This window comes from Pseudoalteromonas sp. bablab_jr010, assembly GCF_016464105.1.
Lineage (GTDB): Bacteria > Pseudomonadota > Gammaproteobacteria > Enterobacterales > Alteromonadaceae > Pseudoalteromonas > Pseudoalteromonas simplex.
The window spans coordinates 1-57,671 of the sequence record NZ_JACDWV010000133.1; the positions used below are offsets into that span (position 1 = coordinate 1).

Annotated in this window: 62 protein-coding genes (1 of these 62 running past the window's edge); 45 read left to right on the forward strand and 17 right to left on the reverse strand. The window is 40.4% G+C overall.

Annotation, left to right across the window (positions count from 1 at the left end):
* Positions 1-204: 204 nt before the first annotated feature.
* Together yegS and asd are read left to right on the forward strand one after the other, a co-directional pair.
* Positions 205-1,101 carry a lipid kinase YegS gene (yegS, locus tag JIG37_RS11510; RefSeq protein ID WP_199529401.1) on the forward strand — a complete coding sequence of 299 codons (897 nt, stop codon included), beginning with the start codon at positions 205-207 and terminating at the stop codon, positions 1,099-1,101.
* A gap of 119 nt (positions 1,102-1,220) precedes the next feature.
* A complete protein-coding gene (gene asd, locus JIG37_RS11515) occupies positions 1,221-2,357 on the forward strand; it encodes an aspartate-semialdehyde dehydrogenase (RefSeq protein ID WP_199529402.1) in 1,137 nt (378 codons plus the stop codon).
* A gap of 133 nt (positions 2,358-2,490) precedes the next feature.
* Here asd and JIG37_RS11520 read toward each other — a convergent pair whose 3' ends face one another.
* Positions 2,491-4,539: a TonB-dependent siderophore receptor gene (locus tag JIG37_RS11520; protein ID WP_244664387.1), complete on the reverse strand. Its 2,049-nt coding sequence runs from the start codon at positions 4,537-4,539 to the stop codon at positions 2,491-2,493.
* Between the two features lie 608 nt (positions 4,540-5,147).
* Between JIG37_RS11520 and JIG37_RS11525 the strand changes: the two genes are divergently transcribed.
* From JIG37_RS11525 to JIG37_RS11545, 5 genes are all read left to right on the forward strand, one after another.
* Entirely contained in the window at positions 5,148-5,759 is a 612-nt protein-coding gene (locus JIG37_RS11525; protein WP_199529403.1) for an FMN-binding negative transcriptional regulator, read from the forward strand.
* 284 nt (positions 5,760-6,043) lie between these two features.
* Positions 6,044-8,002, forward strand: coding sequence for a methyl-accepting chemotaxis protein (locus JIG37_RS11530; RefSeq protein ID WP_199529404.1), 1,959 nt, complete (start codon positions 6,044-6,046; stop codon positions 8,000-8,002).
* Positions 8,003-8,124: 122 nt separating this feature from the next.
* On the forward strand, positions 8,125-8,559 hold the full coding sequence (locus tag JIG37_RS11535) for a GNAT family N-acetyltransferase (RefSeq protein ID WP_199529405.1): 435 nt from the start codon (positions 8,125-8,127) through the stop codon (positions 8,557-8,559).
* Positions 8,560-8,707: 148 nt separating this feature from the next.
* A complete protein-coding gene (locus tag JIG37_RS11540; RefSeq protein WP_199529406.1) occupies positions 8,708-9,088 on the forward strand; it encodes a VOC family protein in 381 nt (126 codons plus the stop codon).
* A 6-nt stretch (positions 9,089-9,094) separates the two neighbouring features.
* Entirely contained in the window at positions 9,095-9,382 is a 288-nt protein-coding gene (locus JIG37_RS11545; protein WP_199529407.1) for a hypothetical protein, read from the forward strand.
* A 275-nt stretch (positions 9,383-9,657) separates the two neighbouring features.
* Here the strand turns inward: JIG37_RS11545 and JIG37_RS11550 are convergent, their stop codons facing one another.
* A complete protein-coding gene (locus tag JIG37_RS11550; protein ID WP_171041553.1) occupies positions 9,658-10,464 on the reverse strand; it encodes an ion transporter in 807 nt (268 codons plus the stop codon).
* A gap of 88 nt (positions 10,465-10,552) precedes the next feature.
* Between JIG37_RS11550 and JIG37_RS11555 the strand changes: the two genes are divergently transcribed.
* The 7 genes from JIG37_RS11555 (at position 10,553) to JIG37_RS11585 (ending at position 13,311) form a co-directional block, all read left to right on the forward strand.
* Positions 10,553-10,759 (forward strand): hypothetical protein, encoded by a 207-nt coding sequence (locus tag JIG37_RS11555; RefSeq protein WP_194441059.1) that lies wholly within the window; start codon positions 10,553-10,555, stop codon positions 10,757-10,759.
* On the forward strand, positions 10,752-11,024 hold the full coding sequence (locus JIG37_RS11560) for a hypothetical protein (protein WP_199529408.1): 273 nt from the start codon (positions 10,752-10,754) through the stop codon (positions 11,022-11,024). The genes JIG37_RS11555 and JIG37_RS11560 overlap by 8 nt, the downstream gene beginning before the upstream one ends.
* Positions 11,025-11,026: 2 nt before the next feature.
* Positions 11,027-11,473, forward strand: coding sequence for a hypothetical protein (locus tag JIG37_RS11565; protein ID WP_194441061.1), 447 nt, complete (start codon positions 11,027-11,029; stop codon positions 11,471-11,473).
* Between the two features lie 59 nt (positions 11,474-11,532).
* Positions 11,533-11,727, forward strand: coding sequence for a YwbE family protein (locus JIG37_RS11570; RefSeq protein WP_036971837.1), 195 nt, complete (start codon positions 11,533-11,535; stop codon positions 11,725-11,727).
* Entirely contained in the window at positions 11,724-12,251 is a 528-nt protein-coding gene (locus JIG37_RS11575; RefSeq protein WP_199529409.1) for a DUF4240 domain-containing protein, read from the forward strand. Before JIG37_RS11570 ends, JIG37_RS11575 begins: the two co-directional genes overlap by 4 nt.
* Before the next feature lie 186 nt (positions 12,252-12,437).
* A complete protein-coding gene (locus JIG37_RS11580) occupies positions 12,438-12,854 on the forward strand; it encodes a DUF805 domain-containing protein (RefSeq protein ID WP_138599969.1) in 417 nt (138 codons plus the stop codon).
* A gap of 49 nt (positions 12,855-12,903) precedes the next feature.
* Positions 12,904-13,311, forward strand: coding sequence for a DoxX-like family protein (locus JIG37_RS11585; protein WP_054552088.1), 408 nt, complete (start codon positions 12,904-12,906; stop codon positions 13,309-13,311).
* On the opposite strand, the gene JIG37_RS11590 is transcribed toward JIG37_RS11585, so the two are convergent.
* Positions 13,289-14,185 (reverse strand): LysR family transcriptional regulator, encoded by an 897-nt coding sequence (locus tag JIG37_RS11590; RefSeq protein ID WP_054552089.1) that lies wholly within the window; start codon positions 14,183-14,185, stop codon positions 13,289-13,291. The genes JIG37_RS11585 and JIG37_RS11590 overlap by 23 nt on opposite strands.
* Positions 14,186-14,305: 120 nt before the next feature.
* On the opposite strand from JIG37_RS11590, the gene hutH reads away from it, so the two are divergent.
* Both hutH and JIG37_RS11600 read left to right on the forward strand, forming a co-directional pair.
* Positions 14,306-15,799: a histidine ammonia-lyase gene (gene hutH / locus JIG37_RS11595; RefSeq protein WP_054552090.1), complete on the forward strand. Its 1,494-nt coding sequence runs from the start codon at positions 14,306-14,308 to the stop codon at positions 15,797-15,799.
* Positions 15,800-15,810: 11 nt separating this feature from the next.
* Positions 15,811-17,811, forward strand: coding sequence for a urocanate hydratase (locus JIG37_RS11600; protein WP_199529410.1), 2,001 nt, complete (start codon positions 15,811-15,813; stop codon positions 17,809-17,811).
* Positions 17,812-18,102: 291 nt separating this feature from the next.
* Here JIG37_RS11600 and JIG37_RS11605 read toward each other — a convergent pair whose 3' ends face one another.
* Positions 18,103-18,534, reverse strand: coding sequence for a hypothetical protein (locus JIG37_RS11605; protein ID WP_138599963.1), 432 nt, complete (start codon positions 18,532-18,534; stop codon positions 18,103-18,105).
* Positions 18,535-18,715: 181 nt separating this feature from the next.
* Between JIG37_RS11605 and JIG37_RS11610 the strand changes: the two genes are divergently transcribed.
* Both JIG37_RS11610 and JIG37_RS11615 read left to right on the forward strand, forming a co-directional pair.
* The gene (locus JIG37_RS11610) at positions 18,716-19,171 is read left to right on the forward strand and encodes a hypothetical protein (protein WP_199529411.1); all 456 of its coding nucleotides are present in this window, start codon (positions 18,716-18,718) and stop codon (positions 19,169-19,171) included.
* Positions 19,172-19,229: 58 nt separating this feature from the next.
* Positions 19,230-19,703: a mechanosensitive ion channel domain-containing protein gene (locus tag JIG37_RS11615; protein WP_187491126.1), complete on the forward strand. Its 474-nt coding sequence runs from the start codon at positions 19,230-19,232 to the stop codon at positions 19,701-19,703.
* A 57-nt stretch (positions 19,704-19,760) separates the two neighbouring features.
* On the opposite strand, the gene bfr (JIG37_RS11620) is transcribed toward JIG37_RS11615, so the two are convergent.
* The 6 genes from bfr (JIG37_RS11620) to JIG37_RS11645 all read right to left on the reverse strand — a co-directional run bounded on the left by bfr (JIG37_RS11620) (position 19,761) and on the right by JIG37_RS11645 (position 25,771).
* Positions 19,761-20,225 (reverse strand): bacterioferritin, encoded by a 465-nt coding sequence (gene bfr / locus JIG37_RS11620; protein WP_054552095.1) that lies wholly within the window; start codon positions 20,223-20,225, stop codon positions 19,761-19,763.
* Positions 20,226-20,236: 11 nt separating this feature from the next.
* Positions 20,237-20,710, reverse strand: a complete 474-nt coding sequence (gene bfr, locus JIG37_RS11625; protein WP_054552096.1) for a bacterioferritin — start codon at positions 20,708-20,710, stop codon at positions 20,237-20,239.
* A 210-nt stretch (positions 20,711-20,920) separates the two neighbouring features.
* Positions 20,921-23,056, reverse strand: a complete 2,136-nt coding sequence (locus JIG37_RS11630; protein ID WP_138599962.1) for a TonB-dependent receptor — start codon at positions 23,054-23,056, stop codon at positions 20,921-20,923.
* 352 nt (positions 23,057-23,408) lie between these two features.
* The gene (locus JIG37_RS11635; protein WP_199529412.1) at positions 23,409-23,744 is read right to left on the reverse strand and encodes a DUF3703 domain-containing protein; all 336 of its coding nucleotides are present in this window, start codon (positions 23,742-23,744) and stop codon (positions 23,409-23,411) included.
* Positions 23,745-23,772: 28 nt separating this feature from the next.
* The gene (locus JIG37_RS11640; protein WP_199529443.1) at positions 23,773-24,843 is read right to left on the reverse strand and encodes a PepSY-associated TM helix domain-containing protein; all 1,071 of its coding nucleotides are present in this window, start codon (positions 24,841-24,843) and stop codon (positions 23,773-23,775) included.
* A 64-nt stretch (positions 24,844-24,907) separates the two neighbouring features.
* Positions 24,908-25,771, reverse strand: coding sequence for a cation diffusion facilitator family transporter (locus JIG37_RS11645; protein WP_199529413.1), 864 nt, complete (start codon positions 25,769-25,771; stop codon positions 24,908-24,910).
* Between the two features lie 369 nt (positions 25,772-26,140).
* Here JIG37_RS11645 and JIG37_RS11650 point away from each other — a divergent pair, with 369 nt between their 5' ends.
* The 10 genes from JIG37_RS11650 (at position 26,141) to JIG37_RS11695 (ending at position 35,947) form a co-directional block, all read left to right on the forward strand.
* Positions 26,141-26,320 (forward strand): hypothetical protein, encoded by a 180-nt coding sequence (locus tag JIG37_RS11650; RefSeq protein WP_199529414.1) that lies wholly within the window; start codon positions 26,141-26,143, stop codon positions 26,318-26,320.
* 58 nt (positions 26,321-26,378) lie between these two features.
* Positions 26,379-27,506, forward strand: a complete 1,128-nt coding sequence (locus tag JIG37_RS11655; protein WP_199529415.1) for an efflux RND transporter periplasmic adaptor subunit — start codon at positions 26,379-26,381, stop codon at positions 27,504-27,506.
* A 9-nt stretch (positions 27,507-27,515) separates the two neighbouring features.
* Positions 27,516-30,626 (forward strand): CusA/CzcA family heavy metal efflux RND transporter, encoded by a 3,111-nt coding sequence (locus tag JIG37_RS11660; RefSeq protein WP_199529416.1) that lies wholly within the window; start codon positions 27,516-27,518, stop codon positions 30,624-30,626.
* Positions 30,627-30,751: 125 nt separating this feature from the next.
* On the forward strand, positions 30,752-31,237 hold the full coding sequence (locus JIG37_RS11665) for a GNAT family N-acetyltransferase (protein ID WP_054552102.1): 486 nt from the start codon (positions 30,752-30,754) through the stop codon (positions 31,235-31,237).
* A gap of 122 nt (positions 31,238-31,359) precedes the next feature.
* Complete coding sequence (locus tag JIG37_RS11670; protein WP_138599957.1) at positions 31,360-31,866, forward strand: hypothetical protein; 507 nt, start codon at positions 31,360-31,362, stop codon at positions 31,864-31,866.
* 15 nt (positions 31,867-31,881) lie between these two features.
* Positions 31,882-32,493: a superoxide dismutase gene (locus JIG37_RS11675; RefSeq protein ID WP_138599956.1), complete on the forward strand. Its 612-nt coding sequence runs from the start codon at positions 31,882-31,884 to the stop codon at positions 32,491-32,493.
* A gap of 87 nt (positions 32,494-32,580) precedes the next feature.
* The gene (locus JIG37_RS11680) at positions 32,581-33,930 is read left to right on the forward strand and encodes an AlkA N-terminal domain-containing protein (protein WP_199529417.1); all 1,350 of its coding nucleotides are present in this window, start codon (positions 32,581-32,583) and stop codon (positions 33,928-33,930) included.
* Positions 33,931-33,932: 2 nt separating this feature from the next.
* Positions 33,933-34,400 carry a methylated-DNA--[protein]-cysteine S-methyltransferase gene (locus JIG37_RS11685; protein ID WP_199529444.1) on the forward strand — a complete coding sequence of 156 codons (468 nt, stop codon included), beginning with the start codon at positions 33,933-33,935 and terminating at the stop codon, positions 34,398-34,400.
* A gap of 159 nt (positions 34,401-34,559) precedes the next feature.
* On the forward strand, positions 34,560-35,297 hold the full coding sequence (locus JIG37_RS11690; protein ID WP_199529418.1) for a hypothetical protein: 738 nt from the start codon (positions 34,560-34,562) through the stop codon (positions 35,295-35,297).
* Between the two features lie 65 nt (positions 35,298-35,362).
* On the forward strand, positions 35,363-35,947 hold the full coding sequence (locus tag JIG37_RS11695; protein WP_054552107.1) for a thymidine kinase: 585 nt from the start codon (positions 35,363-35,365) through the stop codon (positions 35,945-35,947).
* On the opposite strand, the gene ltaE is transcribed toward JIG37_RS11695, so the two are convergent.
* Together ltaE and rlmF are read right to left on the reverse strand one after the other, a co-directional pair.
* A complete protein-coding gene (gene ltaE, locus JIG37_RS11700; protein ID WP_199529419.1) occupies positions 35,930-36,937 on the reverse strand; it encodes a low-specificity L-threonine aldolase in 1,008 nt (335 codons plus the stop codon). The genes JIG37_RS11695 and ltaE overlap by 18 nt on opposite strands.
* 10 nt (positions 36,938-36,947) lie before the next feature.
* On the reverse strand, positions 36,948-37,853 hold the full coding sequence (gene rlmF, locus JIG37_RS11705; protein ID WP_199529420.1) for a 23S rRNA (adenine(1618)-N(6))-methyltransferase RlmF: 906 nt from the start codon (positions 37,851-37,853) through the stop codon (positions 36,948-36,950).
* A 333-nt stretch (positions 37,854-38,186) separates the two neighbouring features.
* Between rlmF and JIG37_RS11710 the strand changes: the two genes are divergently transcribed.
* The 7 genes from JIG37_RS11710 (at position 38,187) to JIG37_RS11740 (ending at position 43,776) form a co-directional block, all read left to right on the forward strand.
* On the forward strand, positions 38,187-39,386 hold the full coding sequence (locus JIG37_RS11710) for a DUF642 domain-containing protein (RefSeq protein WP_054552110.1): 1,200 nt from the start codon (positions 38,187-38,189) through the stop codon (positions 39,384-39,386).
* Between the two features lie 276 nt (positions 39,387-39,662).
* A complete protein-coding gene (locus JIG37_RS11715; RefSeq protein WP_055021640.1) occupies positions 39,663-40,121 on the forward strand; it encodes a hypothetical protein in 459 nt (152 codons plus the stop codon).
* Positions 40,122-40,185: 64 nt separating this feature from the next.
* Positions 40,186-40,353 (forward strand): hypothetical protein, encoded by a 168-nt coding sequence (locus tag JIG37_RS11720; RefSeq protein ID WP_199529421.1) that lies wholly within the window; start codon positions 40,186-40,188, stop codon positions 40,351-40,353.
* A gap of 117 nt (positions 40,354-40,470) precedes the next feature.
* Positions 40,471-40,935: a hypothetical protein gene (locus tag JIG37_RS11725; protein ID WP_199529422.1), complete on the forward strand. Its 465-nt coding sequence runs from the start codon at positions 40,471-40,473 to the stop codon at positions 40,933-40,935.
* Between the two features lie 259 nt (positions 40,936-41,194).
* Positions 41,195-41,863 (forward strand): hypothetical protein, encoded by a 669-nt coding sequence (locus JIG37_RS11730; RefSeq protein WP_199529423.1) that lies wholly within the window; start codon positions 41,195-41,197, stop codon positions 41,861-41,863.
* Positions 41,864-41,978: 115 nt separating this feature from the next.
* The gene (locus JIG37_RS11735; RefSeq protein ID WP_199529424.1) at positions 41,979-42,455 is read left to right on the forward strand and encodes a hypothetical protein; all 477 of its coding nucleotides are present in this window, start codon (positions 41,979-41,981) and stop codon (positions 42,453-42,455) included.
* A 418-nt stretch (positions 42,456-42,873) separates the two neighbouring features.
* A complete protein-coding gene (locus tag JIG37_RS11740) occupies positions 42,874-43,776 on the forward strand; it encodes an alpha/beta fold hydrolase (protein ID WP_199529425.1) in 903 nt (300 codons plus the stop codon).
* Here the strand turns inward: JIG37_RS11740 and JIG37_RS11745 are convergent.
* From JIG37_RS11745 to JIG37_RS11755, 3 genes are all read right to left on the reverse strand, one after another.
* Positions 43,709-45,193 carry a sulfotransferase gene (locus JIG37_RS11745; RefSeq protein WP_199529426.1) on the reverse strand — a complete coding sequence of 495 codons (1,485 nt, stop codon included), beginning with the start codon at positions 45,191-45,193 and terminating at the stop codon, positions 43,709-43,711. The two genes, JIG37_RS11740 and JIG37_RS11745, sit on opposite strands and share 68 nt — an antisense overlap.
* Positions 45,194-45,338: 145 nt before the next feature.
* Entirely contained in the window at positions 45,339-47,924 is a 2,586-nt protein-coding gene (locus tag JIG37_RS11750; RefSeq protein ID WP_199529427.1) for a TonB-dependent receptor, read from the reverse strand.
* Between the two features lie 297 nt (positions 47,925-48,221).
* On the reverse strand, positions 48,222-48,374 hold the full coding sequence (locus JIG37_RS11755) for an oxidoreductase-like domain-containing protein (RefSeq protein WP_082389209.1): 153 nt from the start codon (positions 48,372-48,374) through the stop codon (positions 48,222-48,224).
* Between the two features lie 106 nt (positions 48,375-48,480).
* Between JIG37_RS11755 and JIG37_RS11760 the strand changes: the two genes are divergently transcribed.
* Together JIG37_RS11760 and JIG37_RS11765 are read left to right on the forward strand one after the other, a co-directional pair.
* Positions 48,481-48,891, forward strand: a complete 411-nt coding sequence (locus JIG37_RS11760; protein ID WP_054552118.1) for a hypothetical protein — start codon at positions 48,481-48,483, stop codon at positions 48,889-48,891.
* A gap of 86 nt (positions 48,892-48,977) precedes the next feature.
* The gene (locus JIG37_RS11765) at positions 48,978-50,339 is read left to right on the forward strand and encodes a leucyl aminopeptidase family protein (RefSeq protein WP_138617398.1); all 1,362 of its coding nucleotides are present in this window, start codon (positions 48,978-48,980) and stop codon (positions 50,337-50,339) included.
* Position 50,340: 1 nt separating this feature from the next.
* Here the strand turns inward: JIG37_RS11765 and JIG37_RS11770 are convergent, their stop codons facing one another.
* Positions 50,341-50,727 (reverse strand): VOC family protein, encoded by a 387-nt coding sequence (locus JIG37_RS11770; RefSeq protein ID WP_138617396.1) that lies wholly within the window; start codon positions 50,725-50,727, stop codon positions 50,341-50,343.
* A gap of 68 nt (positions 50,728-50,795) precedes the next feature.
* On the reverse strand, positions 50,796-51,869 hold the full coding sequence (locus JIG37_RS11775; RefSeq protein WP_166340915.1) for a ketoacyl-ACP synthase III: 1,074 nt from the start codon (positions 51,867-51,869) through the stop codon (positions 50,796-50,798).
* Between the two features lie 160 nt (positions 51,870-52,029).
* Between JIG37_RS11775 and JIG37_RS11780 the strand changes: the two genes are divergently transcribed.
* From JIG37_RS11780 to JIG37_RS11815, 8 genes are all read left to right on the forward strand, one after another.
* A complete protein-coding gene (locus JIG37_RS11780; protein WP_348535081.1) occupies positions 52,030-53,331 on the forward strand; it encodes an amidohydrolase family protein in 1,302 nt (433 codons plus the stop codon).
* An 8-nt stretch (positions 53,332-53,339) separates the two neighbouring features.
* The gene (locus JIG37_RS11785; RefSeq protein ID WP_054552122.1) at positions 53,340-53,744 is read left to right on the forward strand and encodes a DUF4440 domain-containing protein; all 405 of its coding nucleotides are present in this window, start codon (positions 53,340-53,342) and stop codon (positions 53,742-53,744) included.
* Positions 53,745-53,761: 17 nt separating this feature from the next.
* Positions 53,762-54,973, forward strand: coding sequence for an ATP-binding protein (locus tag JIG37_RS11790; protein WP_199529429.1), 1,212 nt, complete (start codon positions 53,762-53,764; stop codon positions 54,971-54,973).
* Positions 54,970-55,503 (forward strand): response regulator, encoded by a 534-nt coding sequence (locus tag JIG37_RS11795; RefSeq protein WP_199529430.1) that lies wholly within the window; start codon positions 54,970-54,972, stop codon positions 55,501-55,503. Before JIG37_RS11790 ends, JIG37_RS11795 begins: the two co-directional genes overlap by 4 nt.
* Positions 55,504-55,655: 152 nt before the next feature.
* Entirely contained in the window at positions 55,656-56,060 is a 405-nt protein-coding gene (locus JIG37_RS11800; RefSeq protein WP_054552125.1) for a DUF1761 domain-containing protein, read from the forward strand.
* Between the two features lie 38 nt (positions 56,061-56,098).
* The gene (locus JIG37_RS11805; RefSeq protein WP_054552126.1) at positions 56,099-56,350 is read left to right on the forward strand and encodes a hypothetical protein; all 252 of its coding nucleotides are present in this window, start codon (positions 56,099-56,101) and stop codon (positions 56,348-56,350) included.
* Positions 56,351-56,497: 147 nt separating this feature from the next.
* On the forward strand, positions 56,498-56,767 hold the full coding sequence (locus tag JIG37_RS11810; RefSeq protein WP_199529431.1) for a hypothetical protein: 270 nt from the start codon (positions 56,498-56,500) through the stop codon (positions 56,765-56,767).
* A 194-nt stretch (positions 56,768-56,961) separates the two neighbouring features.
* Positions 56,962-57,671 carry the 5' portion of a TonB-dependent receptor gene (locus JIG37_RS11815; RefSeq protein ID WP_348535080.1) on the forward strand. The gene runs 1,273 nt beyond the window's last position, so only the first 710 of its 1,983 coding nucleotides appear in the window; its start codon is at positions 56,962-56,964; its stop codon lies off the right edge, out of view.

The following is a 57,671-nucleotide window of genomic DNA, read 5'->3' on the forward strand; positions in this document are numbered from 1 at the left end:
AGTGCCTGTGAAGCGCCCAAAGGGTTGGTTTAAAAGCGATTTATACTGCGTTATTGATTTTAACAATAGAACCACTATTACTTGCAATCAATGCCTTGCCTAAATCGCTTTTAATTCCAACTGAAACTCGCATCTTGAGGTAGTTTGGGTATATTAAACCATTGCGTGTTATGGTAGTTCTAAGTGTTAAAACAGGGATTAAAAATGGACTTACGGTTAATTATAAATGGCAAAAAAGCGGCTGATGAGCAGCTTCGTGACGCCATAGGTCAATTTCGAACTCGTCAGCCACTTGCAGTGCGTGTTACTTATGAAGGCGGTGACATTGAGCGCTTTATTAATGAAGCCGTCGCAGAAGGTGTAAAACGTATTATCGTAGCTGGTGGTGATGGCACCGTTAATGAAGCCGTTAATGTATTAATGAAACTGGAAAAGTCACAACGTTTAGAGCTTGCAATTTTACCTATGGGCACAGCAAATGATTTTGCTACAGCCGCTAATATTCCTCACGGGTACTTGCCAGCACTGAAACTTGCCGCACAGGGTCAGCCGCATGCAATTGATACGGTAGAGGTTGATAAGCGTTATTTTGTGAACGTAGCCAGTGCAGGCTTTGGGGCAAAAATTACCGCAACCACACCGCCAGCACTGAAAAACTTACTCGGTGGTGGGGCGTATACCTTGGCTGGTCTTGTACAAGCGCTGAGTTTTGTACCTTACAGTGGCGAGTTAACGCTGCCTGATGGTGAACGTACTTCGGGCGATATTATTGCCGCTGCCGTATGTAATGGCCGCCAAGCGGGCGGTGGCCAGCCACTTGCGCCACATGCGTACATAAATGATGGCTTGGTTGATTTAGTGGCGTTTACATCATTTGCAATCTCAGATGTACCAGCGGTTATTGAAGAGCTCAGTAATTACCCTAACTCTTCACAACAGTGGGTAAAACGCTTTCAAGTGCCTTGGCTTGAATGGCAAACACAAACAGAAATGCCAATAAACTTAGATGGCGAGCCAATCAGCTCAAAGCAACAGCATTTTAAAGTGCATGCTGGCGCGCTAAACATGGTACTACCAGACGCTTGTCCGATGCTAAGATGAAAAATTTTGATGTTACTCGGTTTACGCTGGTTTTGCTAAGACCGCAATGCTAGATTACTTCTGTAAAAATTAAATTCTCACGCAATGGACTTTAATTTTTAACAGTTTAGGTAATTTGAATGAATCAAACAGTGGAACAAACAATGAAAAAAGTAGGATTAGTCGGTTGGCGGGGCATGGTTGGCTCTGTGTTATTAGAACGTATGCAGCAAGAAAATGATTTTTCTAATATCGACACGACTTTTTTCACCACCTCACAAACCGGTCAATTAGGCCCTGATCTTTCTGGCCCAGCTAAACCGCTTTTAGATGCTAATGATATCGCTGAGCTTGCGAAGATGGACATTATTGTCACTTGCCAAGGCGGTGACTATACCAAAGCCGTTTACCCGCAATTACGTGAATCAGGTTGGCAAGGTTATTGGATTGATGCGGCATCGGCACTGCGTATGAGTGACGACAGTATTATTGTGCTAGACCCAGTAAACAAAGACGTTATCAGTGCAGGCTTAGAGCAAGGTGTTAAAACCTATGTGGGCGGTAACTGTACCGTATCACTTATGCTATTAGCCCTAGGCGGTTTATTTGAACAAGACTTGATTGAATGGGTAAGCCCAATGACATATCAAGCGGCTTCTGGTGCAGGCGCACGCAACATGAAAGAGTTAATTGCGCAAATGGGTGCAATTCACGAAACAGTGGCAGACAAGCTTGCAGATCCAAATGCTGCGATTCTTGAGATTGATAAGTTAGTCACCGAAAAAATTGCCTCAAGCGATTTACCACAAGACCAGTTTGGTGTTCCTCTAGCTGGTAGCCTTATCCCTTGGATTGATGTACCAATGCCAAGCGGTCAAAGTAAAGAAGAGTGGAAAGCGCAAGTTGAAGCGAACAAGATTTTAGGCAGCAGTGAACAACCTATCCCTGTTGATGGCTTATGTGTTCGCATTGGTGCAATGCGTTGTCACTCACAAGCAATGACAATTAAGCTGCGCAAAGACATTAGCGTTGAGCAAATTGAAGAAATTCTTGCTTCTCACAATGAGTGGGTCAAAGTGATCCCGAATGATCGTGACATTACCGCTACAGACTTAACGCCTGTAAAAGTAACTGGCACGCTGTCTATTCCGGTAGGTCGTATTCGTAAATTAGCGATGGGCCCAGAGTATATCAGTGCGTTTACGGTTGGTGACCAACTGTTATGGGGTGCTGCTGAGCCACTGCGTCGCATGTTACGTATTATTGTCGATGGCTAGAACTGGTTTTACTTGGGTATAAAACCTTATTCAACTAACTCAGAGCTTCTGTTGAAAACTCAGCTGATTTTTACTCTGTTTCTAAATTCGCCTCGTATATAGAGGCGAATTTAGTTATTACTCGTGTATGTTATTAAAAACGATATTGAGCAGTGATACTAAAGTTTCTCGGTGCGCCATATTGAAACTGGTTATAAAACCCAATTTGGCTGTAATAACGTTTATCAAATGCGTTCTCTAAATTAGCGCGCAATGTAAGTTGTTCGTTTACGTTGTATCTTGCCATTAGTCGAAAAAGCGCATAACTTTGTTGACTAACCTCAACTGAACTTCTATCAGGCTTAGTGACATTTCTATTGATTTCACTTTGCCAATTAAAACCAGCTCCCAGTTGTAGACCACTTAGTATATTATTTAATTCATAAGTACTGAAAAGCTTTACTTGGTGTTTTGGGCTAGTGGTCGTTATCTTTTCTCCATCAGGGTCTTTTGTTTCAAATTGGCTATATCCAAAATAAACATTCCAATGCTCATTAATTGAACCATTTGCTTCAAATTCGAATCCTTGCGTTTTGGTGCCATCAATACCACGGTAAATAGGCACAGTAGTACCAGGTAATGTTTCTCCTGTTGCTTCGCCAACATTATCTTGACGGATCTCAAACACTGAAAATGAGGTGTCTAGCGCTTCTTCAAATAGGCTTGCTTTAACACCTGCTTCGTAGTTTTTTCCCTTAACAGGATCTAGGTAGCTGCCATCGGATTGAACTCTACTTTGTGGTGTGAAAATATCGGTGTAGTTAGCATACAAAGATACATTTTGCCCAACAGTATAGGTAGCGCCAATGTAACTGGTAAATTCATTATCAACTTCGTAATTATGAATGGTTCCGAAATTGTCTTGCTCAGTTTCCCAATTATCAATCCGTCCGCCTATAACCATTGAAAGCGCGTCAGTTACTTCAATATCAGAAGCAAGATATATTGCTTGTTGCTTTGTTTCTCCCCATGAGCCATACAAGATTTCATCACTCCATTGAGGGGTGGGATAAGTAAAGTTTTTATCTCTAAAATCACCCAAAGGCGGTGCTTCATTTAAAGAGCCATAATATGGGTTGGCAAACTCTTGTTTCTGCTGATTTACACCAATTAGAACTTGTTGAGAACGATCGAGTAACATAAAACGGCCCGATAATTTTAAGTCGTATGTATGTTGAGTGCGATTGCCATCAATAAATGCCAGTGAGCCAGGTATCATTCCTTCATTGGTTATTGGGTCTGGGTTACCTGTTGGCCATAACACATCATATTCTAAATCGTTATCGCCATAGATGTAGCTTGCTTTAACTTGCCAGTCATCACTAAAGTTATGTTCAATCGTGGCAAAGCTGTTCAACGCTTTGGTTTTAGATGATGCCCAGCGAGGAGCAGTTGATGTGTGGTGACTGTAATTAGTTCTATTACCTTGGTTGTCAAATAGCGGTAATCCACCAGACATTGAGCCTTCAGGCTTGGTATCTTGATAATCAGTTCCTAAGGTTAGTAATGTGTCACGACCTAAATCTGCTTCAATAATACCGTAAAGGGTTTGTCTTTGTTGCTCGTAACGATGCTGATAACTTTCGCGATCTTGATATGCTATGACCACTCGACCTCGAACGCTTGCGTCTTGATTAAAACCTCCCGATAAGTCAACAATACCGCGTAACTGTTGCCATGAACCAATACTTAGGCTTACGTTTGCTTGAAATTGTTCTGTCGGACGCTTACGCACTAAATTGATAGCTGCCGATGGACTGCCCGCACCTAACATCAAACCAGTTGCTCCGCGAACAACTTCTATGCGCTGATAAATTGCGCTATCCATTAAGTTGTCACCATAGTTAAAGCGTGTATCGTAGGTTGTCGCCACACCGTCATACAAAATACTACTTACGCCAATACCGCGGGCACTGATTGAGTATCGGTCGTTGTCAGAAGGGCGGGTATTAATCCCCGCTACGCTGTTCATCACTTCAATAACAGAGTTTAGTTGTTGATCTTTTATCGCTTGCTCAGTCACGACTGTGGTTGATTGTGGTGTTTCAAGAAATGATAACTCTAAACCCGTTGCGGTACTCATTTGCTCAACTTTATAGCTTTGAGCATTGTTTTGTTCACCCACGACTGTGAGTACTTCCATATCGTGATGCTTTTTTTGCTCAGCCTGTAAAGATTGACTAAATATCGCTAAACAAGAAAGTGCGACAGGCGTGAGTTTAAAGTAGTTAGTCTTTGTCATTTTTTATCCGTAGTCCTATTACGTCTTTAAATAGTGAGGCCTATGCTTAGGCTATTGTTGTGTCATGTTGAAAGTCATGACGAGTGGAAAATCATGGAGTGGGCTTATGATATCCCCAGCAAAACGGAGGTTTTTCTTTTTAGATAGTTGGAATCATTAATCCATAGATATTGCGGCAGTTTAAAAATTTCCATTGTGTATATCCTTTAACATTGATTTAGTAACCAAGAGATAAGAAGAGTTTTTCTTCAGTCTCCAATTAATTAAAATCCGCAACACCCTGTACCGATTAATGGGAATATACCACTCAATGAACAGTAATGTAAATCATTATCATTTATTGGGTGTGTAGTTAAAAGGCCTTTTGATTTGTTAGTTTTTTCGAATTGGTTAAAGGACATAACATTATTTGTGATTTAAATCGTGGCTAAAGGCTAGTAGAAAACTCTTGATCAATTACAATGTTAGATTCAAGCAATCGGAGCAATTTTTAATAAATTGAGAAAAGCATGCACACACCCAACAAGTGGAAAATGACACCAGAGCGAGTATCGCAGTTTATCAAAACCTACAGCTTTGCATTAATGGTTGATAGTGAGTTTGAGGCAACCCATCTACCATTAGTGTATAAACCCGATGAGGGCGAGTTTGGTACCTTATATGGTCATGTGTCACGGGCTAATCGTCATGGCAAAAGCTTGCAAGATACCCGTGTATTAGTGGTTTTTAATGGCCCACATAGTTATATTTCACCCACTTGGTATAGTGAGAAGCCAGCTGTATCGACCTGGAACTACGCTGCGGTGCATGCCCAAGGCATAGTAGAATACCTTGATGATGACAACACCTTAGCCTGCCTAAATGAGTTAATTAGCCAATACGAGCCAAGTATTTTAAACGACACCAGTTTGTTACCAGCTGATTATCAAGCCAAATTACTGCGTGGCATAGTGGGTATTAAAATCGAACTTGACTCAATTCAGGCAAAAGAGAAGTTAGGCCAGCATAAGTCGGCGGCGGATCAACAAGGTGTTTTAACAGGGTTAAAAGCAGATAAACACCCTGATGCCCAAGCTTTACTTTGCTATATGCTTAAACATGAAGTAGGAATAGGCAGCTAATTTGCATCCAGCAAATGCTGCCAATTGGTTGGAAAGTATCTAGCAATACTTTGTTAAAAGCATGTTAATTACTAAAACTAAAGTTAGTACATTCCACGTGTATGTCAACTAAATGTCATATTTTTAACAGGTAAGTTTTGAGTAAAAGTAAGCATAGGGGTATAAATTTCACGTTAACTTTATGTGGTCAAGCTTGCTTTGCCCCATAAAAATAAACACTTAATTATTTGCTGAACTTCCAAGGCCTCACTATATTTTCTTAAGTGCTTAGTTGGAAGTTGGCTATGAACATTTCAAAAAAATTAAAACTCGCCTTTGCGTCAGCAATTGCGCTGCCGTTGATCATTATTGCTGTGCTTGTAATTACACAAACAAGACAACAAGCCCTCGATAGTTTCGCCGAGCTTAGTCAAAGAGAAGCGAAACAAGTTGATAACGGTATCAGTATGTTTTTTGCTGAAATAGAGAAAAACGTCAATTATCTTGCATCCCATTCCGCTATCTTAGACGCCAAGCAAGGTGTTAAAACCCATATGCAATCACCTAGTGCAGAAAAGCTTGATCATCTAAGTGGTAGTAACATCGAAAAAAACGCCTTTCGTTTATTTGATCACTTTGGTGCCACCCACCCGGGACTTGCTTATATCTATATGGGGAATGAGCAAGGTGGTTATATTCAATGGCCAGAGGGTGAAGTTACAGCGAATTATGACCCAAGAGTAAGGCCTTGGTACGAAACTGGCAAAGCAGCAAATGGTAAAACGGTAAGAACCAATGCCTATTATTGGGCAGCAGATGACATGGTAATTGTTTCTACTGTTAAAGCGATTAAGGAAGCGGGGGAGCTTATTGGTGTACAGGGCATGGATGTATCCTTGCAGGGCCTTACCGATATTATTGCGAACATTAAACTTGGTGAAACTGGCTATTTAATGTTGATTGAAGATAGTGGCAATGTACTCGTTGACGTTAAAAATGCTGATTACAGGTTTAAGCAGCTAGCACAAGTCAATAACGGAAAATACAAACAGCTCGCTGAAAATAATCAGGGTCAATTTGAAATTGACATTAATGGCAAAGATTACTTAGCGAATATTTACACCTCGCAAAAACTAGGCTGGAAATTTATAGGCTTAGTAGAAAAATCTGAAGTAATGAGTGGCGCAAATGCAATGACGATTACTATTTTAGTCATCAGTGCAATCTTGATTGCTGTATTCATTCTTGTAGCTAGCTATATTTCTAAATTAATTTCTGCACCTATTGTTGAAGTGAGTGATGGTCTAACTGAAATATCGCAAGGTGGTGGTGACTTAACAAAGCGGTTAGTGATTAAAACACGCGATGAAACGGCCAAACTGGCTAACAGCTTTAATTTATTTTTGAATTTGATTTCTGATTTAGTCACGCAAATTAATGAGTGTGCGCAAAATGTGAGTGATACCTCGGCGCAAACGTCATCACAAGCAGCGCAATTATCTGGCTCAACATCTCAGCAACAACAAGCCCTCGAAATGGCGGCCACAGCGATTAATGAAATGGCAGCGACAGCCAATGAAGTCTCTGCCAGTTGTGCCAATGCAGCCGAACTTGCATCGCAAACACAACAGGCCTCTGAGCTTGGACAAAGTGTTATATCTAAAACGGTTGATAGCGTTGTATCTCTATCTAAGGTGATCACCAAAGCAACTAAAGATATAAACCAACTCGATGCTGAAAGTGAAAATATCATGTCGATTTTAAGCGTGATAAGAGGCATCGCAGAGCAAACCAATTTGTTAGCTTTAAATGCAGCAATTGAAGCGGCGAGGGCGGGTGAGCATGGTCGAGGTTTTGCAGTTGTCGCAGATGAGGTGCGTGCGTTATCACAAAGAACCTCAGAATCGACAGAAGAAATAGCAAGTCAGTTAGATACGTTGCGCAAGATGTCTGATCAAGTGTCAAAAGAGATGACAACCAGCTTAGATCGCACAAACAAAACAGTGGAGTTAGCCCATTCAGCACAACAGCAATTTAGCGAAATAACAGCGTCTATCGTCAATATCAGCGATTTAAATACACAGATTGCCACTGCAGCTGAAGAGCAACAGCATGTAGCAGAAGACATTAACCGCAATGTTGTTGAAATAAAAAATGCGGCTGATGATGTAAGCGAAATTGCCCATAGTGCCAGAGGCAATGGTGACAAACTAAACCTGTTATCGAAAACTCTAAATGATTTAGTGGGTAAGTTTAAAGTGTAAAATACTCTTTGTTTCATATACTTTGCATGCTTTAATGGAATAAATAACTAAAGCGTGTAACGAATCATTTTGTTATTTGATTAGAGAACACAAGGCACAAAACTCCTATAAAATGGCAAATAATGAAAATAGATAGTGTGAACGCTGAAGATTACCCAGAGCTACTTGCTGTATGGGAAAACTCAGTTCGAGCAACCCATGATTTTATAACAGAAGACGACATCGCTTTTTTTAAGCCAATTATTATCGAGCAAGCGTTTCCGAATGTGACTTTAAAGTGCATTAAGGATGAGCATCAGGCAATTTTAGGCTTTATAGGCGTACATGAATGCAAAATAGAAATGTTGTTCATTTCAGATGCCGCAAGAGGTAAGGGCATAGGTAAAGCACTACTCAACTATGCAGTTGAGCAATTAGCTGCCAACAAAGTGGATGTTAATGAGCAAAACCCACTTGCGGTTGGATTTTATCAACATAGGGGCTTTAAAATTGCCTCACGCTCGCCCTTAGATGATATGGGCAAACCATTCCCAATATTGCACATGGAAATCGTGTAGGAACGGCTTCAGCCGTGAATTTAGATGTTCGGCGTTGAAACGCCTCCTACAAACTCTTACTAAATTTACTGTCGTCACTTATCTTTTGCTTAATTTAATGAACACGATATGCTGAAGCAGCGAATAAAGCATTACATGGGAGTAGCAAATGAATCTCAATCAGGTGACGTTACCTGTAAAGGATATGAATGAAGCGGTGGCTTTTTACTTAACACTAGGAATGATTCAGATAGTGGATACTCCGCATTACGCACGCTTTCAATGCCCTGATGGTGATGCCACATTTTCGCTGTCATTAGAAACTGAAGAATTTAGTAATAGTGCGGTAATATATTTTGAACATGAGCAGCTCGATGAGCTCTATGCAAGCCTTGTTGAAAAAGGCATTCGCTTTGAACAGCCACCTACTGCCCAGCGTTATTTATGGACGGAAGCAATTCTAAAAGACCCATCAGGGAATAAAATTAAATTGTATTGGGCGGGAGAAAACCGCTTAGACCCACCATGGAAGGTAGAAAAGAGAGGATGATATGTAATGAATATTACAGCAAAAGTTACATTCTTATTCTTAGATCGCCCCCCTCATGCATTTAGATATACTGGAAGTGGTTGTTACACTCGAATTTCGTATTTGAACCGTGTTGATACCAGCTGTAGACTTATTTTTGAAGAGGGTAAAGAGTTCTTTGATGGAGAAACTGCTGATATATTTATAGAAGTGTTGGATTCATCTGCTCATCAAGGTATGTATATTGGTATGCCTATTGAATTTTTTATATGTCATACAAAAATAGCAGAAGGCCAGATATCAAGCTTATTTTGAGAGTAATCCATGAATTTAAACAAGTGCTTTGAGGTTAAATGGTGGGCTATATAACATTTATAAATAAATGCACAGGTATTATTGAATTGGGTTTGCTAGAGCATCCAGCTGCTCAAGAACAAGTGAAAGCTATAAAAGAAGAGATTATCGAGTTGGATCGTAAATATTCAGGTTGAGTTCGATTGCAAAAAGCTGCTTCATTTTTATAAATTTAAGTAGAGGCGCTAGGGTCTAGGTCCTAGCGCCTAATAGCTAAAAACAATTATTTAAAAACCTTACTGCTTTTCTTTCAGTAGTTGTTTTAGTTCAGCCATTTCAGCTTGCAGCTGAGCTATTTGCCCTTTGGTTGCGGGCATGTCGGCATCAGATGTTTGCTCTTCACGGGCGTTACGATGCTCTTCAGACATAACTTCTAAAATAGCACCAACCATCATGTTTAAAAATACAAAGGCTGTTAAAAAGATGAAGGTTAGATAAAAAATCCAGCTGAGCTCATATACAGCCATCGTTTCATACATAACATCGGTCCAATCCTCAAACGTGGCAATCCTGAATAGGGTGAGCATAGAAATAGACACATCGCCCCACAGTACTGGGTTGATGTCAGCAAACAGCATGCTACCCATGGCGGCATAAATATAGAAGATCACGAACATGAGCAGGGCAATATAGCCCATTTGTGGAATGGCTTTTAAAAGCGAGTTAACCAGCAGTCTAAGCTCTGGGATCATAGATACAAGTCGCAACACGCGGAAAATACGCAGTAATCGAGCGATAAAAATTGTTGAGCCAGCAGCAGGGTAAAGGCTGCCCACCACGATTATAAAATCGAAGATATTCCAGCCTTTGCTGAAAAAGTCTTTAAAGCCTCGGCTTGCGATAAAGCGGATCACCAGTTCAACTAAAAAGAATACCGTGATACCTAAGTCCATCCAATGTAAGGCAAGCTCAACTGTTGGATGTAACGAATAGGTGTGTGCCCCCACAGTTAGTGCTGAAATAACAATGACAGCAATAACAAATGATTGAAAAATTTTACTTTTATCGATACGCTGAAACAGCTGTTGTAACTGCGACAACATCATATAGAACCCTTTGGTTGTAATATTTAAACCCACGCAATATACAGGAAATTGCAGCACCAATGTATAACTACATGAAGGAAATTTAATGTTTTTTAACGCTTTAAAATTAGCCGTGATTGCAACGCTTGCTGTGGTTGTATCAGCGTGTAGCTCTGATGCCCGTTATCATGAAATTCAATCAGCACGTTTAAGTGAATGCAATTATTTGGCAGATAAAGAATACCATGAGTGTGTTAAACGCCAGCAAGACAGTTACGAAGAATTTAAAAAACAACAAGCAGAACATGACTAAAACAGAAAAGCGTCTAGATAAGACTATTCGAGTTGCTTTAACGCAAGCGTGCGAACTAGCAAAAGAGCACGTACACGAATTTTCATGGTTAACGCATACTGCTGATCTAAAAAAGCTACCGCAATCACTAAAAGTCAGTTGTTATTGTAAAGAGCTGCCGATAACCGCTGAGCAAACCCAGTTAATTAGCAGTCTAATTATCAAAGAATTGAGTGCAAAAGATTTAGCTATCAATGTAAAAGCAATTTCATTTTTAAAGGAATAATAATGTACTTAAATTTAGACCCTAAACAGATGGTTAGATTAAACCTAGCTCTTGCTGTGTTATTTATTTGTGTAGGTGTGTACAGCTTGCAATCAGACTCATTACCTATTTCAAGTTTTACCGGTTTTATATTTGCAATTGCTTTTATGGTGCAAGCCTATCGCTCAACAGAAAAATTTGCAGCCAAAACAGCCCTTAGTAAAACACTCATGACAACAGACACGAGCTTAACGGTTAAGCAGGTTTATTATGGCGAGCAAGAAAAGACTCTTGAATTAAGCCGTATAACGCAACTGAAAGTTGCTGATAACTATTTAGCCGTCATATTAGATAACAACGGCCAAGGTTATGACTTTCAAATAAAAGGTAAAGCTGAAGCCATCACTGAACGTTTAAATGAGATTTTGCCAAAGGCGCTGCTTAAAAACAGCCCAATCAAACAGGTTTAATTTGGTAAGCCAGCTGCAAATGGCTATAATCGGCAAAAATTATTGAAAGAGATATAGCAATGGCAGTGCCTACGCGTTCACAAATTTCAATTGGCTGCGAAGTCAACATTGTATTAAAACAAGATCAACGAACAGGTCAGTTAACTCAAGGTGTGGTATCACGTATTTTAACTAAATCACCAAATCACCCGCATGGTATTAAAGTACAGCTTGATGATGGTCAAGTAGGGCGCGTGAAAGAGATTTTATCATGAGTGTTTTAAGCGAAAGTGAATTTTGGCAACTCGTAACCGCCGAAGATAAAACTGCCGAGCCTGAGTCTGTTTGTAATGCATTAAAAGCAAAGCTTACTGATTTATCTGACCAACAGCTGATGGAATTTGATAAGCAGTTTAACCTATGTATGCGCAAAGCTTATACCTGGGATTTATTTGGCGCTGCATATGTGATGGCCGGATGTAACGACGATTATGGCTTTTCTGAGTTTTTATGTTGGCTTATTTCACGTGGTGAACAGGCTTTTTTGAAAGCGCTTGAAAACCCAGACTCAATTGCTGAGTGTACGCCTGTTTATCATTTAAACGAGCAGCCTTACCCGTATTTAGATGAGTACGATTTAATTGCCGGTATGCTTTACGAAGAGCGTAATGATGACGAATTACCCTTTGTACCATCTGGCCTTGAGCAACCAAAAGGTAAACGCTTTAAAGATAAGGCCAAGTTTTTAAAGCAAACCTATCCAAATTTATACGCCAAATATTGGCAACAACCGAACTAATTAAAAGCACCTAAGGGTGCTTTTTTATGCGCTAATACTTACTTTTCTATAGCTTTCAGAAATTTTTAGTACCTATATTTAATCATTTTGTGGTATCTTATTCACGCTATATTCAGCTAATTTAACAATATAAATCAGCAAGCTAAGTTTAATTAGTTTGCTTAACACATATCAAAGGAAATGACAGTGTCAGAAAACGTATATCAAGCACCAGAAGCAAACCTTGCTACAGCGTCAACAGAAACAACTACCTTAAGCATGAAAGAAATCTTATTTTCTTTTAAAGGACGTATTCCTCGTAAGACTTATTGGTATTCTTTCTTAGGTATTATTGTAGCTTCATTTGTTTTTATGTTCGTAGTTGCATTATTAACAGGTGGTAATGAAACAGCAATCTCTGTAATCACACTCATCTTTTATATCCCGCTTATGTGGGTTTCGCTTGCGGTTCAAGTTAAACGCTGGCACGACCGTAATAAATCAGGTTGGTGGGTACTGATTGGCTTAGTTCCACTGATTGGTGGTATTTGGGCGTTAATCGAAAATGGCTTTTTAGCAGGTGATGAAGCTGAGAACCGTTTCGGTAAACCTACTAGCTTGTAAGCTTTACTGTGTGCTCTGAATATCAGAGCACACAAAACAAACGTGTCTAATGAAGCATTTAACAACGATTCAAATAGCTAGATTTATTATCAGCTTTAGTTGGCTTTATCATGGGCTGATGCCAAAACTAATTCATATTGCTCCTCTTGAATTAAAAATGACGGCCAGTTTTGGTTTTAATGCTGAAATCTCAACGCTCATCACCCGAGCAGCTGGCATAGGTGAAATTATATTTGCCGTGCTGTTCTTTATTTTTTATCGTTCAATCTTTATCAATATTCTCAATATCGCCGCTTTAGTTGGGCTAGCGCTGTTTGTTGCCGTTTTACAACCCGCACTTTTAATCGAAGCGTTTAATCCTGTGACCACAAATCTTGCCATGATCGCCTTTAGTCTTGTACTCATTAAAGAGCAAAAAGCTTTAAACAAAAACACTAGACCGAGTAACAACGCTTAATTTCGTCAATCATGGCATTTGCTAAAGGCGAGCTGGCATTTGTTTTTGAGGTGATCAATACCACAGGAATATCGTAGTGATATTTACTCGGTTGAATAGCTTTAAAAATACCTTTATCGACCCAGAACTGTGCGTAGTGATCGGGTAAATAACCAATAAACTCACCCGATAAAATTAAATGTGCAATACCTTCATCATGATAAGCAACAGCACTATTTTGATAGTTTAAACCGTCGTTTCGGCTTTCTTTATCACGCATGTAGTTACTGGTAATGACTTCGGCTTCTTTAATGAGCTTATCTATTTGTTTGTCTTCACACTCAAATAATGGGTGACCGACTGCGCAATACAAAAAGTTAGTTTCGTTATGTAGGGCTGTGTAATTAAGTCCGCGAATATGATGGCGGCTAACACCAATCCCCACCAACGAGCGGCCATTGGCTACTGCGGTTTCTACCTCTCGTGCCTCGCACACATTAATATCGAACTGAATGTTTTTACCTTTGCCTTTTAATCTTGCTATCGCGCGGGGAATGGCACAACGCGGGTCGCTGACCATGGTATCTATCATGGCAATACTTAAACGTCCCGATAACTCGTTTTTAGAGCTTGCTACGGTATTAGCAAAGGCTTCGCATTGCTGAAGCAGTTCTATCGATGCCTGATAAGTGATGGCGCCAGCGTCTGTAATTTCAAAACCACTGCGGCCACGTTTACATAATTTAATACCAAGCCTTACTTCTAAATCTGATAAATGCGCACTGATGGTGGAGCGGCCAATATTCAAACGTGACTCTGCGGCTGAAAGCCCGCCACACTCAACAATTGCTACAAAAACGCGCAATAAGCGCAGGTCTACGTCATGAACTTGCATAGCTCTTCTTTAAGTTCGATAAATCTGGAATGAATAACGATAATTATGCATTTGTAAAACAACTAGAGCAAGCTAGACTCCACCTAAATAAAACTTAATCCTGTTCTTTAGGAGTTATAAATGACATTTAAGTATGGTGTTGACCAATTAACGTTAGATAGCGTTAATGCTATTGCAGCCGGTACGTTACAGGCAGAGCTTTGCCAAGAAGCAATTGATAAAATTAATAAAAGCCGCCAAAACGTAGACAAAATGGCTGCCTCAGATAAAGCCATTTATGGTATCAATACGGGCTTTGGCCCATTGTGTGATACACAAATTTCTCCAGAAGAAACTAACCTTTTACAAAAGAACTTATTGATCACACACGCTGTTGGTGTGGGTGAGCCAATCGCTAAACCGATTTCAAAGCTGATGCTAATCACCAAAGTACACGCATTAAGCCAAGGTTTTTCAGGTATTCGTTTAACCGTTGTTGAGCGTATGCTTAAGTTTATTGAACTTGATATTATCCCTGTTGTACCAGAGCAAGGCTCAGTTGGCGCGTCAGGCGATTTAGCACCGTTATCACACTTATTCTTACCTCTTTTAGGTGAAGGAGAGTTTTGGGTAAACGACACAATCAAGCCAGCAGCAGACGTATTAAAAGAGCATGGTTTAGCGCCTTTAGATTTACATGCTAAAGAAGGCCTAGCATTAATTAACGGTACTCAGTTTATTTTATCGCATGCCATTACTGCGCTTACTAAAATGCGTTACTTATTAGACCTTGCAGATATCGCAGGTGCTATGAGCATTGAAGGTATGCAAGGTAGCGAATCACCGTTCCGTAAAGAGTTACATGTAATTCGTGCTTTTAAAGGTAACGTAGAAGTTGCAGCGCGCATGCGTAGCTTTTTTGCAGGCTCTGAAAACATGGCTTCACACACTGATTGTGACCGTGTTCAAGACCCTTACTCACTGCGTTGTATTCCACAAGTTCATGGTGCATCGCGTAACGCGTACTACCATTTAAAAGAGCTTGCTGAAACAGAAATGAACTCTGTAACAGATAACCCAATTGTGATCAGCGAAGAAGAAGCCATTTCGGGTGGTGGTTTCCACGGCCAACCACTTGCTATGGTATTAGATTACGCATCAATCGCAGCGGCAGAGCTTGGTAACATTGCTGATCGTCGTTGTTACTTACTGCTTGAGGGCTTACACGGCTTACCACGTTTGTTAACGACATCGGGTGGCTTAAACTCTGGCATGATGATCCCGCAATATGTGACTGCGGCATTGGTAACAGAAAATAAATCATTGTGTTTCCCACCATCAGCAGACAGCGTACCAACATCAATGGGCCAAGAAGATCACGTATCTATGGGTAGTATCTCTGGTCGCAAGTTAAACCAGATTTTAGGTAACCTTGATAAAATCTTTGCTATTGAGCTGATGTATGCAGCGCAAGCAATCGAATTTAGACGTCCTAACAAGTGTTCAGACATCATCGAAGAAAACTTTGCGCTCATTCGCAGCAAAGTTGCCAAACTAGAAGAAGACCGCTTACTTAAGCCAGACATTGATGCCATGGTAGAACTTGTTAAATCGCAAGCGTTTAAAGTTAACTAAGGGAGCAAATAATGACTTTTCAAGAACAAATTAAGCAAGGTATCCCAAGCGTATTACCAGAGCCAAAACCGTATCCAAGTGATGCAAACCGAGCTCCAAAACGTAAAGACATTTTATCGGCTGACGAAAAGCAATTAGCGATTCGTAACGCATTGCGTTATTTCCCTAAAGAATGGCACACCGAATTAGCCGCTGAATTTGCCGCTGAGCTTAAGCAATTTGGCCGTATTTACATGTATCGCTTTAAGCCTAACTATGAGCTTAAAGCGCGCTCAATTAGCGATTACCCGGCTAAATGCGAACAAGCTGCCGCGATCATGTTAATGATCGACAATAACCTTGATCCTGCAGTAGCACAGCATCCTGAAGAGCTAATCACTTACGGTGGTAACGGTGCGGTATTCCAAAACTGGGCGCAGTACTTATTAACTATGAAGTACTTAAGCGAAATGGAAGAAGACCAAACGCTACACATGTACTCGGGTCACCCTATGGGGTTATTTCCATCATCAGTTGAAGCACCGCGCGTGGTTGTGACAAACGGTATGATGATCCCGAACTATTCAAAGCCGGATGACTGGGAAAAATTCAATGCACTGGGTGTAACTCAATACGGTCAAATGACTGCGGGTTCATTTATGTACATTGGCCCACAAGGTATTGTTCACGGTACAACCATTACGGTAATGAATGCGTTCCGTAAAGTGCTCGAAAAAGGCGAATCACCAAAAGGTAAGATCTTTTTAACTGCTGGTTTAGGCGGTATGAGTGGTGCTCAGCCTAAAGCGGGTAACATTGCTAACTGTATCACCGTATGTGCTGAGGTTAACCCTAAGGCGGCTATTAAGCGTCATCAACAAGGTTGGGTTGATGAGCTAATTGATAACATGCCAGAGCTTGTTGAGCGTGTACGTACGGCACAGCAAAATGAAGAAGTGGTTTCAATTGCCTTTATCGGTAACGTGGTTGATGTATGGGAAAGCTTCTTAGCAGAAGATATTTTCATTCACTTAGGTTCAGACCAAACTTCACTTCATAACCCTTGGTCAGGCGGTTACTACCCGGTTGATATCAGCTATGAAGAGTCAAATCGTTTAATTCGTGAAGAGCCAGAAGTATTTAAAGAAAAAGTACAAGCGACGCTTAAACGCCACGCCGATGCTGTTAACAAACACACGGCAAAAGGTACTTACTTCTTTGATTACGGTAATGCGTTCTTGCTAGAAGCATCACGCGCTGGTGGCGATGTAATGGCTGAAAACGGTATTGATTTTAAATACCCATCGTACGTACAAGATATTCTTGGCCCAATGTGTTTTGACTACGGTTTTGGCCCGTTCCGCTGGGTATGTACATCAGGTAAACCAGAAGATCTTGATAAAACAGATGCGATTGCTGCAGACGTTTTAAATAAAATCATGGCAGACTCGCCTGAAGAGATCCAACAGCAAATGCAAGACAACATCACGTGGATCAAAGATGCGAAGCAGAACAAGCTCGTAGTTGGTTCGCAAGCTCGTATTCTTTATGCAGACGCGCAAGGCCGCGCTGAAATCGCTAAAGCCTTTAATGATGCTATTAATCGTGGCGAAATTGGTCCGGTTGTTCTTGGGCGTGACCACCATGACGTAAGTGGTACTGATTCACCTTTCCGTGAAACATCAAACATTTATGATGGTAGCCGCTTCACAGCAGATATGGCGATTCACAATGTAATTGGTGATGGTTTCCGCGGTGCTACTTGGGTATCTATCCACAATGGTGGCGGTGTTGGCTGGGGCGAAGTGATCAACGGCGGTTTTGGTATGCTACTCGATGGTAGTGAAGCTGCCGAGCGTCGTTTGAAATCTATGCTCTTATTTGATGTAAACAACGGTATTGCTCGTCGTAGTTGGGCGCGTAACGAAGAAGCTAATTTTGCGATTAAACGTGAAATGGCTCGTACCCCTAAACTTAAAGTGACCTTGTCTAATAACGTTGATGATGATGTTTTATCAAACTTAGACTTCTAAGTTGTGTCAATGCAAAAAGGCCATGTTGTAAGCGCAACATGGCCTTTTTTATTGCCAAAAAATATTAAATAGCGCATCGTTTGGGAGGCGTTTTTACGCCGAACATCTAAGGTTCACGGCTGAAGCCGTTCCTACGTGAAAATTTCCACGGTTTTTGTCGCCATAAATGACGACCTACATGGGCACCAGTGTAGGCGTGAAACTTGTTTCGCGCGTTTGTATTTAAAAAGTAGCAGTATAAAGCTACTGCTACTTAAGGTGCATGGCCTCAAAGATCATTGACTCGCAACTTTAATCATCTTTCTTAGCTTTTTTCGCGAGAATTTCGACTTCGGCTTTTTCGGTTACACCTGCCATACTCAGGGCTGTGCTGCCTACCGATTCATATTCAAGTTTGATTTTATCGAGTTTGGCGTCGTTTTTGTCTGGTAAACTTAAGCTACGTGATGACATTCCTTTGGTTAAAACACCAAGGTTATCAAACACCTTTTCTTCACCGGTATTCATAATAACTTTAATTTTCTTAAGATTCACAGTGCCATGAGTACATTTAATTTTAATATGGCTGTAACGACTGCTAGTGATTGGGTTAACAGTATCGGTTTCGCTTTTGTAGCTTACCTTTTTCTCGGCAATCGATTTCCATTCGTCATCACTCGCCAGGCTTTGCATGCTTGTTAAAGCAAGAAATGTCGTTAAGGTAATTAGTTTGATTAATTTCATAAGATTCCCTCCAAAAATGTCAATTTAAAATTTATAGCATATAAACAGCTTCGTTTCCTATGAGAAGTTAAATCACAGAACTAATTTCATGTTTTAGTCGTATTAACTAGTAGGTAATTAATTCACCAACCATAATCAGCATGCTATGCTAGTTAAGTGTCTATAAGTTTATGGATTTTCAATGAGATATTACTTTTGTTTAGTGTTTTTTTTGTTTTCAACATCGTCTTATGCAAGTGCTTTGCTTGATGTAAAGCCAAGCAATAAAACGCAGTTCTTGGCTTTGATAAAAGATAAACAAGGCAATTATAAAGTAAAAGAGGGTAGTGATGCGGTTTGCCAAAACGCATCCTTTTCATTGATAAAAGAGCCTACGCAAGGCTTTAGGTTAGGAACGTTAATCGACTTTAGTGACTTACATAACGGAACCCAGGTGAAGAAGATCCCTAACTATTGTGTTGTCAGTTCGAAGTTAAAATACTTTGTAGATGGTATTGTTAGAACTAAGCGCTACTTTCGCTGTGATAATGAGGACGACAACGGTTCAACAACTGAAGATTTGCGTTTTAAAGATAATGGCATTATCACTTATACACTGAGTAAACCTGACGTGTCTTGTGTGTTTGAAAAGCAATAATAGTTTGCCTCATACAATTTTAAGCCTATGATGGCTTTATTTTTTAACTGATAATTCTATGACTAGCCAATTTATTCAAGCATTTTTAGTGCTTGCTGCTTTTTATATAGCAAGCCTTATTATTGACCGCGCTATTAAACAGTTTCAACGTCGCTTTGATTCAACCGCTCTTGAAACTTTCCGGCTGATTTCTAACTCGCAGCGCGCTATTTTATTATTCATTGGTATTGTGCTGGCATTATCGAAACTGGGTTTTGACGTAGCCGCGTTAGTTGCCGGTTTAGGCCTAACAGGCTTTGCTTTGGGTTTTGCGTTGAAGGATGCTATTTCAAACCTAGTAGCAGGTGTCATGATTGTGCTTTATAAACCCATTAAGCTTGGTAATTACATTGAAGTGAGTAATTCAAAGGGCACAGTGATTGACCTTAATTTGCGCTATATCACAATTAAAGGCGAGGGAGCGGTGCATTTAATTCCTAATTCTTTGATTTTAAGTAATAAAGTGTCAATCATTGATCGCGATGACGATTAATCACAAATTTCAGCCATAAAAAAAGCAGCCTAGGCTGCTTTTTTAAGTTTTAGCAAATTACATTTGAGATTGCAGGTAATTCTCAAGCCCTGCGGTTTTGATTAACTGCTGCTGTGTTTCAAGCCAATCAATCTGTTCTTCTTGCTCATTTAAGATGTTATCTAGCGCTTCACGGCTGATGTAATCTTTTTTCTCTTCAGCAAGTTTAATTGCCGCTTTAAGATCAGGTAATGAATCAAGTTCAAAGCTCATATTCGCTTCGATCATTTCTTCAGAGTTTTCACCTATACGTAGGCGGCCTAAATCTTGTAGGTTTGGTAAACCTTCTAAAAACAAAATACGCTCAATTAAACGGTCGGCGTTTTTCATTTTTTGAATAGATACTTTGTAATCAGCTTTGTCTAGTTTTGAGAAGCCAAAATCTTTAAACATACGAGCGTGTAAAAAGTATTGGTTAATACCTACTAATTCATTCGCTAATACTTTATTAAGTGCAGCAATGACGCTTTTATCACCTTTCATACAATTAGCCTCTATTCGCCCATTTGAGATTGATGGTAGTTTTGGCTACCAATTTTGTCGATTAGACCAAGTTGTTGTTCTAACCAGTAAACATGATCTTCTTCTGTATCAAACAATAGCTTCTCAAGCACTTCGCGTGATTGATAGTCTTTTTCTTGTTCACAGATAGCAATGGCTTCTTTAACACAGTCAACCACTTCTAGTTCAAGTGTTAAATCATTTTGCATCATGCTCTTTACGTCTGAGCCAATTAAAAGGTCACGACGCTTAGTCATGTTTGGTACGCCTTCTAAAAACAGAATACGTTTGATCAACCAATCAGCGTGATCTTTTTCTTCTTCCATTTCGTGGTTAAGGCGCTCATACAGCTTATTTAGGCCCCAATCGTCATACATACGAGAATGAATAAAGTATTGATCTATAGCAGCTAATTCGTTTGCGAGTAGTTTGTTAAAACTATCTATGACTTTTTGGTTACCTTTCATAATGCTGTCCTCAAATTCCAAGTTGCGGTAATTGTAGTATATAAAAACAAGATTGCAAACTTTTTCCTTTGTAAATCAGTTGTTTACTATTGATTGTGATTCTCGTTTAAGTTTGCGTTAATGGTTGATAAATGAACAGTTTATCGTTTCTATTTTTAAATGAAAAAAGCCCTTACTAAGAAGGGCTTGTTGTTCTAAACAAAGTTTAATTTAGAAACTATAGGTTGCACCAAGTGTCACAGTGGTACCTAAACCTTTAATGTTATAGCCACCGTAGGTGTATGACTGGGCACGGGCAGGGTAGTAATCATTGTTAAATAGGTTTTCTACCCCCATAAACGCTTGCCAGTTATCGCTAAAGTTATAGCGACCGCTTAGGTTAAATAGGTTGTAACTGCTAATTGGCCCTTGGTCGCCAACATAATCACCGTCTGTATTTGGTTCAAAGCGTTTGCGTGAACCCACATATAAATAACTCACCGTCAGTGATAATTCATCATTAGGCTGCCAGTTTAAATTTGCAGTGCCTTTAGGTGGGCTTATTTGGCGCGAACCCAAGTAAATGTCGTCTTCGGTGTTTTTACCTTCAACATAGCTGTAAGTTGCAACCAGTTTTAGAGTTGGATTAATTTTATAATCAACCAGTGTTTCGTAGCCCCAAATCTCTTGCGGTGCACGTACCGGCTCATACACACCGGTTACTTCATTAAAGCTGTTTGTGGTGCCAAACTCTGATGTACTGCGATAGGCTGCAAATTCAAAACGTAAGTCATCAAACTGTGAGGTAAAACCAATTTCATAGTTATCGATGATTGATGCTTCTGTTTGAATTAAGCCAATATCATTTACCGTTGCTGCACGTAATAGGCGGCCAATATCTGAGATATCAGAGCCTTGTGAATAATTGGCAAACGGGCTGAAGGCCTCAAGTAAATTGTATTTCACACCTACATTATAAGTGGTTGCATCATAATCTATGGTGTCACCCTTTACACTAAGCGGCACTGAGCACTGTGTTTCTGAGCGGCAAAGCTTTAAGGTTTCATAGTCATCAACGGTTAAATCAATGCTCTCTTGGCGCACACCCGCTTTAATAACTAAATCATTATTGATAACCCATTTTGTTTGTAAAAAGCCAGCAAGGCTTTCCATATCCATTTCTGGTACCCAAACACGGCCATCTACAAGTGGCTGAGACGTCACATCATTCAGTGCATCTAGGCCATAAATGAAGGTAGCTTCAACATTGTCAAAATCAACAAGGGTATTAAAGGTAGCGCGCGCTCCTTTCTTTTCAGAGCGAATAATTGATTGGCCGCCTTCGTAGCCTTCGTCTGGGTTCGCTAAGTTTGTAGAAAAGAAAAACACGTTCTCGATGTCTTGCATGTAAAGATCGAGCGTCATTTGGGTATTAGTAAACAGGGCATAGTCTGTGTATTTTAAGGTAATGTTTTCGTTACCATCTGGGCCTTGTGGTTTACCTTTCTTTTGCAGCTCTTTAGGTACATGAATGGCATAGGTTTTTTCGCCATCGTTTAGGTTACCAACTACGTCACCTAAATCGGTTTTTTGTTGAGAGCTAAAGTAGTTATAGCTAAATTGCAGTTGCTTCTCATCGTCAAAATCATAACCTAGTTTGGTGAAGTAGTTTTCGGTTACTGCATCAGATAAACCATACTGTAAGCCAAGAATATCGCCTTCTGCGTCACGTTGAACACCATTTTCTTCGTAACTTGCGGTAAATAAGTAGCTAACTTTATCTGCTCGGCCGTTAATCGCTGCAGAGACACGGGCACCAGCGCTTTCTTCAAGTTTTACTGCACTAAAGCGTGAAGATAGGCTAATTTCACCTTCAGGCTGACCATCACTTGTTGCTTGTTTTGTGATGTAGTTAATAATACCGCCCGATGCACCATTACCATAAACAGAGGTAGCCCCTTTGATCACTTCAATACGTGCAATGGCACTTGGGTCGAGTGTTTTGACCCCTAACGAACCGTTTCTGAGTGGTGTAGATTGTGGCACACCATCAATCATCACAAGTGGTGCACGGCCACGTAAACTCTGACCTGTATTACTCGAACTACCTGTATCAGGTGCAAGACCAGGTACCATTTGCGCAAGTAAGCTTTGTAGTTCTGGATTAACTTTTAAATGCTCTTCAATTTGCTTTTGGCTAATAATCGTGACAGAAGCGGGTACTTCATCAATGCTTTCAAATACACGGCTGCCCGATACAACAACGTGTTCCATTTCTTCTGCGGTAAGTTTTTTATTGATGGCATTATCAGCAAATGATTGGCCGCTAATTGCAAGAGCGACCAGAGTAAGTGAGGTTTTTAACATGCTTGTCCTTGTTAAATCGGTATTTATTATGTGATTGTGCGGCAGTCTAAATGTAAAGAAGTGTAAAGGCAAGGCTAATGATAATTGTTTGCAATAATTAACTGTATTGTTTTGTACCTACTTTTAAATAAGTTATTTAGCAAATAGCTATTAGGTTTAGCAGGACTGTAGCTGTGTTTTTATACCAATCCGCTTAATTAAGTAGTCTATTTTGAGGCAATAAAACCTCGTTGATAACAAGGCAAAAATTTCGTTATTTAGCTGTTCTAAATGAGAAATTTTTAACGCAGTTAGCGACAGGTTTAATCCCTCAAAATGATTAAGTATTATTGCGGGTTGGTATTAGCTGGCACTAGTTTAAAAAGCGTTTTAAGTCGTCAGGTATAGGCATTGGTTTGAAAGGGCTAACATTAGTGCCGCCGGTGTTACCGAGTGGTACCCAAATACGCGAAAATACAATTGAAGCAGCCATACGAACAAACTGACCAATTATTTCCTTGGTATTATGGGTTTTAAAACCAATTTTACACATCCACCAATGTGAGTAAGTGTGCGGAATAATATAGCTTTGACCGAGAATATGAGCCCGCTCTAAGTGATAAAAAGCGGTTGTGTAATCTGCTTTCTTATAACTCGTTTTAGCCAATATCATTTCGGTGTTAAAGGCATTTTTGAGCTCATTATTCATGGCGAATGGTATGTTTAGTAATGATTGTTTATTTGTAATGCCGTTTGTACCAAAAGTAAACACCTGAAATTGTGAAAAACAACGGTGATAAAGCAAATAGTAACCACAGTAATTGCACGATAGAGCCTGCAAAATCACCAATATGAAACTTATATTTAAAGTTCCATGTTTGCGTGGTCCATGAGCTTTGGCTGGCATCATAGCTTGCAACAATATCTGCTGAATATGGGTTCGCCCATACCCAACTATAAGCATGGCTTTCACCCGGGTTCTCTATTCTAAAACCTATGTTATCAGTTGGTTTTTTCGGTAAATAAATTCTAAATAACTTACCCTCAGGAAATACAGTTTGTGCGTTATCAAACGCTTTTTGCACTTGTAAAGGCGTGTCCGCTAAAGGGGGAATAACGGCTGGCGGTTTAGGTCTCTCTTCAACAGTGCCTTGCATCACAAATTCTAATACGGCTTTGGTTTGTGGCTTCCAGTTAAACGCCATACCTGTGTAAGCAATTAAAATGAGTGGAATTAAAAAATACACACCCAGAGCGGTATGTAGCTGATACATTAACACTCTGAATTTTGCTTTACGCTTAATAGCCAAACGTTTAATACGATTTTTTGGCTTAACCCAAATATAAAAGCCAAGCAGAATCTCAAAAATGAGTATTAGAGCACATACCGAAACCCAATTTCTTAGCGGGCGGTTCTTATCGGCATCTTCATAAAGCAACCAGCGGTGCAAAGCCATGGTAAAACCATAAATCGTGCTGTAGTAATCGTACTCATGTAGAACTTGACCATTGTATGGGTTAACACTGACATAGCGGTTATTAGCTAACTGTAATTGCCAGGCAAGATCACTGCGCTGCTCAGGCATTAACAGGGTAACCGGTTGTTTAGTTGAAGCTGAAACATGTTTTATGAGGCTATCAAAATCAAGTGCTGAAGCCGCTGGTGTTACAGTCCATTTATCGCTTTGAGTAAGGTATTGAATGTCTTTTGCGTAAATAAGCAACGCACCGGTCAAACTTAAACAAATTAAAAATAAACCGCTTACTAAGGCAAGCAATAAATGCGTACGACGTAACCACAACTTCAACAAGGTTTGTTCCTTCAGTTTGCTGTTAAAACAAAACTGAATAGTAAATGATAACGCGTAACATTTACACTAAAACTTGTTCAATGGTGCAGCTTTCAATTGCAAAGTTATCATGCAAAAAGTGACGTATTTCATCGTTATTGATGTTGTGCTTGGCACTAAACTTTAGCTCGCAATGAACGTGATGATCGTCTATTTGCCACGTTTTGAGATAATCAATATCAGTAATTGCAAATTGGGTTTTGAGCTCAGTAGTAGCTGCTGCTAAAGCAAAATTATCAGGGGCTGCCTGCATCAATATTTTACTGCTCGCTATTAACAGCAAAACACCATGGTAAATGACATACAAAGAAATCAGCATAGTGGCAATTAAATCAACAATATACCATTGATAAAGAATAATTAAGGTACCTGCTATGATCACCACCACTGAAGCTAATGCATCAGACACATTATGTATAAACGCAGCACGAATATTCATGCTGTCTTTAGCACCTGCTTTGTAAGTTAAAAGAGCGGTGACAAGATCAACAACTAGCGCAAAACCCGCAACCCAAATGATGATCCAACCATCAATGGGCTCAGGGTTTAAATAGTTGGAGATAGCTTCAATAATTAGGTAACCACCAATCACAATTAAACTTAAGCTGTTAAATAGGGTTGCTAAAATTTCAGCGCGTTTATAGCCGTATTGATAACGATCGTTGGCAGGTTTGGCACCAATTTTTCGGGCAATTAGGGCAATGAATAACGACGAGGCATCACTTAAATTATGCAGTGCATCAGCAATTAACGATAAACTGCCAGAAACAAGGCCGCCAATCACCTGAGCGACAGTTAATAACACATTGATTGCAACTGCCAGCATGAGTTGGCGGGTGCTTTGGTTATTTGTATCGTGATGATGGTGGTGGTGTCCGTGTCCCATAATAATACCGAGTTATTGATTTGCTTTATTTTTATACCATGCGTGCCGTGGTATTGAAATGTTTGTAATGCATTGTTCGTGTACAGATTATAATTTACTGTTCAAATGCCGGTGGATTTGTTAATTTAGCGCCGTTGTACCAATTTTTTAGTTCTAATTTTTAGGCTCAATGTGAAAGCTGCATTTATTATTTTGATTAGCGTATTATTGCTCCAGCCACTGCTGGATAGCTTTGATGTGGCCGATCATAATGCTGCGTTTAATCACACCTCGGTACTGTTATCAGAATAAATTGACCTTGAAGCCCATTGCGCAGCCAATGGCGATCACCAGTTACATCAATCAGAGCATGCCGAGCTTAGCAAACAGTTGTCTGACTCAGCCGAGAAAGGCCATTGTCATGTTTGTCACAGCCCTGCGTTTGTTGATTCGCTGCAATTGTCTGAACCTACTGATGTTTATTTCGCTAAAATTGAATCACTTGATTTCAACTTCAAATCGGCTGACTTAGCACCGCTACATCGCCCACCTATTTTAGCTCTTACTTAATCCAAAACCTTTTTTAGATTTTAGTTGGGCTTAGCCCATTTTAAGTAAGAGACACTCTATGTATTTAAGAAATTTTATGCGTTATGCATTGCTGTGCGTATGCTATATGACTGTGACAAATATTTATGCGACAGAACAAGCGCATTACCACCAAGAAAATGAGCAAGCTGAGCATGCTAATGAAGTCAGTTTAACTGAGCAGCAACAGCAACTCGCTAATATCAAAGTAGAACGCCTTGTACTGAAAAAACACAAGCAAACCTTGTATGCACCGGGCGAAATTAAAGCCAATGGCTACGCCAGTTATGTGGTGTCACCGCGTGTTGATTCAATTGTTGTAAAGCGCCATGCCTTATTAGGGCAACATGTAAATAAAGGAGACTCTTTAGTTACTTTATTTAGTGGCGAAGTGGCTAGCCAGCAAACAGAATTTAGATTAGCAAAAGCCGAGTGGCAACGCGTTACTAAAATGACCGCGGGCACAGTCAGCGAAAAACAAATCTTAACTGCCAAAGCCGAGTATGAAGTGGCTTATAGCCGGCTAGTTGCCTTTGGTTTATCAAAACAAGCTATTGTACAAACACTCACCATAAGCCCAGAAAAACTCGGTGAATACACCTTGTTTGCACAAACATCGGGGGCTGTTTTAACCGATAACTTTGCCCAAGGTCAGCGAGTTGATTCGGGGATTGAGCTAATGCTAATAGCCGATGAATCTGCGCTTTGGGTTGCTGCTCAGCTTTCAGCTAATCAAGACCGTACTATCAGTAATGGCTCTACGGCGCTGTTAGAAGTTAACGGCAATCGCTATCAAGCAAGGGTTATTCAAGAAGCACATACCATTGATAAACAAACACGTTCACGAACTGTTAGGCTCGAGGTAAAAAACACCCAGCATAGTTTGCACCCAGGCATGTTTGCGGATGTGTATTTTCATTTTGAAACAGACCAAGAGGTACTTGCCGTACCTGAAAACGCATTAACACGGAGTGCAGATGGTGACTGGCAGTTATTTGTCGTTGATGACGATGGTGGCTTTGCTGCCCATGAAGTAACCCTTGGCAGACGTTTTGGTGATTATCGCGAAGTGTTAGGTATCAAAGCCGGGCTTGAAGTTGTCACCCAAGGTGCTTTTTTTATTGCATCACAGCTAGCTAAAGGCGGATTTGATCCGCATAACCACTAGAGGTGATATATGTTTAATTTATTAATAGAGGCGGTGATAAAGAACCGTTTACTGGTTGTATTGGCCTTGCTTGCAGCGATTGCAGTGAGTGCATTTATGATCCCAAAACTTAATTTAGACGCCTTTCCTGATGTGACGAATGTGCAAGTTGCAGTGAATACCGAAGCGTCAGGGCTTGCGGCTGAAGAAGTTGAGCAGCTGATCACATACCCGATAGAAGCGGTTATGTATGCGCTGCCCGATGTAGAGCAGGTACGCTCTATTTCTAAAACAGGGTTATCGGGCGTCACTGTGGTGTTTAAAGAAGGTGTTGATATTTACTTTGCTAGGCAACTGGTTTTTGAACGTTTGCAGTCTGCTAAAGAGTTGATCCCAGCTGGGGTGGGTATGCCAACCATGGGCCCTAATACATCAGGACTTGGACAAGTCTATCAGTATTTACTTGAAGCAAAGCCAGATGCCAACATAGATAGCATGGCATTGCGTAGTTTGAATGATTGGGTGGTTAAATTACTTATATTACCTATTGATGGTGTGACCGATATTCTGTCATTTGGCGGTGAGGTAAAGCAGTATCAAGTGAACATAAACCCCAATAAGCTCCTTGCTTATGACTTAACACAGCAAGATGTTAGTAACGCACTAGATGCTAACAACAGTAATGTGGGTGGCTGGTATATGAACCGTGGTCAAGAGCAGCTTGTTATTCGTGGTACAGGTTGGTTTACCCCAGGCGAAAAAGGGCTTGCTGAGATTGCACAAACACCTATCAAAACCATTGATGGGACGGTTGTTCAAGTGGCTGATGTTGCGAATGTTGAGCTTGGTAGTGAAATTCGCCAAGGCGCTGTCACCTTATCTAAACGCAATGAACAAGGCGAAATAGTCAATCGTGGTGAAGTAGTGACTGGTATCGTGCTGAAAAGAATGGGCGCTAATACCAAGCAAACGATTGATGGCATTAACGCGCGTATCGAGATGATAAATCAAGCACTGCCAAAAGGGGTTGAATTTAAAGCCATTTACGACCAAGCAGAGCTTATAAGCCAAGCGGTACAAACGGTTATTGACGCACTGCTTTTAGCTTTTGTATTTATTATCATTGTATTAGCGCTATTTTTGTTGGATTTAAGGGCAACATTTTTGGTGTTGTTGTCGATCCCTATCTCGATTGGCCTAGCACTGAGTGTAATGGCATGGCTTGGCTTGTCGGCAAACTTAATGTCGTTAGGTGGGATTGCTGTTGCAATCGGTATGCTGGTAGATGGCTCTGTTGTGATGGTTGAGAATGTATTTAGGCACTTAGGGCTTAAACATAATCAACATAAGCCTTCTTCGCAGCTGGTGGCTATTGCTGCAAAAGAAGTCGCACGGCCTATCTTTTTTGCCTCTTTGATCATACTAACGGTATTTTTACCGCTGTTTAGCTTTGAAGGCGTTGAGGCGAAGTTATTTCAGCCAATGGCTGTAAGTATTATGCTTGCGATTATTAGTGCTGTGATCGTTGCCTTGGTGGTGGTGCCAGCTCTGTGTGTGTACTTATTTGCCAAGGGCGTGACAGTAAAGCAAAGTATTCTGTTAAAACCTATCGATATGCTTTATCAACGGGCTTTACAAAAAGCATTGCAGGCTAAACGCAGCGTTTTAGCGATAGCAGGGTTATTACTAATTGTAGCGGCCGTTATGCTTCCAAGGTTGGGTACTGAATTTGTGCCAGAGCTTGAAGAAGGCACTATTAACCTTCGTGTGACACTTGCTCCATCTGCAAGTCTCGAAACGGCAATCTTAGTTGCACCAAAGCTTGAAGCCATGTTGCTTGAATTTAGTGAGGTGGAATATGCGCTGAGCCGGATCGGTCGGGCAGAAGTAGGGGGCGATCCTGAACCGGTTAATAACATTGAAATCTATTTAGGCTTAACACCTCATGAGCAATGGGTAAACGCGAAAACGCGGGTCGAATTACAGCAACTAATGGAAGCCAAGCTTGAGCAGTTCCCAGGGCTTTTGTTTAACTTTTCGCAGCCCATAGCAACCCGAGTCGATGAGCTTTTATCCGGTGTTAAAGCGCAATTGGCCATTAAATTATTCGGCAGTGACCTAGGCGTTTTAACTAAAAAAGGCCAACAAATTGAGCAGCTAGTTCAGCAAATATCTGGTGCAAAAGATGTTGCTATGGAGCAAATAGGCGGTGAAGCGCAGCTGATAGTCAAACCTAACCGTTTGGCATTGTCGCGCTTTGGTTTATCGGTGTCTGATTTGATGGATGTAGTTCAGCACGGTATTGGCGGGCAATCTGCAGGGCAAATCATTAATGCCAATGAGCGCTATGATATTTATGTGCGTATAGCAAAAAGCTTTCGGCAAAACCCGAATGTGATTGCTGATCTTCGACTGCGAACCCCAGCGGGTGCCATTGTTAGGGTGGGGGATGTGGCCGATGTACAAATAGAGTCTGGCGCTCCACAAGTTCGTCGCGATGATGTTCAAAGGCGGGTGGTTATTCAAGCGAATGTGCAGGGGCGAGATATGGGCTCTGTAGTTGCCGATATACGCGCTGCCATAGCCGATAAAATACAGCTACCAAGTGGTTACAGTGTAGCCATTGGTGGGCAGTTCGAAAACCAGCAACGGGCACAGCAGCGGCTGATGATAGTAGTGCCAGTAGCCTTATTACTCATTGCGTTATTGCTGTATTTTGCCTTTAGTAACCTATCGCAAGTGGTACTTATTCTTGTCAATGTTCCTTTGGCTGTGATTGGGGGAGTGATTGCATTGTATGTCTCTGGGCAATACTTGTCTGTACCCAGCTCAGTAGGGTTTATTACACTATTTGGTGTTGCGGTATTGAATGGTGTGGTGATGGTCGAAAGCATTAATCAAAGGGTTAGTGCAGGAGATAGCAAAGATAAAGCAGTATTTGAAGGCGCAGTTTCACGGCTAAGACCCGTACTTATGACCGCGCTTACTTCAATGCTTGGGCTAATTCCAATGCTACTTAGCACAGGAATAGGCGCCGAAATACAAAAGCCCCTTGCCACGGTTATTGTTGGCGGCTTGGTTAGTGCTACCTTCTTAACTTTATTTGTACTTCCGGTACTGTATAAGTCGATGAGTAAATAAAGCATATGGGGCTAACTTTTAGTAGCCCCTTTTTAATGCCGTGTATTTCTGTAAAGGGCGTTTACACCATGCTAAAGCCCTTATAAACTGGGCGTTACAATAATGATGTAAAAAAGGAATACAGAGTGAGTAACGCAATTACAATTCGTCCGGCAGTCGCAAGTGATGCTGCAACAATCCTACATTTTATTACCGAACTTGCTATCTACGAAAAAGAACCTGACGCAGTTAAAACAGACGAGCAAGCTATTTTAAAAACGTTATTCAGTGAAGGTGCTACAGCTCACAGTGTTATTTGTTTAGAGGGCGACACACCAATTGGTTTTGCTGTGTATTTTTATAATTACTCAACCTGGCTTGGTAAAAATGGTTTGTATTTAGAAGATCTTTACGTCAGTGCAGATAGCCGTGGTAAAGGTGCTGGTAAGCAAATTATGCAATATCTAGCTAAGCAAGCACTCGAAAAAGACTGTGGTCGTTTTGAGTGGGTGGTACTTGATTGGAATAAACCAGCCATTGATTTTTACGACAGCATTGGTGCTAAACCGCAAAACGAATGGATTATTTACCGCCTAACAGGCCAAGAGCTTATCGACTTTGCGCATCAATAAGTAATGTTGTTATAGCTTAAAATCAACAAATAACAATATAAATAAAAATCATTTGCATTTGATCTTTTCTATGTGTAGTTTAAATACACATAGAATGATTGGTATAAGTGCAGGTGATTTTTATGACTCAAACAACACGCCACACACCGTTAACCTCGAACGCCATTGATGACGCGCTTGCCCCTTGGCAAAGTGCAATTTATCAAGGCAACTTAGCATTTGAATCTGGCGAGCTTATTACTGCGCGTGATCATTACACGGTTGCCAGCAGCTGCGCTGAAACACTACTCGCACAGTTTTCTAATTTTCCAATCAACCATTCGGTAACTCGCTCGTTAGAGCATTGTATTGCAGCATTTGTTGTTGCCACTTTGAATCTTGCCGACACATTTAAAGTCATGCAAAAACCAGATAAAGCCTGCACCTGGCTTTGCCATGCTCATCAACGATTAAGCGCGCTGTTAAATCACCCAGAGCAGCAGGTTCGCATCTTGGTGCTGCACCATCATCACAAAACCTATTATGAGCTGGTTAAATTTGCGAGCATGGCATCGGCATTTCCGACACTCATTAACCGAATCAACCAGCTATTAGCTGACCATCCCCATAAAACGCAGTTATTACATTAACGATAAGGAATCAGTATGCCTTTTACATTACCCGATTTAGCTTATGACTATGATGCACTTGAACCGCACATTGATGCGAAAACCATGGAAATACATCACACCTTGCATCATCAAACCTATATCAATAAAGCGAATGCTGCACTCGAGGGCAGCCATTACTCTGAGCAAGATGCTGAAACATTACTACGCACTATTTCATCAATGCCTGAGTCTTTACAAAAAGCAGTACAAGAGCATGTGGGTGGTCACCATAATCATTCATTATTTTGGCAAATAATGACACCAAACGGCGGTGGTCAGCCAAGTGGTGAATTAAATACAGCAATTGTTGATACATTTGGCAGCTTTGACGCATTTAAAGAGCAATTTACGAATGCAGCGGTAAGTCGCTTTGGCAGTGGCTGGGCGTGGTTATGTGTTGATGAAAATAACCAATTGATTGTTGAAAGTAGCCTCAATCAAGATAGTCCACTTATGCAAAATCACATACCTATTTTAGGGCTAGATGTGTGGGAGCATGCATATTACTTGAAGTATCAAAATCGTCGCCCTGAATATATTGCGGCATTTTACGAAGTGATCAATTGGCCGGAAGTTGAGCGCCGATATTTAGCTGCAATTAAATAGCTGTTTAATTAGTTAAGGTCCGAAACTGGCTAGTCAAAAAATAATATTCAGTTAAGCTAACGGTATTAGCGTGTAACGAGAAAAATTATGACTAGCCAACAATGGCAAACTGCGAGGCAAAGCCGCGACCCACGCTTTGATGGGGTGTTTTTTGTGGCGGTAAAAAGTACTGGCATTTATTGCAGACCCATTTGCCCCGCACCAACAGCACAAGAAAAGAACGTTGAATACTACCAATACGCGCACTTGGCTGCGCAGGATGGTTTTCGACCCTGTATTCGCTGTCGCCCAGATAGCGCACCGAATAGCCCTGCTTGGTTAGGTACTAAAACCACCGCATTACGCGCCAAACAACTGATTGATAAAGGCGAGGCCTACGATTGTGAGGTTTTAGCCGACAGACTCGGCGTGTCGAGCCGCTATTTACGCCGTTTGTTTAACCAACACTTTGGACTCTCGATCACCCAATATCGATTATTTAACCAATGTAATTTTGCTAAACAGTTATTACAAGAAACAGATTTGTCGGTGGCAGATATCGCATTTGCTTCTGGCTTTAATAGTATTCGTCGTTTTAATGATGCTTTTTTGAAGCAGTTAAATATCGCTCCTTCAAAGTTACGCAAGTCAGATAAAAAACCAAGCGCCACGCTAACCTTAACACTGGCATTTAGGCCGCCTTATAACTGGCAAGCACTGCATGACTTTTTGCAGCGCCGTTTAATTAGTGGCCTAGAATGGCTGAGTGCAACGAGCTATGGTCGTACTTTTAAAGACAAATATTGCCAAGGGCAATTCACTGCGCATTTTGTTGAGCATAAAAACCATTTTAAAGTGGCGATTGATATAGATAACACCCGTTATTTACAGCAAGTGATCCATAACATTCGTCGTGTGCTTGATTTAGACGCCGACACGCAAACTATTGAACAGCATTTAGATGCAGAGCTTAAAGGCGCAATGCCGCTTTGTGTTGGGTTGCGTTTGCCGGGAATTTGGTCAGACTATGAAGCGGGCATACGTGCGGTTCTTGGTCAGCAAGTGAGTGTTACTGCGGCTCACAATCTCGTAACTCAGCTTGTGAATGAATTTAATCAGCAAAGTACTAACCACTATTTTCCAAGCCCTGATTGGGTTGCCAATTCTGAACTCGACTTTTTTAAAATGCCACAATCACGCAAAGATGCACTACGGCGTTTAAGTGCTTATTGTCAGCAAAACCCAGAGAGTCAAGAGCTTGATAATTGGCTTGAGCTCAAAGGCATTGGTCCGTGGACAGTTAATTACGCCAAGCTACGCGGTCAAAGCCACCCCGACATTTTACTAGCGGGCGACTTAGGGGTTAAAAAAGCCCTCGCTGGAATAAGCGAATTTAACAGTGAGCACTGTGCACCATTTCGTTCATATTTAACTTTTCAACTATGGCAACAATTATGAGTATGCAACAAGTTATAATGCCAAGCCCCATTGGCGATATTACCATTCAAAGTACAGCAAAAGGTGTCAGTTACGTTGGCTTCTACCCAGTGGTTACGATGCAAACAGAGGCTGTTGATGAGCACACCCTTACACCTATTTTAATATGTATAAGTGAGCTTAATGAGTACTTTAATGGTGAGCGTAGGCGTTTTACTGTTCCACTCGATACCCAAGGTACCCACTTTCAAAGGCAAGTGTGGCGTGCGCTGATGGATGTTGAATTTGGACAAACTAAAAGTTACCAAGAGATAGCACTTGCCATTAATAACCCAAAAGCGGTGCGTGCAGTGGGCGCTGCAAATGGTAAAAACCCGATTAGCATTATTGTACCGTGCCATCGGATTATTGGCGCAAACGGTAAACTCACAGGCTATGCGGGTGGCCTTGAAAGAAAAGAGTGGTTACTGAAACACGAAGGAATTTTGTAAAAAGTTAAATTGCCTTCTACACTATTTAAAGCTTAACTAAATTAGTAACTTATTATGACAGTGATGTTGTTTTTTACTAGAGTATTTTTGTGTACAGGGTTGTTTTTTACTTTTACTTGTTATGCGAAAGAGGCGTCTCCCTTACTAATTAAAATTTGTGTGGCGGATCATAATAAAGCGCCGATGTTTATCGATGCTAAAAACGAAATCCCCATTATTAATAGCCAAGCACAAATTAATACTCTAAATGAATTAGATCTCGCAATAGATGAAGTTCAATTTCAATACCAACAAATGCCTTGGCAAGAATGTATATCATCAATAAAGCACGGCACTGTTGATGCATTTATTTCTGGTTTTAACGCGCTTAAAAGTGACTATGCTGTTTTCCCTGTTAATAAACAGGGCAAACCTCTCGATAAATATTCATTCGCATCTTTGAGCCAATGTTTAATCGGTAAACGACGTTTTCATTCAAAGTGGAATTCACGTGAGGTATTTCAATCAAAAGCATTCTCGTTAGCTGTTGCTAATGGCCATTTTGTTGGTGATGCTGCAAGTGAAGATGCGTTTTTTATTGAGCACACATTTACGCTACAAACTGCGATTGAACGAGTTGCTCAGGGAAATGCTGATGCAGCACTTGTGATTTGTGAGATTTCTAAGAATAAAGTCGATCTTAGTCAGTACTACCAATTTAAACTTGCTCCACTGTTCCCACCGATCAATACCTCAATAGCATATTTGGCTTTTTCAAATGAGTTTTTCTATAAGCATAAACTAGATGCAAACCTAGTTTGGGAGCAGCTCGCCAATAAACAATTGGCAGGGATTTATGCAAGAATGTTGCAAAATACGAGCTCAGAACAAAACACTCATTATGGGACAAAAGAATAAGGTAAAGGATGATGTTGTCGTTCGATTAGGGTAGCATATTGCGACTTTAAAATTTGGGCAACATCATGGCACAGCTGTACTTTTATTATTCTGCAATGAATGCAGGCAAATCTACCACACTTTTACAATCTGCATTTAACTACCGCGAACGTGGTATGGAACCGGTTATTTTAACAGCGGCTATTGATGATAGAGCAGGTGTTGGCAAGGTGTCTTCACGTATTGGCTTACAGGCTGATGCGCATATTTTTGATGCAGAGAAAGATGTATTTGAGCTAATCAAATCTTTAAATGCAGAGCAAAAGCGCCATTGTATTTTAGTTGATGAATGCCAGTTCTTATCAAAAGACCAAGTAATGCAATTAACGGATGTGGTTGATGAGCTTGGTATTCCAGTGCTGTGTTATGGCTTACGTAACGATTTTAGAGGTGAGTTATTTAGTGGCTCACAATACTTACTTGCATGGGCTGACAAACTAATTGAGTTGAAAACAGTATGTCATTGTGGTCGTAAAGCTAATCATGTACTGCGTACCGATGAGCATGGCAATGCGATTGCAGACGGTAATCAGGTAGAAATTGGCGGCAACGACCGGTATGTATCAGTGTGCCGCAAACATTATAAAGAAGCGTTAAATCTCGGCCGCTAATGCTGAGATAAAGCTATCAATACCTTGCTTAGTGACGCCTAAATGGGTCACTAATCGCAGTGGTTTTCCTGGCGAAAATAACATATTTTGTTCTTTTAGCGCATGTGCCACTGCTTTTAAGTCGATATGTTCGGCAACGTTTGCGTAAACAATGTTGGTATCGATTTGAAAAGGTGATGTATCAAAACCAGCTAACGTGTTTAATTGCTCTGCTAAATACGCCGCGTTATCGTGATCTTCAGCAAGTCTTGTTAGGTGATGCTCAAGTGCATACTGACCAGCGGCTGCCAGCATACCCGCTTGGCGCATACCACCACCAAGTACTTTACGCCAGCGGCGCGCTTTATCAATCAGTGCTTTGCTACCTAGTAATAGTGAGCCAACCGGCGCACCGAGTCCTTTTGATAAGCAAATAGACACTGAATCAAAATACTGGGTGATCTCAGTGATATCAACACCTAACTTAACCGCCGCGTTATACACGCGGGCACCGTCTAAGTGCAGAGCAAGGTTATGTTTATCAACACACTCTCTAGCTTGTTTAAGATAACTTAGCGGGAGAACTTTGCCACCAATGGTGTTTTCTAAGCTAAGTAGTTTGGTTCTAGCAAAGTGAAAGTCATCAGCTTTAATTGCAGCCACAACTTTGTTTAAATCTATGCTGCCATCGGCATTATTTTCAATTGGTTGCGGCTGAATAGAACCTAATACAGCGGCACCGCCACCCTCAAATTTGTAGTTATGCGCTTGTTGACCACAAATGTATTCGTCGCCACGTTCACAATGCGCCATTAATGCTAGTAAATTGGCTTGTGTACCTGAGCAACAATAAAGGGCGCTTTCGAAGCCATGGCGCTCAACAGCAAATTGTTCAAGCTGATTAACGCTTGGGTCGTCACCATAAACGTCGTCACCTACTGGGGCGTCATTCATGACCGCGCGCATGGCTGCTGTTGGTTTTGTAACTGTGTCTGAACGAAAGTCGATCATTTTATTATCCTTATACTAGTTCGTTAAGAATGGCTTCGCGGTCGGTTTGGTCAAAATAGCTCCAAGCAATAAAGCGACTTATTTTTTGGCCTTGTGCCATTTTTATAACTTTTACTTCTTTCACATCAAGTGTGCTGAGTAACTTTTTTATATGAGGTAAAGTGTCAGACTTTGAAACAAGTGATGTAAACCAAATACATTGCTCTGCAAACTCTTGGCTCTCAATACACATTTTACTGATAAATTCGCGTTCACCGCCTTCACACCAAAGCTCGTTTTGACGGCCACCAAAATTAAGCGCTTTTTGTGGCGCTTTGTTTAAGTTTTTCCATTTACGTTCAGTACCTGCATTTGCCTGTTGCTCGCTGGCATGAAACGGTGGGTTGCATAAAGTTAGATGAAAGACATCTTTATTCGATATTACGCCCGTAAACATTTTATTGGCGTTACTTTGCTGCTTAACATTTATTTTGAGGCGGTTAAATTGCACAATTTGCTTAGCAATTTTAACAGACAATACATCAATATCTGAGCCTGTGAAGTGCCAGCCATATTCGTGGTTACCCGTAAGCGGGTAAATCACATTTGCACCCGTGCCTACATCAAGCACTTTTACTTGCTTACCCGTAGGAATATGACCTTGGTTATCGCTTGCTAATAAATCGGCCAAATGATGAATGTAATCCACTCTGCCAGGAACTGGCGGGCAAAGGTAGTTGTCGGGTAAATCCCAAAAATCGATTTTATAATGGCTTTTTAATAACGCTTGGTTGAGGGTTTTAACTGCTAACGCATTGGTGAAATCAATGGTATCAGTACCCGCTGGCGTTTGCGTTATATAAGGTGTTAGGGCAGGAGTATCTTTACATAGCAAAGTAAAGTCGTAGCCATTAAAGTGGCGATTTCGCGGATGCATTAAGGAAAACCTATCTGTTAGCCATATTAAAGGCTGATTGTACCAAATAAATTTTTAAAATGTGGGAGTGCTAATCTAATAATCACTTTATCAGTTATTCACTAATTATAGATAATTTAACTTTCGTGCGATTCAGAGCACGCTGATAATCAATTTTTTAATTTTGGCATCATTTGTGCTTTCTCTTATGTACAGTCCATTTCAAAGCGCTCAATTGCAGAGAGAAGTTAGTTTTTTATCAATTAACTTTTTCTACTCATAAGTAGTTTAATGATTGAGGTGGTTTGTTTTTTCACAATGCAGTGAATACAACTAATCTTGGGGAATTATTATATGAAGTTATCTATTTTAGCAATGTCTTCACTTTTTGCTTCGCAAATTGCAATTGCAGACAATTTAATTGCAAACGGCTCATTTGAACTGGATGTCGTAAATTCAACATGGACATTGTTAGATGAAGTTAACGGATGGCAAAGTGAAGGTGCAAGATTTGAAATTCAAACATCGCGTCTAGGTCTTATTACTGCTCAGCAAGGTAATCAATATGTCGAGCTAGACTCTACTTCTAATTACAGCATCTTTCAAACAGTCGCAACTGAGGCTGGAAAAACTTATGAAGTTTCATTTTACTACTCGCCTCGTATTAACGGTAACAATGATACAAATAAAGTTGATGTGAAGTGGAATGGAACAACAGTACTAAACGTAAATGCGACGCAAAGAGGCTGGCAATCATTTACATTATCTGTAGAAGCAGATTCAAACTCTTCAGAAATTCGTTTTAGCGGCGCAGGTGCGAGTGATAGTCTAGGCGGTTTTATTGATAACGTTGTTGTCACTCAAAAGCAGGCTTGTCATTCTGGTATATTTGGTATTAACAATTTTGGTTCTTCTGAAACGGGTTATGTTTATAAATTTGACCTAGAGACAAATACTTACAGTGTGGTCGCAGGAGCGCAAAATACGGCTTCAAACATTGCAAGTTATGATGGCAAACTTTATTTTATGGAACAACTTGATTCTGGCACGAAAGCGTCAAAACTTTGGTCGTTAGATTTAGAAACGGGCGCTCAAGTTGCTGAGGCTGATGCTACATCTTGGCCAATTTATCGTTCAGCAGTCACGGCAGACGGACAATCTTTACGTGCGACAAGTAAAACCTATATGTATGACTACAACTTGCAAACTGGAGAAAAAACAGTACTAGGCAAGATGCGCTATTCGGGAGATTCTTTCTCACATGGTGATGTAGCATATTCTGCTGATAATAATGTACTTTACGTATTAACAGGTCAATCACTCTATACCATTGATGATGGTTCGATGGAGTTAACCTTAATTGGTGAACACGGCATTAATTGGGCTTCAGGATTAGCGATTGCTGATGATGGAACATTGTATGTTTCAGGAAGAAAAGCAGGCGAAAATGCGAAGATTTACAGTGTTAATCCTCAAACGGCTGACTCTAGTTACGTTATGGATGCACCAGAGCACATTAATGATTTAACTTTCGTAGATAACTACTGCGAATAGGCGGTGTTTATAAAAATAGCCAGTGGTTCTGGCTATTTTTATTTAGTCTATTAAACATGGTAAGCAAAATTATTTGATAACTGATAGGTTGCTTTGCTTAAAGTATGGGCTACTTGAGGTTAAGAGCGAAAGAACGGGTATATTGGCCATGATACAAGCAACTAAAATTAGTGTTTAAAAATTTCTACTCAAATTGGGTCACATTGGGTACTACCATAAGACATTTAAAGCTGATAAATTCTAAGGTATTCAATTAAGGAAAGAATAATAAAAATCATGGTTAAAAAGATACTTAAAGGAATTGGTATAACATTTTTAGTGTTAATTAGCTTATTTGTACTCTTAGCAATTTGGACTGCGAATAAATCCTCTGCTTACAAAGAAACTGCTATTCCTTACCTAAATTCAGCAATTACAGATATCTCTCAATGGGATCCTCAGACTCTCAAAAACTATATGACCCCATCATCAATTGAAAATGCCACAGATGAAGATATTTCTAAAATCATGCGTGCATTCTCAAAGTTGGGCGAATTAAAAGAACTAGGTGAATTTGAATTTATAAATGTTAGCTCTAAAGCTGTTACCGGAGGTGGTTCTGGTACTTATGTTACTTATTTAATTCCAGCTTCATACACGAATGGAGACGCACAAATAACCGTCACGTTAAAAGAAGAAGGTGAGTCATTCTCTATTTATAACTTCAATTTAAATTCGATGGCGCTTATTGATTAAGTTTTATCAAAAATAGCAAGCGCAACTGTTTGTATTTAAATAGTTTATTTTCAAAGGAATGTTTATGTCTAAAATTAAAAAAATAGTGATAGCTGTAGTAATTGTGCTAAGCCTTGGCGCAATTGCTAAACAATACAATGAGTACAATCACACAGAGATGGCAATTAAAGAGTGTGGCAATAAAGACAACATCGCTAAAGTCGACTCTAAAGGTTTTGAGTGTAAAGACTAATAGAGATTAGTAAAACAAATAGTACACCTGAAATTATCATACTTGGTTTAAACAGCAACCTAACCACTCAACAGTAAAATAATCATGCAGGGCTTTTAATAACATAAAGGGAAAGAATTGAAAAAAGAACAAAGCAAGGAAAGTGGTATCTTATATGCTGTATTTACAACCGTTTTATTGTACTTCCTTTTTAAAATTACGTTAATTTTTTCTATGCAGTTAAATTGGCATTCAACCTGTCTAAGCTCACTTTGGGATAATGCCAACTCTGTAGTGACACCTTTTTTAGGGTTTTCCATTGTTGCTGTACTAAGTTGTATCTGGTTTTTTTATTGCGCCATAAAATACAAACAAAAAGCAGGTAAAACGGTATATCTTTTATTAGGCGTAGGAGCTGTGTTCTATTATTTTTGGTTTAGAGGCTTTTACGGTTTTTGGCAGTTATTGAACTACGAGCAAAAAGAAATCACAGTACAAGAGTTTTATGAAAAAACAGGTGGTACAGATAGACTCACGTCGTTGTTTGGTAACCGCCTCAGGCATCATGAATTGTGTAAGTCACTACATGACAAGATTAATTAAAATACAGATGAGACGATTTGTGAGGTACCAATATCGGTTGCTGTAAAAATACACAGCATAGTTATTTCGCTCCCATATTCAAGAAAATTAGCGACGAGCGCATTTTCTTTTTCTGAATACCTTTAGGACTAATTAAAAATACGAGTTGCCGATGCCTTAAGTTATTTGTTACTAATAGATTTATTAATAAATGAGCGTGACATCGGGAGAAAGATTCGTGACGCGCGCACTATGAAATTGTTAAATTCTAGGGAAGAACATGAAGTGTTGGGCGAAAAACGTATCTCCCTGTTGTGACACGCAATCCAGAGAGCATTATATTTCAAAGGGACTTTTCAGCGATAAGAATATTTACGTTGAAAACGCTCCTTTTCTTGGTGGAGTTAGTAAAGAGATTGGAAAGGCTTCTCTAACAAGAAATTGTTTATGCAAGAAGCACAATGAAAGGCTTTCCATATATGATGAGGAAGCGATTCATTATGGAAAATCTCTAAAATATTGCTTAGAGCTATCTCTCAAGAGAAGAAACTCAAACGCAAGAAAGTTCAGTTTGCACACAAAAAGCATCAATAATGATCGTTTCAATCGTTGGTTCATAAAAACTTACTTGGGGTTAGTTGAATTCTTCAGATATGACTCAGCAATAGACAACGATGAATTGGCAAAGCTAGTATATTCAGAAACATCTATTAAGCACTATTTGCATATAGAAGTAGCAATGGCAATGCAAGAGGATGTCCAAATAAAGGAATCTGTATCTTTAGCGCCATTAGAGAAAAATGAGAAGACAATCGGAATGCAAGTTGAGCTATATGGTATCCGACTTAATGGAGTATTCTCAGATAGACCTGAATATGTTCAGAAACCTATAAAAATTAAGTTTAATGAGCATAAACAAGGTCCATCCTGTTTGGTCAAGTTCGTATGAATTTAATAAGGACCAGTATCGGAGCTGCAAACCTGTCACTTAAATTGCTTGGGCAATTACGTGCCAGGTCAACAGGCTGCTGCGGCAGGCGATAAACACAGATGTAAATTTCATCGTGAGTTTCAATAAAGATTTAAAATCTAAACCTAAGAAAAATCGCTTTTTCCTCTTGCGATTTGGTGATGCTGTTCGAGCAGTGAAAGACCTTAATTTAAAGCAGTATGATGATAGCCGCCTAGCAATTCGAATGGAGAATATTGAAGGTGAATTTAAAAATGGATTCCCATTATTTGATCTGGTTCCAGAGGAGGAATTGGCAATATTTACCCTCAGTGAAGATTTATCAACTAAGCCTATACAGAAAGCCTTCATGCTTGCACTATCAAAAGCCAGTAAATTGAAAGTTAAGCCTAAAGACCACATTCACAATTCTTACTTTAGTGTCTATTTCAACTTAGATAATCAGGTGGTAATTATCCGTGTAGATAAAACCTGCAAATTAAAAAGGTATAGGGGTGATGACAAGCTTAAAAACGCTAGGTATGGCGATACCTCTTGTAAAGAGGTTATGTTAGAGTCATTTCGCGTATAACAAACCTTTATAGACGCAAGCGGAGCTTGCTTGGGGTCGCCTTCGGCTCTGATTTTTGTTCATATATGGTCATGCTCAACGTCTGTTCACACTCAATGATAAACTTAAGACCACGAATGGCAAAAGGCCGTCACCTCCTCATATGTTAATTACGTAGCATTAAAATCATCAAACAAACTTTTTCAGCACCATTTCATAGCTTTTCGTTAGTGATCATTTAGCCAAAGGCTCCTGCAAGTCGAACTTCTAACTTCAATGAATAATGGCTCTGCATTGGTGTTACTATTTAATCAAAATTTCATCGTGCCTGAGATTCTCATATTGAATGGCAATCGCCACACGCAAAACTTGCTTTGCTAAATAGACTGGCGTACCTTAACACTGGTACGATGAGTCTATAAGAATAAAAAGGTCAAACGTGACGATTAAACAAGAATCGGTGTTTATTAAACTCGCCGAAAGCCAAACCTTACATTTACGCCGTATCAGTAAGACTGATGCGAAAGGCCCTGCGGTGTTTTTTATGCATGGTGCCGTTGAAAATGGCAAAATCTTTTACACCCACAGCAATAAAGGTTTAGCACCATTTTTAGCTGAGCATGGCTATGTTTGCTATGTGGCAGATTTACGTGGTCGTGGTGAAAGCAAACCCGCGATTTCAAAGCATGCAAAGTATGGTCAAACCGAGGCTATTTTAGAAGATATCCCTGCATTTTTAGATAAAATTAAGCAGCTTGAAGGCGAGCCTGCGCGTTATTGGGTGGCGCACTCATGGGGTGGGGTGTTAATGAACAGTGTGTTTGCCCGTTTTCCTGAGTTGATTGATGATGTGAAAGCCTGCGGCTATTTTGGTTCTAAACGGTCTTTGTATAACCATCACCCAAGCAAGTATATTCAAGGTAATTTGATTTGGTATGGGTTGGCGCCCTTAGTTGCCCGTAAGCATGGCTTTGTGCCGGCTAAAAAGCTGAAATGGGGCAGTGATGATGAAACCCGTAAGTCACATTATCAAAGTATGCAGTGGGCTAAGCGTAAACCTTGGGTCGATACTGACGATGGCTTTGATTACGCTAACGCATTAGCTGATAAGGCACTGCCGCCCATTATGCATGTGGCGGGTGTTAAAGATAAAGCTCTATGCCAGCCGATTGATATTGAAAAATTTATGGAAGAGTCCGGCATCGGTAAGCAAAAAATGACCATTTATGGCCGTAAGTTTGGCCATAAGGTCGATTATGATCACATTAATATGCTTACTCACCCACAGGCGCGTTTTGACCAGTTTTTTGACTTGTTGAACTGGTTTGAGACTCACGCATAAGCGTGTGCATTGCGCTCTCGTAGCGTTTGTATTTCTCTACTGCTTTATCACTTAACGGCTGTCTCACAGCCGTTTTGCTGAGCGTTGCCACCGGTTTTTTTGACTTATAAAAATCTAAAAACTGTGTGCTGTACTCAATGTTTAAGAACTTACACATGGCTGTTAGTGTTTGTTCGCTGTCACTGATAAGTGCTTCATAGCTTAAATCAAAAACCGCCTCTGGCATCACGTTTTGCCAATGCTCCATTAACTGCTGATACAAATCAAAGTACTGTTTAAACTCTGGGAGTGAACAAAAATAAGGTTCGTTTTCAGCAAAATAGTTGCTAAACACCGACCACGCAATTGCATCATATTCGCGCTGCATATTAATAAACTTGGCGTTAGGAAAGAGTAAGTAAATCAATCCAAGTGACTGATAGTTAGCAGGTAGCTTGTTGATCATAAAAGGGCGCACAACTGGCGCTTGTTTTATTCGTTCAATATAAATATTGCGGGCAGTGTTAATTAGCCCTTGGTTTAGCTCTGCTAGGCAATCTGGGTAGGGGAGTTGCGTTTGTTGTTCAAGGTATGCAACAACCTGATTACTGATACTGGCATCTTCGCCAAGGCTGGCAAAGTCATTGTGGCTTGCCAGCATTTGCTCTACCAGCGTTGAGCCACTTCTTGGCATGCCAATTATAAAAATGGGAGTAATTGTACCTGTAAATGTTTTGTCTCTGGCATCAATTAGCTCAGCTGTATTTTGCTCTATGATGCGCTGATAAAAAGGCACTAAGTCATGGGTTTTAAACTGCGTGAGTTTTGTTTGTAGCTTATTAGCAAGACTGAAGTAGTTAAAAGCTTGTTCTGTATCATTTAACTGATCATAGCTTTTACCAAGGGCATAATAACACACCATTTTTAAGCGCAGGTTATTGGTCAAAGTTAAAAACTGGTGTAGCTCATTTATGTAATTTTGTTCGTTGTTAAAGCGCCCAAACTGTACTAGTTCAAATAAAATGTACGCCGTCACTGGGTAATTTTCCATACCGAGTGCATGCTTTAAAATACTGTACGCTTTGTCTAACTCACCATAAGTTAAATAATGTTGGGCAAGATAGTAATGTGGCTCAGGGTTATGGCTGGCAATTGATTTAGCATATTCGAGTACAGTTAAGGCATCTTGCGGTGAATGCACGCCATTAAAAGCATCGGCAAGGGCATGGAGTGGTTCAAGCATGTGCGGTAGTCGTTCACAGGCTCTTTGTAAAAGGTAAACCGCAGCATCATAACGTTCTAAACGCAGTGCAATGCGGCCCAATCCAAATAACGCTTCGCCATTTTCAGGATCTGAATCGAGAATGGTTTTAAAATGAAATTCGGCCTCTTTAAGCTTGTTTTCATTCAGTAGTTGATTCGCTTTTTCTAACAGCATAGGAATGGCGGGTTATTTGTTATTTTTATTTACTATAAAACGAAAAAGGCGAAATGTCTTTCGCCTTGGTTAACTATAAATATCCAGAAAAAATCCGGGGTATCGACTTTCTAGGTTGATTGCTCAACCTAGAAAGCTGTTCTATTTAGAAAGTATACGTAGCTTTCACGTAATAGAAGCCGCCGTTGATACCATATGGCGACGTTTCGTAGTATTTACCACCCCAGTTATTGTTAGGGATGCCAGTACTATCGAAGAAATCAAGTTTCTCTGCTTCTTGGTCGAATAAGTTTGTCGCACCAACAGAGAAGCTGAGCTCTTCAGTTAGGAAGTAAGTCACTTCTGCATCAATCGTTACTGCAGCATCAGCTGTTTTCGCTGTTGCATCGTAATCTACGTGAACGCCTTGGTATTCGCCATAGTAGTTAACACGTGTAAATGCAGAGAAGTTCTCCCATTGTTGTGCCCAGCTAAGTGTTGCACGGTGGTTTGGTAAGTCATTTTCTAAACGGCTTACTTTAAATTCACCAGTAATGTCTGTTGACTTAGTTACTTCAGTGTCGTTCCAGTTGTACGCTAAGCTGAATGTTGAGCTACCGCCTAACAAATCAGTTGAGTAGTTAGCTACTGCATCAATACCTTGCGTTGTTGTATCGAAGTCATTGGTGAAGAAGCTTACTTGCGCTAAGTTTTGTACGTTTGGTACGCCTGCTGCTTCAAGCGTGTCCTTATCTGCTTGACTTAATTCAATTTTATCTGATTGACTGATACGGTCATCTACTTGGATGTTGTAGTAGTCAACTGTGAAGAATAAGTCGCCAAGTGTCCATACTGCACCAAACGTGTAGCTTTGAGACTCTTCAGGTTGTAGCTCTGTACCACCTAATTGCACTGCAATTGGGTTTGTTGGTGGTAAAAGTGCCGAGTCAACAAGTACACCGCTGCTTAGGTTAGTTTGAACGTTACTTACGTTTGCTTGACCAACTGTTGGTGCACGGAAACCTGTACTGATTGAACCACGAATGTTCAAGTCTTCAGTTACGTGGTATTGACCCGTTAACTTGTAGTTAGTTGTTGAACCAAATGAATCATAATCTTCATAACGTAGTGCTAAGCCCATTAAGAAGTCTTCTGTGAATGGTGCTTCAACATCAACGTATGCAGCATAGTTACGACGTGTATACTCGCCCGCATCAGATGGTTTGAAACCAGGGAAACCATTTGAACCGATACCAAAACCTTGTTCTGTTAGTGGGCCAGCTGTGAAAGACGCTTCGTCACCAGAAACAACTGTGAATGTTTCTTCGTGCCATTCTAGACCACCGGCAACGTTTACATCGTAAGCTAAACCAAAGTCAAAACCTTTTGATAAATCTGCGTTAAAGTTTTTCTCTAACTGTGAGTATTTACCTGGGCTGAAATCGCGCGGGCTTTCTGGGCCTAATGAAGCATTGATTGTGTCATAGATGAAGTAACGCGATTCGTTGTAACCAACTGTACCGCTTAAGTCATAGTATGCACCTTCAAGGAAACCAGATGTGATTTCACCTTTAGTACCAATTGTTAATGCTGTATCAGTGATGTTACCACCGAAGTTAGGTGTAAAACCGCCCGGAAGCATTTCGTTAAACGCAAAACAGTCTGGGTTGTTAGCAACTTCATCGATGTATCTTTGGTTATCTAAAACGTTATCATCAATCATGATATCGGTAGGACAGTTACCGCTCATATCGCCAGTTAAATCACCAACAAGCAGTGTTTCACCGCCGTCATTTGAGTAAACACCTGGGCGAGTGTGTGGGTTACGATAGTAGAAACCACCACGTACATCACGCTCAGAGTAGTTACCAAACATGTAGAATTCAGATGAATTACTTAACTCAAGACCGATGTTACCAAAGATAGTAATATCATCATCAACTTCTGGTGCACCCCAAACTTGTGCTAACGAAGATACTTCAGGCACACCTGCGGCATCTAGTGCGGCTGCATCAGGGCGTTGTACTGAGCGGCTAGTCGCATCAGCTGTTTTATATTGGAAGCTTAAGTTAGCAAAACCACTATCGGTAAACGGTAGACCCACGTTACCAGAAATTTGCGTAGTATCGCCATCGCCTTCGTAGTATTCACCTTGACGTATTTCGAATGAGCCGCCTTCAGAGGCATCTTTTAATACAAAGTTCATTACACCCGCGATTGCATCAGAACCATACTGTGCAGCAGCACCATCACGAAGTACTTCTACTTGCTTTAAGGCAATACTTGGAATAACAGAGATATCGGCACCTTGAGCACCATCATTAATACCACCGCCTAAGAAAGCGATAACAGATGCACGGTGACGGCGTTTACCATTAACAAGTACTAAAGTACTGTCAGAAGGAAGGCCACGTAAGTTAGCTGGGCGAACAAGTGACGCAGCATCACTAATTGGGTTTTGGTGAACGTTAAAAGAAGGAACGGAGCCTTTTAAAAGCTCAAGCATATCGGTGTTACCACCTTTATCTAGCTCTTCACCACCAATGATATCAATGGGTACTGGTGAATCACCGATTGAACGTGGTGCTGAACGAGTACCCACCACGGCAATTTTCTCTACATTTTTGTTAACTTTCGTCTCTTCAGCTGCTTGCTCTGCAGCAACAACCGAACCCGACACAAACAGGCCTGCTGTTGTTGTCGCTAAAGCAAATTTAATTGCTTGTTGTAGCGCATTATTTTTGAATTTCATTCCGACTTCCCCAGTTAGAATAGTTATGATTATGTCACCAAATAAAGTATTAGAACTTGGTGTAAATCTCTTATACATCCTGTAAATAATTTTTGCAAATTGTTAATTTTATGTTGTTTTGTGGGTGTTTCTTTGTTTTTTGTCGTTCTTTTGTGGATTATCTTATTGAAAGTAAAGAGGATAATTTATTCTCGATATTGGATTTTAGCGTAAGAAAATATATAAATTATGCAAAAATAATTAGATAGAAGGCTTTTTTGGATGGTTTTTGAACGGTTTTTGATTTGGAACGGTCTATTAAGCTTGTTGCAAATTATTGCTTAACCGCCATTGTTGCAGTTTTTCTCGGTATTCATCCCATACACATGGGCAACAGCTACCACCTCCACAACACTCATCTGAAGCTGGTTTTTTGGGTTTTGGCTCAGCTTGTTGTTTAGGTTGGTTCATTTTTAATACTGAAAAATAGTTACGAATAGAGTATTAAGGATAAAGTAAAATCTAATATAAGTAAATTATGCTTTGTGAACGTCGCATGCTGTGTGAAAATAACTAAATGCGATTATATAAAGTTATTCATCGAGCCCCATTTCGAGTGGCTAAAATTACCAAAAAGCGTCAAACATTACGTTTTAAGCGCGCTATGGTAGCACTCAAAATCGCACTTGCCCAAGAAAAGCAAGAAACAAAAGAAATGCTTCATATTTATAGGCGATACACCCAAGGCCAAGCTACTAAAGAAGAGTTACATACTGCTAATGAGCAATTTTTAGATATCTTAAAAGGGCTTGGTTTAGGTGTGTTTGCAGTTTTACCCTTTGCACCTATTACCATTCCTTTGGTTGTAAAGCTGGGGCAATGGGTTGGTGTCGATGTGCTACCTAGTTCATTCAATATTAATAAGTCAATTAAAGAGCTAGATCAACAAGTAGCAAAAGAAGAAAAAGAGAAACAAAACAAAGACTGATTAGGTTTTTTATCTGATTTTGCCTATACCTTTTGTATCAAGATATTGGTATGCTTAAATACCTTTTCTTTATATCGAGTCGTTTAATGAGTTCATTAATTCGCCATTCTTCTTCGGGAATTCCCCTGTCATTTATTGCTAAAGCTGACCTATCAACGTGGTTAACCGAGCAGCCGCAAGCCTTACAAAATTGGCTAACAAATTGTGATTTTAAAAACAAAGGCATGGCCTTAGTTGCTAATAATGAAACCGGCTCACTTGAGCATGTTTATTGTCTGGTAAATGATTTACAAGACTTTTGGTTAGCAGGTGACTTATCAACAAAATTGCCTGCAGGTTGTTACCAAATACAAGGTGATGAAAAGTTTGTAGAGCAAGTAACACTGGGCTTTGTGTTAGGTGGTTACGAGTTTAGTGAATATAAAGAAAAACCTTCGCCACGCGCTACCCTTGCCATTAAAGACGAATCGTTAGTAAAGCGTTTATCTCAGTATGCAAGTGCTATTAATTTAGTGCGTGATTTAGTGAATACGCCTGCTGCGGATATGATGCCGCAGCATTTATCACAAGTAATGGCTGATTTAGCTGATACCTTTGATGGTGAGTTCAGTGAGTGGGTGGGTGATGAATTATTAGAGCAAAACTACCCAACGATTCATATGGTTGGTCGTGCGTCTGAGAATAAACCTCGCTTACTTGATCTACGTTGGGGCGCAAAAGATGCACCGCAAATTACCTTAGTCGGTAAAGGCGTGTGTTTTGATTCTGGCGGTTTAGATTTGAAACCAAGCTCAGGTATGCGCAACATGAAAAAAGACATGGGCGGTGCGGCACATGTTATTGGCCTTGCGCAGTTAATTATGGCTGCCAACTTACCAATTCGCTTACGTGTTCTGGTACCTGCGGTTGAAAATGCGGTTTCTCGAAATGCATTTAGACCGGGTGATGTGATAAAAACTCGCAAAGGGATCACAGTAGAAATTGATAACACGGACGCTGAGGGCCGTTTAGTGCTGTGTGATGCACTTGCTGAAGCGCAAAATGATAACCCCGATCTTATCGTTGATTTTGCAACCTTAACTGGTGCTTGTCGTGTAGCCCTAGGTACAGAATTACCTGGCTTTTTCGCAAATAACCGTGAAGTGGCTAATAAACTGATGGATGCAGGCGAAAGCTGTCATGATCCTGTATGGCAACTGCCGTTATTTGATCAATACAAAGCATTATTAAAAAGTGACGTAGCAGATATTGCTAATTGTGCTTCCACTCCATTTGGTGGTGCGATCACCGCGGCACTTTACTTAAAAGAGTTCGTCGAGCCAAGTACGCCATGGGTGCACTTTGATGTGATGGCCTGGAACTTACGTGCATTACCGGGTCGTCCTGCAGGCGGTGAGGCACTGGGTATTCGTGCTGTGTTCAACTACCTACAAGATCGCTTCCAATAAGTTAAAGCTGGTAAAGCTCTAACGGTAAATCATCGGGATCGGCAAAAAACGTAAATTGCTTCCCGGTGATTTCATCCACTCTTATTTCTTCAACCGAAATGCCTTGTTGTTCTAAATAATGCTTAGATTTTGCAATATCGGCGACTTTAAACGCCAAATGGCGTAGCCCTTGTGCTTCTGGATAGCTTGGTCTCGGTGGCGCTCCAGGAAACGAAAAAAGCTCTATTTGGCTGCCATCAGGAAGTGCTAAATCTAATTTATACGAGTCACGTTCAGCGCGGTATTGTTCGTGAATGATTGGTAGCTTTAATATTTCATTATAAAAATGCTTTGATTTTTCATAGTTGCTACAGATGATTGCAGCATGATGTATGCCTAATAGATCCATAAATTAATCCTTTTATGCCCATAAAAAAACGCGGACTCAGCCGCGCTTCTCTATAAATGATAGGGGTATTACTGTGCCGCTTTACATGCTGCAACAGCCGGTGCAACAAGTTCAAGACCTGTTTTATCACACTCAGGTAGAGCTGCATCAGAAACCGCGATAGGTGTTACACGCTCGCCCCATTTAATGTAACTCGCCGCCCAAGTTAAACCAGCACCAAAGGCTGCTGACATAATGTTTGAGTTAGGTTTGATAAGGCCTTGCTCAACCGCTTCACAAATGGCAATCGCAATTGTTGCAGCAGACGTATTACCGTAATCGGCAATGTTCACCATTACTTTTTCGTCAGCTACTTTCAAACGTTGCTGAATAGCTTGGATAATACGTAAATTGGCTTGGTGAGGAACTAATACGTCAATGTCATCAAGCTCTAACTGCGCTTGGTTCAGAACGTCGTCACAAGCTTCGCTCATCCCTTTAACAGCACGTTTGAAGATTTCGCGACCTTCGAATAATAAGTTAGAAGGGCCAATTGGCTCGTACTTATTTAAATCGCTACCGAAGTTTTCGATATGCAGAATGTCGCGATCTTCACTGTCGCAACCTGTTTTAGTGGCAAGTAAACCTGATGGTGTGTCTGAGGCTTCTAATACCACGGCACCAGCACCATCACCGAATAATACAGCACTGTCGCGACGTGCCCAGTTGATGTACCACGTCATACGTTCAGCGGCAATAACGACTGCTTTTTTGATCATACCTGCACGAATTTGTGCCGTTGCTGCTTGTAATGCATATAAAAAGCCTGAACATGCAGCGTTTGTGTCCATTGCTGCAGCGCCAACCGCGCCAATGTTTTTTTGCACTAAAGAGGCCGTATTTGCCACCATAGTTGATGGTGTACAAGTCGCAAGAAGTACAAGATCAATGTCTTTACCATCAACACCAGCACAAGCAAGCGCTTGCTTTGCGGCAACGGTCGCTAAATCGGCAGTAGAAACATGGCTGACACGGCGAGATTTGATGCCTGTACGTGTTGTGATCCATTCGTCATTGGTATCAACAATATTGCTAATTTCATCATTGCTGATGCTTGCTGGTGGTATACATTTACCCCAGCCAGTAATTTGGGCATAAGACATAATGTGTTCTCTTTATGTGGTCAGACTTGTTAAATTTTCCCGAAGTTATATCAAAATTCACTTGTTAACACTAGTTCATTGCCGCGCTATGTCGTAAATAATGGCATTTACTCAGTATTTAAGTTAAACCTAGTATAAAAAAGAGGCGATTATGAAAAAAATAAATCTAAAAATAAGCACATTATCGGTACTATCTTTGTTATCTACGTTTGTGGTTAATGCACAAACCACCCTTATTCATGCAGGAAAGGTACTTGTTGGCACTGAACAGAGTGTTAAAGAGCAGCAAACGTTGGTTATTGAAGGTAATAAAATTGCTGCAATAAAAGCTGGTTTCCTAACAAAGCAGCAATTAAACCTCAGTGATGCAGATGTTTTTGATTTAAAAAATCAGATGGTCTTGCCGGGTCTGATTGATATGCACGTTCATGTTACCTTTGAGCGAGATGTAAAGCGTAACCCACATCAATGGGTCACTGAATACGAAGCCGATTATGCACTACGTTCTTTAAAGTTCTTAAAACACACGGTTAATGCGGGTTTTACCTCTGTGCGCGACCTAGGTAGCAGTTATCAAGTTATCTTCCCATTAAAGCGAGCGGTTGAGCGTGGCGACATTGTTGGCCCGCGCATTTTTGCAGCAGGTGATATGATCACACCGACCGGCGGCCACGCTGACATGCATGGCTATCGCCGTGATATTACCAAAGCGACAGAGGGTGGGGGATTAGGTGTGTGTGATGGTGCTGACGATTGTACTCGTGCGGTACGCGATGTAATTAAAAGTGGTGCCGATGTGATCAAAATTACGGCAACAGGGGGTGTTTTAAGTAATACAGCGGCCGGGGTTAATCAGCAATTTACTGATGAAGAACTCAGTGCCATTGTTAACACTGCTCATCATTTAGGCCGAAAAGTCACCGCTCATGCTCATGGCACAGAAGGTATAAAAGCAGCTCTCAGAGCGGGTGTTGATTCAATCGAACATGGCTCTTTTTTAGATAAAGACACAGTTAAATTATTTAAAAAGCAAGACGCGTATTTAGTTCCAACCTTACTCGCTGGCGCGACAGTAAAAGAAGAAGTGCTAAATAACCCTAATATGCCAAAAGCTATTGCTGAGAAGGTTGAATTTGTGGCGCCAAAAATGGAAGAGTCGTTTAAATTAGCATTAAAAAATAACGTGAAAATAGCCTTCGGCACCGACTCAGGCGTATCTAAACATGGTGATAATGCCAAGGAGTTTGAGTTATTAGTTAATTATGGCATGACGCCTAAGCAAGCAATTAAATCAGCCACAGTTGAAGCTGCTAAACTATTAGGTCAAAGTGATAACCTCGGTGACTTGAGTGTTGGTAAACAAGCAGATATTATCAGCGTGAATATGAATGTACTTGATAACATTAGTGAACTTAGTCAGGTTCAGTTTGTTATGAAGGGCGGTAAAGTGCTCAAACAGTAAGGGTTACTATGGGCGGTAAAATTAAAGAGACGTTGTTTAATCATTTAATTGATGCTGAGCGGCAGCTACTTGAGCCAGAAGTTCGGCAATCTGCTGAAGCGCTTGATGCATTACTTGATGATGATTTTATTGAAATAGCTGCTGATGGTACGTCTTTTAATAAGTTCCAAGTGTTAACCCGTCTGCCAACTGAGGTAGTACCGCAGTTTTATAATCAACACTTTAAAGGTCGAATGCTCAGTGATGATATTGCACAGCTGAGCTATCAAGCAGCCTTTAGACGTTCTGCGCGGTCAGAGTTTAATTACTCCATTCGTATGTCACTGTGGCGTTTTAATGGTAAACAATGGCAAATGGTGTTTCATCAAGGAACGCCTTGTGCTGTTTTTACAATTTCAATGGACGATGATTAAGTTTTAAAGAGTCCGTTATGCAAACCGATCCGGCGATTAGTCGCCTACTAATTTTAAGAAGCGCCGCAATCGCCGTACAATTTGTCGCTGTTATTGCGGTGTACTTTCTATTTGAATACCAAATCCCCTTACTGCCTTTACTTGCTGTTATTTGTGTTGAAGCAATCTTTCAGCTGTTAAGTATATTCGCTTATAGAAAAGTAACCAAAGCCAGACCAGCCGCTGTACTGATGCAGCTGACAGCCGATTTACTGTTTTTAACGATTTTGCTGTCATTAAGTGGCGGGGCTACCAATGCATTTGTGTCGTTATTACTGTTACCGATAATGATCGCTGCGGTCTCTGTTAATGCGAAAGGGCTTGCTTATACCGCAGTGCTGGCAATCGCCGCTTATAGCTTTTTACTGATAAATATGCCTGAGCACACCATGCACCAAATGCAGATGACGCATCATTTTATTGGTATGTGGATTAACTTTGTTATTAGCGCCATTGTTATTGCTTTTGTTATTGGTACATTAAACAGTACATTGAGAGCAAGAGAAGCCACCATTGCACGAACTCGTGAGCAACAATTAAGGCATGAGCAATTATTAACGCTTGATGGCGCTGCTGCACAAGTAACGCACCAACTTGCAACGCCTATCGCAAACTTACAGCTGTTATTTGAAGAACTGAAAGAACAACAAGCTGATGACCCCATTGTACAAGAAATGGCTAAGCCATTAGCCCAGTGTAAAGAACAGCTTGCTCATTTTAGGTCGCTTTCAAATGCCTTAAGGACCGGTCAAACACGGCAAGTGATCAGCGCTGAAACACTACAAAGCACCATTCAAGATGCGATGACACTGCATTTTCCAGAGCAAAACTTACAGTGGCTAAATAACGCCCCTGATTGTTCGATTTTAAGTGATGCCATGCTGTTACCGGCTATTTTAAACTTGCTGCAAAACGCCGTATCGGCGAATAACCATAATCAGCAATACTGCGTAGAAGCTAAGTGGCAAATAGATCAGCAAACAGTTTCATTGTCGTTACGTGATTTCGGTCAAGGCTTTAGCGAACAACAAATGGCATCATTAGGTGGCCAACTCATGCCAAGTAACAATGGTATGGGGATGGCAGTTATGCTTTCGAATGTGACTTTAGAGCGCTTAAATGGCTCATTAACACTAAGCAATCACCCACAGCAAGGTGCAATTGCGATGGTTAGTTTAAAAATTGTATGAAACTTTTAATTATTGAAGACGATGTAAATCTTGCCAGCACACTGGCAAGGCGTTTTACAAAACAAGGCTTTATATGTTCACTCGCTCATAACGCTGAGCAAGCTTTACAGCATATAACCACTTTTGAGGCGAGCCATTTTCTGGTGGATTTAAAACTCGGGGATGATAACGGCCTTGCGCTAATTAAACCCTTAAGAGAACAATTTCCTTCAGCTCGTATTGTGTTACTCACTGGGTTTGCCAGTATTGCCAGTGCAGTCGAAGCCATACGATTAGGTGCTGACGACTATTTACCAAAACCTGTCGATTTTAATTCACTTTTAAAAACAATCTTGGGAGACGCCGAGGTAAACCTATCACTTGAAGAATCAAAGCCAAACAAAATTATGTCGCCAGAGCGCCTTGAGTGGGAGCATATCCAACATGTTTTGCACAGTAACGATGGTAATATTTCCGAAACTGCGCGCCAACTGAATATGCACAGAAGAACATTACAGCGTAAATTACAGAAAAAACCAGTTAAGCAGTAAAGTGATTATTAACGTAAGTAAAATAATTAGAAGGCGTAAATCAGTACAGGATTGAATTCTAAATAGGTACAAAATTACGTGTTTTAAATTTGCTGCATCGCTGATCCTTAACTAAAGTCATGTTAAACCTAATCGTTGTATGAGTCTGGTGTATGCATTTTTATCAACTTAACTTTTTCGCAATTTTTTTTGCAGGTCTTGCTTCATTCTTATTGGGAATTGTCTGGTATTCACCTTGGTTATTTAAGCGTATTTGGATGGAGAGCTGTGGTCTAACAGAGTTAGATTTGCAACAAATTAATCCATTTAAAGTTTTTGGTAGCAGTTTAATATTATGCTGTTTGATCTCATTTAGCTTTTCATTATTTGTTGGGCCCAATGTTGCTGTTGGGGTAGCTGTTGGTACAGGTTTTATAATTGGTTTATGTTGGGTAAGCCTTGCTATAGGCATAGGCTACATATTCGAGCAGCGGCCGTTAAAACTGTTTTTGGTAAATTCAGGTTATGCTATTTTACAATTTTCATTAATTGGCTTGGTTTTGGGTCTCTGGTCATAGCGTGATAGCATGTACTTTTTGAAATAATAAATGGATTAATGGCAAAACCAAATAAAAAAGGGCCAACTAAAACGGTCGATATTTTTTGTTCACAATGTAAAACGCAGTTATTTAAATACCGTAAAGGTGGAAAAGGCGCGTTGGTTAAATGCTTTGTTGAACGGATTAGCCAAGATTTTACCAATGACACCGGTATTTGCCCTGACTGCCAACGCCCATTTGCCCGCCAGACCATGATCCGTGGTACTCCAGCTTTAAAAATAATCGGTGGTAAGGTGACACATAAATAGAATTAGAATACGGACATTTATCCTCGTTTCTTACTCATGCTCTGATACTATTGACCGGTTTGCTGTTTCAATGAATGAAAACAACCCTCCCCATGGATTGGGCCAGTTGTATGGGTATAAACATATGAACAAAATGGACTCACGCACGTGATAGCACTTTTATTTGATATTATTGGCATGACAGGCACATTCTTAGTGGTTGGTGCTTTCTTTTTACTACAACTGAATAAAGCATCGCCAACCGGCCTTGTGTATAACATGATGAACTTATCGGGCGCAATTCTGTTACTGATCAGTCTTTGTTATAACTTTAACCTTGCTAGTTTTGTTATTGAGATTTTTTGGATAGCGGCGTCACTTATTGGATTATATAAGTACATCAAAGCAAAGCGTACTGGAAATGTTGAAACAGCTTAATTAAGCTTGGCTCATTAAAACAGACGTTTTTAGAAACCCATTTACAGTTGAAAATGGGTTTTTTTGTCGCTATTTAAGAAAACTTTATAAACTAAAATTATAAAAACATTGCAAGCTTACCAATCTTTTGTATTAATAGTGTAAACATGGTGTTGCTTTTGCAACACGGGCTATAAGTACAGGTATCGCTTACCGTGGATCTTTTCAGATGTTCAGCACTTTTTACTATTGCAGTTGCCTCAACCTCGCCAATGGTTGCAAACGCGGCTGAAGAGCAAGACTTATTCTCTTTAAGTTTTGAAGACTTACTTAATGTTCAAGTCGATATAGCAAGTAAAACCAACGAAACTTTGTCATCAGTCCCTTCTACAATAAGTGTTTTTAGTCGTAAGCAAATTCAAGCATTAGGGGTTGATAACGCCTACGAAGTGATGAATTTTGTGCCTGGTATGCAATCAACTCGAGGTGATTGGGTAGGGGCGGTGCCTAAAGATCATGCTCGGGGCGTTTATCTAGATAGCGGTAATGTTTTGGTGATGATAAATGGTGAGCGAGTTAATGAATCATCATTTGGTAAGGCTTCTGTTTATTTGCCTTACATACCTGTGGTAGTTATCGATAAAATAGAGTTTATTCGCGGTCCAGGCTCGGCTCTGTATGGCAGTAATGCGTTTTTAGGGGTGATGAATATTGTTACCTCTAAAGAGCGAAATACACTGCAACTTGTGCTTGGCAATAATGGTCGCTACGGGGCAACAGGGCAGTTCAATACCTCTTTAAGTGATGATACATCACTCTTTGCGAGTTTTTCGTATGATCAAAAAGACGGCGAAAGCTACCCGCAAGGAGTAAAAGATCCTCTTGAGGCGCTTTACCTAGAAGCAGGTGTTGATTACAAAAAGCT

Excerpts from the sequence above, each read along its gene's own strand:
- JIG37_RS11645 (WP_199529413.1), bottom strand. The coding sequence starts at position 25,771 with ATGGGACACGGACACCACCACCATCATCACGATACAAATAACCAAAGC.
- JIG37_RS11775 (WP_166340915.1), bottom strand. The coding sequence starts at position 51,869 with ATGTCTTATGCCCAAATTACTGGCTGGGGTAAATGTATACCACCAGCA.
- rlmF (WP_199529420.1), bottom strand. The coding sequence starts at position 37,853 with ATGCATCCGCGAAATCGCCACTTTAATGGCTACGACTTTACTTTGCTA.
- JIG37_RS11525 (WP_199529403.1), top strand. The coding sequence starts at position 5,148 with ATGCACACACCCAACAAGTGGAAAATGACACCAGAGCGAGTATCGCAG.
- JIG37_RS11565 (WP_194441061.1), top strand. The coding sequence starts at position 11,027 with ATGTACTTAAATTTAGACCCTAAACAGATGGTTAGATTAAACCTAGCT.
- JIG37_RS11550 (WP_171041553.1), bottom strand. The coding sequence starts at position 10,464 with ATGTTGTCGCAGTTACAACAGCTGTTTCAGCGTATCGATAAAAGTAAA.
- bfr (WP_054552095.1), bottom strand. The coding sequence starts at position 20,225 with ATGAAAGGTGATAAAAGCGTCATTGCTGCACTTAATAAAGTATTAGCG.
- hutH (WP_054552090.1), top strand. The coding sequence starts at position 14,306 with ATGACATTTAAGTATGGTGTTGACCAATTAACGTTAGATAGCGTTAAT.
- JIG37_RS11805 (WP_054552126.1), top strand. The coding sequence starts at position 56,099 with ATGGCAAAACCAAATAAAAAAGGGCCAACTAAAACGGTCGATATTTTT.
- JIG37_RS11750 (WP_199529427.1), bottom strand. The coding sequence starts at position 47,924 with ATGAAATTCAAAAATAATGCGCTACAACAAGCAATTAAATTTGCTTTA.
- asd (WP_199529402.1), top strand. The coding sequence starts at position 1,221 with ATGAATCAAACAGTGGAACAAACAATGAAAAAAGTAGGATTAGTCGGT.
- JIG37_RS11795 (WP_199529430.1), top strand. The coding sequence starts at position 54,970 with ATGAAACTTTTAATTATTGAAGACGATGTAAATCTTGCCAGCACACTG.
- JIG37_RS11605 (WP_138599963.1), bottom strand. The coding sequence starts at position 18,534 with ATGAAATTAATCAAACTAATTACCTTAACGACATTTCTTGCTTTAACA.
- JIG37_RS11630 (WP_138599962.1), bottom strand. The coding sequence starts at position 23,056 with ATGTTAAAAACCTCACTTACTCTGGTCGCTCTTGCAATTAGCGGCCAA.
- JIG37_RS11785 (WP_054552122.1), top strand. The coding sequence starts at position 53,340 with ATGGGCGGTAAAATTAAAGAGACGTTGTTTAATCATTTAATTGATGCT.
- JIG37_RS11755 (WP_082389209.1), bottom strand. The coding sequence starts at position 48,374 with ATGAACCAACCTAAACAACAAGCTGAGCCAAAACCCAAAAAACCAGCT.
- ltaE (WP_199529419.1), bottom strand. The coding sequence starts at position 36,937 with ATGATCGACTTTCGTTCAGACACAGTTACAAAACCAACAGCAGCCATG.
- JIG37_RS11675 (WP_138599956.1), top strand. The coding sequence starts at position 31,882 with ATGCCTTTTACATTACCCGATTTAGCTTATGACTATGATGCACTTGAA.
- JIG37_RS11765 (WP_138617398.1), top strand. The coding sequence starts at position 48,978 with ATGAGTTCATTAATTCGCCATTCTTCTTCGGGAATTCCCCTGTCATTT.
- JIG37_RS11615 (WP_187491126.1), top strand. The coding sequence starts at position 19,230 with ATGACTAGCCAATTTATTCAAGCATTTTTAGTGCTTGCTGCTTTTTAT.
- JIG37_RS11730 (WP_199529423.1), top strand. The coding sequence starts at position 41,195 with ATGAAGTGTTGGGCGAAAAACGTATCTCCCTGTTGTGACACGCAATCC.
- JIG37_RS11715 (WP_055021640.1), top strand. The coding sequence starts at position 39,663 with ATGGTTAAAAAGATACTTAAAGGAATTGGTATAACATTTTTAGTGTTA.
- JIG37_RS11540 (WP_199529406.1), top strand. The coding sequence starts at position 8,708 with ATGAATCTCAATCAGGTGACGTTACCTGTAAAGGATATGAATGAAGCG.
- JIG37_RS11655 (WP_199529415.1), top strand. The coding sequence starts at position 26,379 with ATGTATTTAAGAAATTTTATGCGTTATGCATTGCTGTGCGTATGCTAT.
- JIG37_RS11585 (WP_054552088.1), top strand. The coding sequence starts at position 12,904 with ATGAAGCATTTAACAACGATTCAAATAGCTAGATTTATTATCAGCTTT.
- JIG37_RS11685 (WP_199529444.1), top strand. The coding sequence starts at position 33,933 with ATGCAACAAGTTATAATGCCAAGCCCCATTGGCGATATTACCATTCAA.
- JIG37_RS11535 (WP_199529405.1), top strand. The coding sequence starts at position 8,125 with ATGAAAATAGATAGTGTGAACGCTGAAGATTACCCAGAGCTACTTGCT.
- JIG37_RS11520 (WP_244664387.1), bottom strand. The coding sequence starts at position 4,539 with ATGGAAGTACTCACAGTCGTGGGTGAACAAAACAATGCTCAAAGCTAT.
- JIG37_RS11560 (WP_199529408.1), top strand. The coding sequence starts at position 10,752 with ATGACTAAAACAGAAAAGCGTCTAGATAAGACTATTCGAGTTGCTTTA.
- JIG37_RS11760 (WP_054552118.1), top strand. The coding sequence starts at position 48,481 with ATGCGATTATATAAAGTTATTCATCGAGCCCCATTTCGAGTGGCTAAA.
- JIG37_RS11695 (WP_054552107.1), top strand. The coding sequence starts at position 35,363 with ATGGCACAGCTGTACTTTTATTATTCTGCAATGAATGCAGGCAAATCT.
- JIG37_RS11670 (WP_138599957.1), top strand. The coding sequence starts at position 31,360 with ATGACTCAAACAACACGCCACACACCGTTAACCTCGAACGCCATTGAT.
- JIG37_RS11530 (WP_199529404.1), top strand. The coding sequence starts at position 6,044 with ATGAACATTTCAAAAAAATTAAAACTCGCCTTTGCGTCAGCAATTGCG.
- JIG37_RS11555 (WP_194441059.1), top strand. The coding sequence starts at position 10,553 with ATGTTTTTTAACGCTTTAAAATTAGCCGTGATTGCAACGCTTGCTGTG.
- JIG37_RS11570 (WP_036971837.1), top strand. The coding sequence starts at position 11,533 with ATGGCAGTGCCTACGCGTTCACAAATTTCAATTGGCTGCGAAGTCAAC.
- yegS (WP_199529401.1), top strand. The coding sequence starts at position 205 with ATGGACTTACGGTTAATTATAAATGGCAAAAAAGCGGCTGATGAGCAG.
- JIG37_RS11745 (WP_199529426.1), bottom strand. The coding sequence starts at position 45,193 with ATGCTGTTAGAAAAAGCGAATCAACTACTGAATGAAAACAAGCTTAAA.
- JIG37_RS11545 (WP_199529407.1), top strand. The coding sequence starts at position 9,095 with ATGAATATTACAGCAAAAGTTACATTCTTATTCTTAGATCGCCCCCCT.
- JIG37_RS11790 (WP_199529429.1), top strand. The coding sequence starts at position 53,762 with ATGCAAACCGATCCGGCGATTAGTCGCCTACTAATTTTAAGAAGCGCC.
- bfr (WP_054552096.1), bottom strand. The coding sequence starts at position 20,710 with ATGAAAGGTAACCAAAAAGTCATAGATAGTTTTAACAAACTACTCGCA.
- JIG37_RS11680 (WP_199529417.1), top strand. The coding sequence starts at position 32,581 with ATGACTAGCCAACAATGGCAAACTGCGAGGCAAAGCCGCGACCCACGC.
- JIG37_RS11720 (WP_199529421.1), top strand. The coding sequence starts at position 40,186 with ATGTCTAAAATTAAAAAAATAGTGATAGCTGTAGTAATTGTGCTAAGC.
- JIG37_RS11575 (WP_199529409.1), top strand. The coding sequence starts at position 11,724 with ATGAGTGTTTTAAGCGAAAGTGAATTTTGGCAACTCGTAACCGCCGAA.
- JIG37_RS11800 (WP_054552125.1), top strand. The coding sequence starts at position 55,656 with ATGCATTTTTATCAACTTAACTTTTTCGCAATTTTTTTTGCAGGTCTT.
- JIG37_RS11770 (WP_138617396.1), bottom strand. The coding sequence starts at position 50,727 with ATGGATCTATTAGGCATACATCATGCTGCAATCATCTGTAGCAACTAT.
- JIG37_RS11600 (WP_199529410.1), top strand. The coding sequence starts at position 15,811 with ATGACTTTTCAAGAACAAATTAAGCAAGGTATCCCAAGCGTATTACCA.
- JIG37_RS11590 (WP_054552089.1), bottom strand. The coding sequence starts at position 14,185 with ATGCAAGTTCATGACGTAGACCTGCGCTTATTGCGCGTTTTTGTAGCA.
- JIG37_RS11610 (WP_199529411.1), top strand. The coding sequence starts at position 18,716 with ATGAGATATTACTTTTGTTTAGTGTTTTTTTTGTTTTCAACATCGTCT.
- JIG37_RS11710 (WP_054552110.1), top strand. The coding sequence starts at position 38,187 with ATGAAGTTATCTATTTTAGCAATGTCTTCACTTTTTGCTTCGCAAATT.
- JIG37_RS11635 (WP_199529412.1), bottom strand. The coding sequence starts at position 23,744 with ATGAATAATGAGCTCAAAAATGCCTTTAACACCGAAATGATATTGGCT.
- JIG37_RS11660 (WP_199529416.1), top strand. The coding sequence starts at position 27,516 with ATGTTTAATTTATTAATAGAGGCGGTGATAAAGAACCGTTTACTGGTT.